Genomic DNA, 57,671 nt, shown 5'->3' with positions numbered 1-57,671 from the left:
TGTAAGTATAAACGTATAAGGACTGTGCGAAAAGAGTAGAGCTCTAGTATAAAGTAAGGACCTTATTTTATCTTATTAATAACATCTATTATAAGGCTAATAAAAATTCTCCATTTATTAATTTAGTGTGGTTTGAATTAATTAATTTAGAAAAGCCAATAATATTTGGTTTGAAGTTTTATTGAAGTTCAAGTGATTGAATTAGTTTAGTACTTAATATTTTAATGCAAAGCGGTTAAACTAGATACATCCGTAGTTATTGGAAGAATTTGGTTGAATAATAAATTACCCAAGCATGTAGCTATTGTAATGGATGGCAATGGACGTTGGGCTGAAACACGAGGTTTATTACGTTTTGAAGGCCATCGTGCAGGTGTAGAAACCGTTAAGACTATAATCCATTGTTGCCTACAGCATAATATTCCTGTACTAAGCTTATTTGCATTTAGCAGTGAAAATTGGGCCCGTCCAGAAAAGGAAATTGATTTTCTTATGGGTTTGTTTTTAAAAGCATTAGATCAGGAAGTTAAAGAGTTACATCAACATAAAGTATGCTTGCGTTTTAGTGGAATTAGGGAAACGTTATCTACATCTTTGCGAAAACAAATGCAGCGCGCTGAGGACCTTACGGCTAAAAATGAGCGCTTAACTTTAAATGTTGTCATTAATTATGGTGGCCGCTGGGATATTATAAATGCTGTAAAGTCCGTTACTAAAGAGGTACTCACTGGAAATATTGTAATTGACGCTATCGATGAAGATATGTTTGCTAATCATTTAAGTACTGGTAATTTACCTGAACCAGATTTATTTATTCGCACAAGTGGTGAGCAAAGAATTAGTAATTTTTTTCTTTGGCAATTAGCATATACAGAATTATATTTTACTCAAACATACTGGCCTGATTTTACAGCAGAAGAATTTGAAAAAGCGTTATCTAATTTTGGACAACGTGAGCGTCGTTTTGGTAAAACTTCTCAACAACTAAATGAGATAGAGCATGTTTAGACAAAGGTTGTTGACTACCTTAATATTAATCCCTTTAGTACTGATTGGAATTTATTATAGTAGTTATTGGATATTAAGTAGTGTCATACTTTTATTAGTTATAGGCTGTAGTTTAGAATGGTTGCAATTAGTTCCTGCTTCGCGCATTTTCACTAAGTTAAGTTTTATAGTGAGTGTTGTCATTCTCTTTTTTGTCATGCGTTGGTTCTATAATTATTGGCTTTACTTAGGTTTAGTAGTATGGCTTTTAATTTTTATATTCATACAACGCTATCCAAAATTACAAAAGGTGTGGGCACATTCTAGTATAGTCACTTTATTAGGTCTTCTATTATTACCGTTGTTTGGTCAAGGTTTAATGGCTATTTTTGCAATGAATAAGGGACGTTCACTTATTGTCTATCTTTTATTCCTTGTATGGGCAGCAGATATAGGTGCTTATTTAATGGGAAAATATATTGGACGACATAAGCTAATTCCTGCTGTCAGTCCTGGTAAGACAATAGAAGGTTTTATAGGTGGTTTTTTATTAACTTTATTAGTATCTATCATAGGTTATTTCATTTTCTACCCTAAGATAATTGCTAATTGGTTTATTATTGCATTAGGTATCACTTTAATTGCTTTATTTGGTGATCTTTTTATTAGCATGTTAAAGCGGCGCAGACAAATTAAAGATACAGGTCATCTGTTACCTGGCCATGGCGGTATACTTGATAGGTTAGATAGCCTAATAGCTGCTGTGCCATTCTTTTATTTTGGCATGCAAATTTTTGCACCAGGAATATAGCTATGCTTCTTACCGTATTCTATTTTATTATCGCTCTTGTCATACTCATTACCGTCCATGAGTATGGACATTTTCTGGTTGCTCGTATGTGTGGTGTAAAAGTATTACGTTTCTCATTTGGGTTTGGTAAAGTGCTTGCAAGGTGGCGAGGTAAGCATGGAACAGAGTACGTATGGTCTTTATTACCTTTAGGCGGTTACGTCAAAATGCTTGATGAAAGCGAAGAAGAAGTTCCTAAAGAGGAGCGGCATCTTGCTTTTAATAATAAATCAATTCTTGCGCGTACGGCTATTGTTGCAGCAGGTCCAATTTTTAATTTTTTATTTGCTTTTATAGCCTTATGGCTCGTTTTAATTATTGGTATCTATTCTTTAGCCCCTATAATCGATACAGTAAAACCAGGTAGTCCTGCAGCACTTGCAGGTATAACAGCTCAGGAAGAGATCGTTGCTTTCAACGATACACCTATAAAGAGTTGGCGCGATTTTCAATATGCATTAATGCCTTTAATTGCTAGCGATGAATCAGTTAAGTTATCAATAAAAGCACTCAAAACTGGTGAACAACGAACAGTCATTTTACCTCTTTCTAACTGGAAATTTGATAATAAAAACCCAGATCCATTAGCAGGTTTAGGTATTGTGCCGTTTATTCCAAAAATACCGCCAATAGTAGGAGAGGTTATGCCAGGCTCACCAGCCCAAAAGTCTGGTTTACAGAAAGGTGATTTCATTAAAGAACTTAATGGGAAACCCTTAGATGATTGGCTTATCTTAGTAGACTATGTTTTAAAGAACCCAAATAAATCTATTACTTTAAGCGTATTGCGTGGAAAGGGGATTTTACCTGTTAACCTCACTATTGGTAATTTAGAGAAAGATGGTCATTCTAGTGGCTTTATAGGTGTGCGCTCACAAAAAGTTGAATGGCCAAAGCAATTGCTTAGATATGAACATGAGTCACCTTTAAAAGCAATTGGGACATCATTTACTCAAACAGTTACTTTAATTAAAACAACCTTTTCATTGATGGCACGGTTTTTTACCGGTAAGCTTGATTTACAGAATATTAGTGGTCCAGTGGGCATCGCTCAAGGGGCTGGTGAATCAGGAAGAGGTGGTTTTACTTATTATCTATCATTTCTAGCCCTTGTCAGTATTAGTTTAGGCGTGCTTAATTTATTGCCTATTCCAATGCTTGATGGCGGACATCTGTTATATTATTTAATTGAATTTATCCGTGGTCAACCTTTATCTGAACAGGCCAAATCAGTTGGATTTAGTATAGGTTTAGTTTTATTAGTTGGTTTAATGTGTCTCGGATTAAGCAATGATATTTCAAGATTATTACATAAGTGATCTCGACTTTTCTTGACAGAGCTAATGAGTTCCTATAAAAGGAAGGCAAATCTTAAGGACTATTTTTAAAATAAATAAAGTGAAGTAAATTCGAAACCAATCATTTTAATGATGTGCTGGACGTAAAATAATAATGAAGAAAGTCAGTAAAAAAAGAGTATTAAGTGTTTTCTGTTCAACTATGTTGGCATGGTCAATACATGCTCACGCAGATGGTTTTGTAGTGCGTGACATTAAAGTCGTAGGCTTAAAACGTGTAACGGTTGGAACAGTTTTAAATTATTTACCTATACAAGTTGGTGAGGAAGTAGGGCCTGATACGACAGGCGAAATTATTAGAGCCCTATATGATACTGGTTTTTTCCAATCTGTTTCTTTAGAAAGACAGGGTAATACCTTAATTGTAAATGTTATTGAACGTGCCACGATTGGCTCAATAGAGGTGGTTGGTAATAAAGAAATCCCTTCAGATAAGATGAAGGAACTTTTAAAGCAGATGAATTTAGTAAAGGGGCGAGTGTTTCAACGTTCTGCGTTAGAAAGATTAGAGAAAGAGCTTAAACAAGCCTACAATGCTCGTGGTAAGTATAATTCCTTCATCAATACTAAAATTACATCACTAACAGAAAATCGAGTTGCCATTACAGTAACAATTTCGGAAGGACGGGTTTCCCGTATTCGGGAAATTAAATTTATAGGTAATCATGATTTCTCAAGTGGTGAATTACTCTCTCAGATGTCTTTATCAACAAGTAACGTGTTTACCTATTTTTCTAAAAAAGACCAATACGCTAAATCAGCAATGGATGCTTCTTTAGAAGCTTTACGTTCTTTTTATCTAGATCGAGGCTATTTAAAGTTTAATATTATTTCCTCGCAGGTGATGTTATCACCTGATAAAAAAGATGTTTTTATTAATATTCATATTGATGAAGGGCCTCAATATCGGTTTGCAGGTTATGAGGTTATAGGGCGAACTATTTTACCTAAAGAGAAAATAGCCTCTTTAGTGCAGATTAGAAAAGGCGACGTGTTCTCACGTAAAAAGGTTACTGAGAGTATTTCGGCAATTGGCTTGGCCCTAGGTGATCAGGGTTTTGGTTTTCCAGCTATTAATGCCGAACCTAAAATAGATGAAGAAAATAAAACTGTTTTTCTCAATTTTATTGTAGATCCAGGCCGACATGTTTATGTAAGACGTATTAATTTTCATGGTAATACAAAAACAGCGGATTATGTTTTACGTGATATTATCCGCCAAGATGAAGGTGCTTTATTATCGTTACATAATATTAAAGAATCAGAGCGAAGATTACGCCTTCTTGGTTATTTAAAGAATATTAATATTGCAACAAATCCTGTACCTGGTGCAAATAATCAGGTTGACTTAGATGTACAAGTTGAAGAAGCGCCTTCAGCTGAAGCAAGTGCATCTTTTGGTTATGGTACTAATGGGCCTCAATTTAATGCCGCTTTTAATCAGCATAACTTTATGGGCACAGGCCGAGCAGTCGGTTTAAATTTTAATGCAAGTTATTGGGGACAAGAATATTCGTTTAACTACTATAATCCGTTTTATACAAAGACTGGCATAGGTAGAGGTTTTAACTTTTATTACCAGCGAGTTGATCCTGATAAATTAGATGTAAGCTCTTATTCAGCTGATCGTATTGGTGGCGATGTGAGTTACAATGTTGCCTTAAGTGATGTAAGTAATCTGCAATTGGGTTATGGTTTTCAAAATTTAAACGTCAAATCAGTAGGTGTTGTTCCTCAGATTCGAAACTTTATTAATCTATATGGACGTAACTTTAATGAAATTCGCTTAACAGGTGGTTGGAATCGGAATACCTATGATCAATTTCCATACCCAACGCGAGGTTTAAATCAACAACTTACTGGATTAGTTGCACTTCCAGCTGATTCAGACTCTCTCTCTTATTACAAAGCAACATATTCAGCTCATCTATATCAGCCACTTTTACGTGGGTTTATCTTATCAGCATTCGGTAACATAGGTTATGGAAATGGCTTTAATAAAGATGTCTTGCCATTTTTTGAAAACTTTTATGCAGGTGGTATTTCACAACCTGGTATGGTAAGGGGCTTTCAAAGTTACACGTTAGGACCAAAAGATATTTATGGCCGAGGATTAGGTGCTAATTTCTTAGTGAATGGTAGTTTAGGATTAATTTTACCTTACCCACTTAGCAGAGAGACGATTAGAACAACTGCGTTTATAGACGCAGGTAATGTATTTGCGCGTGGAATTCCACCCTTATTGACAGGGACAGATTCCGGCCCGATACGTTACTCCGCTGGGTTATCTCTCGAGTGGCGATCGCCATTTGGGCCTTTAGCTTTCAGTGTCGCTCAGCCAATAAATAAACAGCCAGGCGATGAAACGCAAGTATTTCAATTTACTTTGTCATCAGCATTTTAAAAGACAATAGAGTTCTTGCCTAACGTGTAAATTTTATTTGAGTGCAAGGCGTAAATGTTTCGAGGAGCGGAGTTTACATAGCGTAGGAGCACCGCAGAAACGTTTACAACGCAGTAATAAAGTAAAAGACGTAGAATATGCAAGAACGCTAATAGTAAAGTAACAAATTTGTTTGGCTTCTTATTATAAAGTCTTAAAGAAACCTTATAAACTAGCTATATTTTGTAAGCTATATCTTCGCAAGATAGAGTGAATTATGTTAGCATGGTCGTCTTTCAAACTGGAGAAAAATTATGAAGCGTGTTAGTAGTTTTCTTACTGCGATCCTCATGTGTTTAGGGACTTTAACGGCATTTGCTGATGAGGCAAGAATTGCTATAGTTGATTTACAAAAGATTATGCAAACATCTAATCAAATGAAGTCAATTCAACAAAAATTAGAGAAAGAATTTAAGCCTCGTCGCGATAAATTAGTAGCGATGGAAGATGATTTAAAAAAAGACATGGAAAAATTTAAGCGTGATAGCGCTATAATGAGCCAGAATCAGAAAAAAGAATTAGAAAAGAAAATTGTAGCGACTCAGCAACGGTTTGAGCGCGAAGGACAACAATATCAGCAAGAGTTAAGCACTGCCCATAATGAGGCAATGGAAGATCTCTATGCAAAAATTAGAAAGGCCATTTCTAAAATAGCTGAAACTGCAAAATATGATCTTGTACTGCAAAAAGATGCTGCCCCTTTCAGTACTTCTAAGTTAGATATCACTGAGCAAGTGGTTAAAGAAATTAATTAAATTTATTGGTTAACAAGTGTATATGTAAATTATACGTAGCAGTTATTCGAATTAACTGCTACAACGTTTGCCTTATTTTTTATTAAAGCCCAGTTTTTAATCAGCAAAGATTCGTAAGGTTTATAATTTTTTTGTCATGAATAATTTAAATTGATTAAATCTACTTAATGATACCTGGATAGTTGTATATTATAAACGTAAGTTATTGAAATTTAATATAAATAAATTTAATAGTTATGGTTGGTTCATTATAAGTCTAATGCTATTATTGTGACTAATAATAAAAATAGACTTCTTACGAAACTGTTAGTGGTAAGGTCGAACGAAAAAGCGTTGAACAAGCACAGTGTACTTAAAGTACATGAGCATCTCCATCTACATGGAGACAGGCTTTAAAGCACTTTTTCATTTGAGATTGGCCACCAATGGTAGTTTCGTAGGAGTCTAATGCAGGATGTATACTTTAAGCCTCATGCATCAAAGGTAAACGCCCAAGTTTGTTAACAGTTCAGATAATTTGATTAAGTGAGAGATAGCATATGAATGAACCTATAGACATAATAAGAGTTCTTGAATTATTACCACATCGCTATCCCTTTATTCTGGTTGATAGAGTAATGGAATATAAAGAGTTAGATTATTTAATTGCTATTAAAAATGTAACGATTAATGAACCTTTTTTTATGGGACATTTTCCAGGAAATCCTATTATGCCTGGCGTCATGATGCTTGAGGCATTAGCTCAGGCGAGTGCTATTTTATCAAATTTATCTCGTCAGCCTAAAGAAGGACATGAATTTCTATATTTTTTTGCAGGAATTGACAATGCTAAATTTAAACAAATTGTTACGCCTGGTGATCAACTTCGGCTTGAAGTTAGATTAATTGGTCAAAAACGTGATTTTTGGCGTATGCATGGTGAGGCATTTGTGGGTGATAAGCTTGCCTGTTCCGCAGATTTAATGAGCGCAGCGAAGGAAGTGAAAAGTGATAGATGAACGTGCAATGATCCATCCATCTGCAAAATTAGCAGAAGGAGTATCAGTAGGGCCAGGTAGCTACATTGGTGCTGATGTTGAAATTGGAGAAGGCACCTGGATTGGGCCGCATGTGGTTATACAAGGCCCAACGGTAATAGGTAAAAATAATAAAATTTTCCAATTTTCTTCAATTGGTGATGAGCCTCAAGATGTAACTTATAAAGGTGAGCCAACTCGTCTAGAAATTGGCGATAATAATATCATTCGTGAATATTGCATGATAAGCCGTGGCACCGTAAAAGGTGGTGGGTTAACAAGTATAGGTAATCATAATTTTTTTATGGCTTATTCACATGTAGGTCATGATTGTGTAGTAGGAAACTATACTATTATGGTTAATTATTCTGCCTTATCAGGACATGTCATTCTTAATGACTATGCCATTATTGGCGCTTATGCAGCAATTCATCAATTTTGTCATGTTGGTGCTTATGCTTTTGTTGCCCGTGCAACGTATGTGACTAAAGACGTATTACCCTATGTTATGATTGCCGGCCATACAACGTCAGCTTGTGGTATTAACACGGTAGGACTTAGAAGAAGAGGTTTTTCATCGGCTGCAATAGACTATCTACGGCGAGCATATAAAATAATTTTTCGTAAAGGGCTAACTGTACAACAAGCTGTGGCAGAATTAGAAGTCATGCAGCAAGATTGCCCGGAAGTCATTCCTATGATTGATGCCTTAAATAACTCATCGCGTGGCATCGTTAGATAATATTATGATTAGTATTATTATAGTTGCCTTAGGAGGTGCTCTGGGTGCACTTGCACGTTTTGGAAGTGTGACCTTAGCACAAACCATACTTGGTTTGCGTTTCCCCTTTGGTACATTAATTGTTAATAGTATTGGCTCCTTCTTAGCTGGTTTTATAATGATCGTACTTTTAGAGCGCTTTGCTGTAAGTGATCTTTGGCGACTATTTTTAGTTATAGGATTTTTAGGTGCTTATACGACCTTTTCGAGTTTCTCTTGGGAAACTTGGGCTCTGTTTGAAAGTGGAAGTAGTTTGATTGCCTGGACAAATATTTTACTAAACAATATCTTTTCTTTATCATTAGCCTTTTTAGGTGTACATATTGGCCGGTGGGTTGGAGGAAGCTTATAATGCAAGTGAAAGTTGCACGTATTTATTTAAGTGAGGACTCACCTTTATTAATGTCCATTTATAATTATTTACATCAAAATAAAGTTAACGGCGCTACTATATTTCGGGGTATTAAAGGTTTTGGCCATTCAGGTAAGTTGCGTGAAGCTAAAATAATGGATATGCATTTAAGCTTACCCATGATTATTGAATTCTGTGATGAGCCTAGTATTGTAGATAACATTTTAAGTCATTTTCGTGACCAGTTAGAGCCAGGACGTGTTTTACATTGGCTTGCGGACATGTCTATTGACTAAATAAGAAGAAATTGAGGTAAAGCGATGTTAGATCCGCATTTATTACGTGAGAATCCTGAGCAAGTTGCAAGGCAATTAGGCAAACGAGGATTTATATTTGACGTAGATGCTTATATCAAACTAGAAGAACAACGTAAGTCTCTACAAGTTGCTACTCAATCATTGCAAAATGAACGTAATCAGCGATCCAAAGAAATTGGTTTTGCAAAAAGCCGCGGTGAAGATGTTTCTTCTTTATTAGACGCTGTCAGTAACTTAGGTCAAGAATTAAATCAAAAAAAAGCTGAGCTAGAACAAATACTAGATCAATTAGAAGCTTTGTTATTAACTTTGCCTAATATTCCACATGACTCAGTACCGGTTGGTGATGATGAGTCAGAAAATGTGGAAGTAAGGCGCTGGGGACAGATACCTCAATTTAATTTTCCTGTTAAATCGCATGATGAACTGGGCGAGGCTTTAGGGTTACTTGATTTTGAATTAGCTGTAAAAATAGCTGGCAGTCGCTTTGTAGTCATGAAGCAGGATTTAGCGAGACTTCATCGAGCATTAATTCAATTTATGTTAGATATTCATACCCAAGAACATGGGTATAATGAGATTTATGTACCTTATATTGTTAATGCAGACAGTTTACTCGGTACAGGACAATTGCCTAAATTCGAAAATGATTTATTTAAAATAAAGGGTGATGAGCAATTTTATTTAACTTCTACGTCTGAGATTCCGGTTACTAATACGGTTCGTAATACAATTACGCCTCTTGATAAACTCCCAATTCGCTATGTCTGCCATTCGCCCTGTTTTCGTAGTGAGGCTGGATCATATGGCCGGGATACAAAAGGCATGATTAGGCAGCACCAGTTTGAGAAAGTAGAATTAGTATGGGTAACTACCCGAGACTCTTCTTATGAGGCGCTTGAGAAATTAACACAACATGCAGAAGTTATTTTGCAACGCTTAGAGCTGCCATATCGTGTTGTCACATTATGTACAGGTGACATGAGCGCTGGTGCTGCTAAAACGTATGATTTAGAAGTATGGTTACCCAGTCAGAATACTTATAGAGAAATTTCTTCTTGTTCGAATATGGAATCTTTTCAAGCTCGCCGTATGAAAGCACGTTATCGACTGCCCGATTCTTCTATTGAATTAGTGCATACTTTAAATGGCTCGGGATTAGCTGTTGGCCGTACTTTAGTAGCAATCATGGAAAACTATCAAGATAAGGATGGCAATATTCATATTCCAAAAGCATTACAACCTTATATAGGTGGCAAGTCTGTAATTAATCCAGGTTTAACATAAAACAGGTGTTAATTCTTTTAAACACCAAACAAGCAGAGGTGATTTAAGTGATGATTATAAATTTTAAGTAGAACTAAAGTGGCTTATCTGCACTACAAATTTTATAGCTCCTAGGCAGAGGTTGAACATCATTTTTTTTGCTAGATAGAAGATTACAAATCTATTTCTGTTATTTTTAATCATATTGATTTATAATTGTCCGATTTAAAATTAGCTTGCTAATTATAATGAAGTTTATGTTTCCTGTTTCTAATCTTTCGGTGAAGAGATTAATTTTAGGTATAGTGGGTGCTACACTAATCTTTTTTTTATTTGGTCCCTTAGCGCTAACTGCAACCACTATGGCGGTCGTGTTGCGCAATGGTTTGGCAAATAGAGCCCTTGAAAATTTGATTAGTGAGGCAATTGAAGCAAAAGATAATAAAGCCTTAGTAAAACTAGAAGGCCAGCAAATCTTACTAGGCTATAATCAAAAGTTAGCTCTGCTTATCAATGCCTATAACAACCAAAATGACAGTGCCCTAAATTGGCTTTCTAGGCAGAATTTTAAAATTAATTTTGCTATTTTTGTTTATCTTTTTCAGTTTGATCAAGAAATAGCTTTTTTAAAATTACTTATTGAGCGTTTTTTAGACAGCAAAAATCCACCTGACCAACAGGCTTTAACTAATTTAGTTAATTACCTATTTAATTCTAAAGCTTATCAGCTCATTGATACCCTCTCTACTTACTATCCTAGAGAGCTATTAACTACTATTTTCACTTTTTTTAACTTTAAAAATCCAAACTATAATGACGCATATAACTTTCTTATCACAAAAAAGAACTGGTTAATCACAAATCGGCAAATTGTTAATGACGCACTTATTCATTCTATAAATGAAAAAGAAGCATTGCTTTATTTTCTGATAGATATATTTCCTAATGGCACATTAGATATAGGACATATCTTAGTTCAGGTAATCAGTAAGCCAGTATTTAATCAGCAATTAAGTAAATTTTTAATAGATTATTTTAATAAAGTAGAAAAAAATAATAGTTTCTACCAACAATTATTCCGATTTCTAGAAGTGGCGCTAACTCATAAACACACCGAGATAGCTGAGTATCTATTACAAAATAATCCAACTTTTTTAGATTTAAGAAAAGAATGGGGAACAAAGCTATTGTTTGAGTATGCCCAGAATCCTACTATTACTGAATTATTATTGCGATACGGTGCTGATGTAAACTCAACGATGGGTGATGGCTTAAGTTTATTGGAAAAAAGCATTGGCTCTATATTTACTCCTGTAAGTAAAAAGCAACAAATGCTTAATATCTATTTGCAATATGGGGTAAAATTGGACTGTCGTCTTAAAGATGCGCCACAAAATAGAACCGATATGACGCTACTTAGCTATCTTCCTTTTCTTAATTTGAAGACCACTAATCGCGCCTTTCAGTCAATAAAATTACAAAAATTTATTGCCCTTTTTTTAGAAATTCCAGGAATTAGTTTTTCTAACGGCACAGTATGCAAACACACTGACATGCAAGATCCGCAAGCTTTTTGGAACTTTCTTATCGATTTATATTTTAACTATTCAAATTTTAATAATAGGCGAAATTTGCCAATTTCAGTTGTAAGATGGTTAGATATTTCTCTTCGCAACTTATATACGGAGGAAGGAAATTATGACGCTGAGGAGCTCTATAAGGAGTACAGCCAAGGAAAACCTATCATTCTTCCGATCTATATTAAAGAAGGTTGGGGCGGTTCACATATTGCTACAGTTGGCTTTATAAAAAATGGACCTAATACCCATTTAGTTGTTGAAGCAGATCGTGGCTTAGGCCGACATGATTTTTCAGTTTTTGAAGAGAAACAATTTAATTTTTATCAATTCCGTCAATACACAGATACAAGGTTAAGTCCTATTCTAGTTGACAAATGGCAAAGACGTACAACAAGATCTTTATTATCGATAAATTATGAGGCTCAAAAAGATAATTTTTGTCCATCAATTTCGGCTAAATTTGCAATTATTATTACTGTTTTTTTATGCATTGTTTACCAAAAAATGAGTTTAAAGCCTGATTTTATAACCTCTGAAAAGTTATTGGCGACAAGTTATCAAAAGGCGATAAACTGGTCAAATGCATTTTTTAGGATTGCAATAAATGAAATGTTAAAAGATTATCAGAATTTAGAAGAAAAATTTATAGATAAACAATTTCTTTCTATAGTTAAAGATACTTTGCTGAAATCAAATTTATTTGAAGCTGTGAACGAGAAAGATCAACCGGTTTTAAGTAATGCTTTATTAGCATTATAAGGGCTATTGACTTTTATTCAATGAGTGACAGATTGTATTGACAGATGCGCCAGGAGGACCTAAATGTCATTGGATGAGCCAATAACACTTCCACTCAAATTAATCCGCTCTCAAAGATTCAACATACTCCCTGACCTTATAAGCTTGATTTGGTGTCGTAAGTTCATGCAGTTTTAGTGAAGTATTTATATATCATGCTTCACTTTAGCGACCTATATTTTTGTCTAGGACTATTAAGCAAAACTATATAATCAATGATTACGTCTAAGCGCAAATGCTGCTAAATCTTCTAGAGCCTGTTTAAAGGGTGAGTCTGGGAGCACACGTAAGGCTGTTAGAGCAGCATCAATTTCACTAGCAGCAAATTTCTTGGTAAACTCAATTGCTTTTGTTTCCTGAAGAATACTTATAATTTCCGAAAGGTTATTTGCATTACCTTCTTTTAAACTTTGTCTTATTATGGATTGTTGCTCAGGCGTTCCGTGCTTAAGAGCATGTAGAATGGGCATAGTAGATTTCCCATCGGCTAAGTCTGTGCCAAGATTTTTTCCAGTTTTTTCTGTATCAGCACAGTAATCTAGGGCGTCATCAATGAGTTGAAACGCATTTCCTAGATGTAAGCCATATTGATAAAGGCCATTTTCAATTTCTTGGCCAGCTTCGCCAAGCATAGCACCAATTGCTGCTGATGCTGCAAATAATAACGCTGTTTTAGCCCGGATTACTTCTAAATAATCATCAATAGATAATAAAGGATTATGACGATTAACTAACTGTTTTATTTCACCACAGCTAATCTCATGAGATGTATTCGCAAATAATTGTAAAATAGACCAGTTTTTTACATTGACAAGTAGCTGTACGGATTGAGTAAAGAGATAATCACCTACTAAAATACTAGCTTTACTTCCCCAAATCTCATTGGCTGTTTCTTTACCCCGTCTTAATTTAGATTCGTCAACAACATCATCGTGTAATAGTGTTGCTGTATGGAAGAACTCAACCATCGCTGCCAAGGCAATATGATCATTGCCTTTATAATCACAGGCATGGCTAGCGAGTAAAACCAGAAGTGGACGTAACCGTTTTCCTCCACTTTCTACGATATGATGTGACAAATCGTCAATGAGACCTACTTGAGATTGTATTTTATCAATGATTAGGGTATTAACGGCTTCAAAGTCGTTAGCAACTAGCGCTCGTAAACGGTCTACCGACATTTTTTATCCTCTAGCATTTAATCCAAGCATGCTAAGGTTGATACTAGTGAATGTCAAGTTAACTTATAATAAACACAAAAATTATACATTCGCGTTTCTCTAAGTTCCAAACGTTCTTTTCAATTGCAGAAAATAGCGTTTTAAACCAGGAAATTCTTGCTTTCTTTAGCTAAAATTAAAGTATAGCCTAAGTAATTTCGTTGATTGTAATCTCAAACAGGTAAAAGTTATTAAGTTTAAGGAAAATTACCCATTTTGGGGCTTAAAATCTGGAGTATGCTGATGAACCAGCAAACAGTGTGGATTATAAACAATATTGATACTGAAAAGCTACTTCCTCTAGAAGTTGGTGAAGCGAGCTCTATTGATAAACTTCCTGATGAACCTCCTTTTGCCTTAATTTTAGCAAAATCACCGCAACAAGATTGGATTGACTTAGTAAAGGAAATACGTAGCAAGCCAAAATATCGTTTTACACCTATTTTTTATCATGGCGACGTTGACTCAGAGTTAAGACATATTTTTGATGGTCCCGCTGATAGTGAGCTGCTTAATAAAACTGCGAATCAGATTAATGAGCGCCTTTTAAGTGTTTCTAAATTAACGTTAGAGTCTCTAAATAAAGAATCAATTTTGCTTATTTATTTGTATTCTCGACCAAATACCTATGTGCAAGGTTTTAAAAGTGCGAATTCACCCTATATTTATGAATATCCTTTATTAACTATTCTCTATAATGAAGACTCTGGCCTAGAACATTGGCAATTATTAGAAGATTTAGTATTAAGAGATTTATTATCTCAACAAGGTTTAGTTGACGAAATAAAAATTTGCGCTGTTTGTGGTTCAGGGCTCCTTAATTTAAAAAATAGCTGCCCTAATTGTCATTCCATAGATGTTAAACCACAACGATTTGTTCATTGTTTTGCGTGTGGAAATATTGCTTTGGTGCCGGAATTTTTACGTCAGGAGCGGTTAATATGCACCCGTTGTCATACTAAATTAGAAGAATTGGGTATTGATTATGAAATACCTTTAGAAGATAAAATATGCAATACATGCTCTCATTTTTTTGCTGAACCTGCAGTTGAGTTAGTCTGCTTACTTTGTCAACATACGGCTTCACCTTGTGAATTTATAGCACGACGACTTTACAACTATTGTATAACCCATCGTGGTGAATACCTTGCTCGAGGAATTGAGAAAAGTATTTATACAAATTTTAGTCATTATTTTAAAGTCATTGATTATCCTGTTTTCTTATCTATCCTTAGTTGGCAAGTGAAGCTGGCGGAACGTTATAGCTCAATTTTTTTCAGTATCATGGTTTTACATGTCACGAATGAAGATGAGTTTATTGAGTTACATGGTGAAAAGAATTCGGAACGATTAATGGGTCAATTATTCACAACGCTAAAGCAAGTCTTTCGTGAAAGTGATTTAGCTGCACGCACCAATGGCACAATGTACTTCTTTCTACCTTTAGCTAATCAAGAAAGTTGCCTTGTTATTTTTGAGCGTATTAAACAGGCTATTCAACAGTTGGTTAATACGGAAATAGGTAAAGGCTTATCGATGGGGATTAGTTATATGACTTCAGCTGAAGTTATTAATAACTCGCTACAGGGTGATTTAATCATGGCAGAATTGCAAACCCGAATGCTTGAAAATAATCTTTGTTTGATTGGAGATAAAGCATAATTACCGTGAATTCAACATAAAAGAGACCATAGGTCTTTTATGTTGAATTGATTAGCCTCTTTAAGCAAATAGCTGTATTTGGCGCAGCTTGTACTAAAATCCAACTTGGGACTAATCTATTTTATACATTGAAGCGAAAATGCATTACGTCTCCATCACAGACTATATAGTCTTTACCTTCTAAACGCAGTTTTCCAGCTTCTTTTGCACCTTGCTCCCCGCCGAAGGTGATAAAAGCATCATAAGAAATAACTTCCGCACGAATAAAACCTTTTTCAAAGTCTGTATGAATGACGCCCGCGGCTTGGGGAGCGGTTGCTCCTTTAAGAATAGTCCAAGCCCTTACTTCTTTTACACCTGCTGTAAAATAGGTTTGTAAACCTAGTAATTCATAACCGGCTCGAATAACGCGGTTTAATCCAGGCTCATTTAAGCCTAAATCTTGCATTAATTCTAAACGATCAGTGTCTTCTAGCTCTACTAATTCTGCTTCGGTTGCTGCACAAAGTGAAACAACTTTAGCCTCTTCATTTTTTGCAAATTCAATCACTTTATCAAGTAAAGGATTATTATGATGGCCATCGTCATCAACATTAGCTATATAAAGTACAGGTTTTGCTGTTAAAAGAAAAAAACGTCGAATGATAGTCTCTTCTTCAGAAGTAAGTGCCAATGTTCGAACAGGAAATCCTGCATCTAAATGCTTTTTTACTTTTTCAAGAACTTGTTTTTCAGCTAATGCGTCTTTATTGCCACTCTTACTAAGTTTATTGACTTTCATTAAGGCTTTTTCAATGGTTTCCATATCCGCTAAAGCTAATTCAGTATTGATAACGTCAATGTCACTTAAGGGGTCAACACGTCCTTCAACATGTATAACATCTGATTTAGTAGCACCAAAGCAACGTACCACGTGAGCAATAGCATCTGCTTCCCTGATATTAGCTAAAAATTGATTACCTAGACCTTCACCTTTGGAGGCACCTTTAACAATACCAGCAATATCAACAAATTGCATGGTAGTAGGCACTGTTTGTTGTGGCTTAACAATTTTGCTTAATTCATCTAAGCGTGGATCAGGTACGGTGACAATACCTATATTAGGTTCGATTGTACAGAAAGGGTAATTTTGCGCTTCAATACCAGCTTTAGTTAATGCATTAAATAAGGTTGATTTACCAACATTAGGTAAGCCTACAATACCACATTTAAATCCCATGATTGGCCTCTTTATAAATAATTTAACAACGTGATAACTGATTATTTCAGTAGTTAATGAGTGATTTTTTAACTATTAATCTTATTCATAGCCAAGGCTATTTCACCATGGATGAGTAAAGGTAATGCTGTTATTGTGCGCTCAAGAGCTGCTAGAATTAGCTGTTTATCCGTTGAGTTAGGTTTACCTAGTACATAATTTAATACTAAGTCCTTATGCCCAGGATGGCCTATGCCAATTCGTAAGCGATGGAAATCTGAACTACCAAGCTGATTTGTTATATCTCTAAGACCATTATGACCGCCATGTCCTCCACCTTTTTTTAACTTAATACGTCCGGCAGGAAGATCAAGTTCATCATGCACAACCAGTATTTCATTTGCATCAATACGATAAAACTGGCTAACTGCTCTAGTTGCTAAACCGCTCTGGTTCATAAATGTAGTAGGCATAAGAAGTTTGCAAGTATACCCCGCCTGCTCAATAGTAGCTAACTCAGCATGTAATTTTTTGTCAACTTTAAAAGAAACACTATAATGTCTAGCCAACATTTCAACGAACCAGCCTCCAGCATTATGTCGAGTAGCAGCATAAGCAGGGCCTGGGTTTCTAAGACCAATGATTAATTTTATTGTCATAATATATAAAAAAAGAGGCGAATTAATTACTGTTCGCCTCAACAAAGATTAAATAATAATAAATTATGTTTGCTACTAACCTTGAATTAAGCCTCAGCTTCTGGTGCTTCCGGAGTAGCAGCGGCTGCTGGTGCTTCTTCCTCTTCTGTACCACCTTTTGGAGGATGAATAGCCACAACAGGTAAGTTATGGTCAGCATCACTGGCATTCACAGTGAGTTCAACACCTTTAGGTAGTTTCAAATCAGCAAGATGAACAATGTCATTCAGGCCAACGTTAGTCATATCTACTTCAATAAATTCTGGTAGATTTTTAACTTGGCAGCGAACTTCAACCTGAGTCATATTATGGCTAATACGTCCGCCTGCCTTCGCGCCTTTTGCAATTTCTTCATTAATAAAATGGATAGGAATATTTTTTACAAGAACATCTTTTGCTGATACACGTTGTAAATCCATATGTAAGATAACGGGCTTATAAGGATGGCGTTGTAATGCTTTAAGAATGACGTGCTCAACTTTACCAGCGATCTTTAAATCGAAAACTGACGAATAAATGCTCTCACTCTCAAGTGCTTTGATAACTTTATTATGAGTAAGATTTAAAGCTTGAGGCTCTTTATCACCACCATATAAAATTGCAGGTACTTTATTTTCAAGGCGACGTAGGCGGCGGCTCGCACCTTTCCCTATATCAGCTCTTGCTTCGGCTTCTAAAACGATTGATGACATAACTATCTCCATAGAAAAAACATGTGTACTTAACGCGCGACCAAGTTAAGTACTAAGAATCTATCTTCAAAGTTTATTATGGCGGCCGAAAGAGGTCGATTTTTTGTAGCCATTGCTCACATACTTCTATTGTATGCTCCGCTACGGTCATCGAAAATCAACCTCTTTTGCCTCACCCTAGCAACTCTAAAGAGAGGTTCTAAAATAAATTTGGAGCCAGAGTATACAATAATTTAAAATCAACTTGAAGTCATAGCAGTAATTTCATAAAATATGCAACTTTGTTGAACTTATAAAGCCATTTCGGCGAGTTGGAGATAAGCTATGTATGCGGTAATTAAGACGGGCGGTAAACAATATCGCGTAAAAGAGGGCGATATTATCAAAGTAGAGTCGCTGTCTGGCGATGTTGGGAGTGAAGTCGATTTTGCTGACGTACTCATGCTTGCTGATGGTGATAAAGTGACTGTTGGTAGTCCCCTAATTAAAAAAGCGGCTGTAAAAGGTGAAATATTAGGACATGATAGACACAAAAAAATTAAGATAATTAAATTTCGTCGTCGTAAACACCATATGAAACAGATGGGTCATCGACAAAATTTTACGCAGATTAAAATTACTGCGATTAATAGTTAAGAGGGGAAAATAATGGCTCATAAGAAAGCAGGCGGTAGTACGCGTAATGGGCGCGATTCGAATCCTAAGTATCTTGGTGTTAAGCGCTTTGGTGGCCAATATGTGAATGCGGGCGAAATTTTAGTCCGTCAACGTGGAACACGTTTTCATGCTGGTGAAGGCGTTGGTTGTGGTCGTGATCATACTTTGTTTGCTCTTGTTGCTGGCACAGTTACTTTTCGTGTTAAAGGTGCTAAAAACCGCAAATATGTCATGATTGAAGCAGCTGAAGGTGCCGCTAATTAAATCTAGTTAATTTCTTTGTAGTTATCATGCCGCAGTTTTTGCTTTGCGGCATTCATAATACTTTTAATTCTTCTTTTAATGATTGCTGCTAATTATAAATTTAATAGGTATAGCTAACTAAAATCATTAGAGCTCTTGTATAATCTGCAGGCAAGTTATGCAAAAGTTTTATTATTAAAGGGAGCTAGACTTTACCATTGAGCCTAGAACTATCATAAGTAATATAAAACGCCCTCATATCAGGTTAAATTTAAATAGAGAAAGTAAATGAAATTCGTCGACGAAGCGATCATTAATGTAGAAGCAGGCAATGGTGGACATGGTTGCTTAAGTTTTAGACGTGAAAAATTTGTGCCCTTTGGAGGGCCGGATGGAGGCGATGGGGGTGATGGTGGCAGTATTTATCTAGAAGCAAATTCTGATTTAAATACTCTAATCGATTTTCGCTATCAAAAGCATTATAAGGCTAAAAATGGTCAACCAGGTATGGGTGGCAATTGTACGGGTAAGAAGGGCGACGATTTAGTTATACAAGTACCTGTTGGCACACTCGTTTTTGATTACGATACTGATGAGTTATTAGGGGATATTAAGCAAATAGGAGACCGCTTATTAGTCGCCCAAGGTGGGTTTCATGGGCTTGGTAATACACGCTATAAAAGCAGTGTTAATCGAGCACCACGTCAAACTACACCAGGAACGCCTGGTGAGGTACGCCGCTTACGATTAGAATTGCGGGTATTAGCAGATGTGGGATTACTAGGTTTACCAAATGCAGGTAAATCCACTTTGATTCGAGCAGTTTCAAGTGCCAAACCTAAAGTTGCTGATTATCCTTTTACCACCTTACATCCTGAACTAGGCGTAGTTCGGGTATCTTCTTTTAAAAGTTTTGTAATGGCCGATATTCCTGGTCTTATTGAGGGTGCTTCAGAAGGCGCAGGACTTGGCCATCGTTTCTTAAAGCATTTAACACGTACTTGTATTTTATTACATGTTCTTGATATTTTACCTATAGACGGTAGTGATCCCGTGCTCAATGCCAAAGTTATCTTACAAGAGTTAGCTCAATATGATTCTGAATTACTTAATAAACCTCGATGGCTTGTATTAAATAAAATAGATCTTTTACCTAATGATGAAGAACGAGAGCAAATTAAGCGAACTATTGTTCAGGGATTAAATTGGCAAGATCGCGTATTTATGGTTTCTGCTTCAACGGGTGAAGGTACTAAAGAGCTTAGTTATGCGTTAATGGAGTTGATTGATCAAATGAAGAAGCCGGAAGCTTATTAGTTCGGCTGCATAATGAATTACAAGTGGGCTGCGATGCGGGATTATGTGAGTTTCTTTGCCTTCAAAACGGTTATGCCTATAGAAAATAGCCAGTGAGGTTTCACCATTTTTAGGCCGATTGGACCAATATTCATAGAGCCCACAAATGTGGAAATGTACTACAGCATGACAAGGTTCATGAAATTTAATCAATGGATAAGTTTGCGGTAGTTGAAGTAACGATTGTAAAATACCGCCTGTTGCTTCATCTAAAATGACTAAAGGTTTTTGCCATTTTTGAATAAGCTCAATTAACTCTTCCGATGCTTTCTTATGTGTTTTAGTAATTAGATGGGGGCTGATGATAGGCCATAAAATTTTATTAATTATTTCAACTAATTCTGGTTCTGCCCATACCTTACATTCTACATAAGGTGTGTCTAATCGATAACCTGTTCTACAGTTAATACCTTGTAAAGCATTATCAATCGCTTCTGCAATTTGACTCTCCGCCACCCCAAATAAGCGCCATTTAAGTAATTGTTTATTATTATGTTGCTCCTGTTGTAAAAGCGGTAAAACATCATGATTAAACATAGGTAAACATTCACGTGGTGGGCCGGGTAGCATAATAAAAAGTTTGTTATGATTTCTAATATAGCAGCCTAAAGCAGTACCATTGGGGTTTGGTAGGAGAGTAGCTTGGGCAGGAAATTTAGCTTGCTGCCTATTACCTTCACTTAGAGCAAGGTTGATTTGGTGTATTCTGGTTTGAATATGATTTAATGCATCAGGAAATTCAATAAGTGGGCTTTCTAAGTAACGACTTAATGCATAACGAGTTCTATCATCTGATGTAGGGCCTAAGCCACCTATCATAATGATAACATCGTATTTATTTGCTAAGAAGCTAAGACATTGATAGATATCGTCCTCATCATCACTGCACGATAAATGCATGCCGACTGCTAATCCTTCGGAATTGAGCGTATGCGCTAACTGATGAGAGTTAGTATTTAACGTATCACCTTGAATAATTTCATCGCCTGTTGCTAAGAATGCAATCGTCATGATTATGTTATGAAGTAACTAAGTTTCTTTATCATAGAGGTTTCAGTAATAAAATTGAATAGACCTCTATCCAAACTGACATTAATGGCCAATCTCAGCCGAAAAAGATCTTCAAGGCCTGTCCCCATGTAGATGGGGATGCTCATGTATTTCATGTGCACTGCACTTTTCAGAGCCTTTTCGACTGACCTTATCTTATTACTGCCAGTTTGGAAAGAGGTCTAATGATTAAATTCAATTAGATATTAGAGAAGTAAATATAATTTTTTAAGTCATTGGGCATTAATTTTAACATTAAAAGTAAGAGACGTAGTTCCACAGGGATTTGTTGCATTTACAGTTACAGGAAATTCATCGGCAAAGTTTGCCTTAATAACGACTATACCAGTACGGCGGTTAATAATGACTTGATTTTCAGGGTTGGTAACCAGTGCAGAAATGGTATAGTACATTTTTGTACCCAAAATGGTTTCAGCAGCTGAAATAACTTTCGTTTGACCAACTTGAAGATCAATATCTGAAAGTTCTTGATTTACTTTAGGTTTATCTTCTTCTGTACAATCAGCTGCTAACACTTCAGTTGGTTTTATTAGGTTGTCCGGATGGCCTGCTGAAACGGCTGTTGGAAGGTAGAAAAGATTTTGCATTAAAATAAAAGCTAAAATCCATTTTATATATGTATTCATGCCTATCCCTCTATTTATAAAAATATCAATTAAATAATAGCATCCTCTTTTTATAAATTTTGAATCAAGATTTGAAGTATTTACTTAAGAAATCACCTGAGTAAAGCAAATGATACAAGTATTATATTACTAATTAGTTTTAAATTGTTACAAAATAGAAAATAATTTACAAATCAAGCATTTTTAGAGGCTCTCATTTCAAATAAAAAGCTAATTGATTGAAACTCCTTGCGGTACTAAGCAATAGGTGTTAATCTTCCGCTTGCTTAAACTAGGTTGTAAAATAAAGGATCAAAAAAGAATATTATATTACATATTGTATAGATGAAAAACATATTTATTAAACGATTATTAAAATAATCAGGTTAAGGTAAGACGGTATTTTGCGAAGGAAAATTACTAACTAGATAGGTTAGTGATTTAAGATTATTGTTACTAGCAAATGGATTAATTTTTATTATGAATCAAAAAGTTAAATTTTAAGTTCCTTTATTAAAGCTAGTTTTTTCTGAAATTGTTTATCTGTGTTGTACATCATAATTGGCTATTTAATTACCATGGCCACATATATTTTTTAAATTTCTTTGCTCAATTGAGCGTATAAAATTGGAAAGTTAATAAATTGTAAAGATTTATAAGAATTGTATTAAATCACATTAATACTGACTTAATTTTTTTTTTATATACTGGACCCGCTTTAAAACTAAGGCTCTATACCTAGTCAAAATTATAATAAGAGGTAGACTTTTATGACTAAGAATAAGACAGAAAGGACAATAGAGCAGGATGCTAATAAATCAATAATAAACGCGCAACAGGTGTTGCCTACTAAAAACCAGGATTTAAGCCTAATAGGAAGAGCTAAATCTTTCTTAACACAAGATCCATATGGAAAGGCTCTTACTACGGCTGGTTTTACCAGTTGGGGTATGGCAACATTAATGTATTTCCCCGAGCTCTTTCAGGCACAAAAGCAGATAGGCATTAAATCTAGTCCATTTACCCTGAATTACAAAGCTTTACAATGGGTTTTGCTAGGGTATGGAGCAGCTCTTAAAGGTAGTTCATTGAAGAATGCTGCTATAACCCAGAGAGATCCTATTAAAAGACAAGTAGATTCTTTCTTTGATGAAACGAGCAAAGAGAAGAATGGAAACGCAAATAAGGTTAATCAATATTTATCAACTGGTGTCTCTGCTCTAGGAGTAACAGGGATTGATATGGTCTTTACCCACTATATGGCTAATGTACGTATTTTCTATTCAGCAAATCAAGAAATAAGTCAGAGGTTACCAGCAGCAATGTCATGGAGGGAAAAATTTAGATTTGCGCAAAGTGGTGTAGCACTTCGTGGTTCTAGGAATTATTTCGGAGCCCTTGGTTGTATAGGAACTAGCGAGATAGTAGGTCCTATTATAAATCCCTACATTTCAAGTAAAGAGCATCCTTTTGTGCATCATGCAACAACATCCGTTATATCAGGTATAGCAATTTCGCCTTTTTCTAATATGGCAGATGCATTATGGCGCCGACAGATGCTTGACTATAATTTCAGTACATTTACGGCACCTAGAGTGAGGGATGTTGTAAAAAACACGTTGCAAAAAGAAGGATTAGCAGCACTTTTACGTGGCACTGGCTGGGGCGCTTTTAATTATATGATTGCTTTTGCTGGCGTAAATATGTTTGCAGAAATATTAAATAGGTATGTTTTTGAACCAGAACAACCTAAGCAGCCACAAGTAAGTCAATCACGGAATCGAAATGCCTTCTTCCCTGCTAGTAATGCTTCTAGTAGCTCTGCGACTCCTAAGATTGAAGAAGTGAAGGAAGTAGAACAACCTCAAGCTACTGGGCCAAGATGATGTTTGAATTATAAACTTAGAAGGTATACTAATTTAAGTATCTTTCTAAGTTTATAAATTTAAGTAAGTGGTTAAAACAACTACCTATGAAATTACATTTTTAGTTTTGAGTATATTGACTGATCCTGATTATGTTTTTCTTCAGCTGCAATCTTATCTTTATTAGATAAAGAAATTGTTAATTTGGTAAGTAAAAAGGCTTGCGTAGTTAAATTGGCTGTTTCGAGAAGAAAGGGTATTGATTTTTTTGCTAGAGGCGCTGTTTTTGAAAAAAAACCTTGCGCAAATTTTCCTGTAAAGAACGCTGCATTAACCATACATCACCTTTTGTATGTAAATTGAAGAAATTACAGTCTACTCCATTAATTAATGAATTAGTAGAAGTTAGTGTGATATAAAATATTTCACATTTATTAATATTTATCTAAAAAGGATTTTTTTTAAATGTTCTTTTAAAAAATTTTTATTACTCTTTCATAAGTAGTAATGATATCTTCATTTTTTTCTTATAATGTTAGCTAAAGAACCTCAAATTTAAAAAATTTTCTCATGCAAATTACAGAGCCAATTGATGCAGTAATTACCTGGGTTGATGGAAATGATGAGAATCATCGAAAAAAATTAGCTGAAGCGTTAGTAACGCTAGGTATGCATCCACCGGAAGGCGCTGCCCCTACACGCTTTAATGAGTGCGGTGAACTTAATTATTGCTTACAGTCAATATTTCGTTTTGCGCCTTGGATAAGAAACATTTTTATTGTTACTGATGCACAGACTCCACCAATTATTAAGACATTAGAAAAAGATTGGCTAGCTAAAATTAAACTAATTGATCATCTGGAAATTTTTGCTGGCTTTGAAAAATATTTACCTACTTTTAATAGTGTAGCGATTGAAACGGTTTTATGGCGTATTAAAGGGCTGGCTAATCATTTTATCTATTTAAATGATGACTGTTCAATTATCCGGCCTGTTAAACCAGAAGATTTTTTTAAAGGCAATAATATTGTATTACGCGGTGAATGGAAAACCCAAACTAGTAAAAAATGGCGGAATTACTTTTATAAACTTCAAACTAGACTATTAGGTAAACCACCTAAATTACTTACTTGCAGTGAACATCGAACATTACAGGAGAACAGCGCCAAATTAGCTGGATTTAATAAACATTTTTTGCATCTACCTCACACTCCTTTTCCTTTAAAGCGCGAGACTTTTGCAACACTCTTTGAGAACAATCCAAAATTATTAATAGACAATATTAGCTATCCTTTTCGAAATCCTAAGCAATATTGGCCTATCTCCTTAGCTCATCATTTAGAGCTCCAAGATAATTTCGCTATTTTAGATAACTCTCTAAAAGTAATTGCTGTCAATGGCGCTTGTTATTCCTTGCAAAAAATTCAAGCAAAACTTAGACGAGCTGAGTTAAAAAGAAACATTGTCTTTATCTGTATGCAAAGTCTAGATTTAGCACCTACAAATACCCAACAGTGGATGCTTGATTGGCTACGTCGGAAAATAATAAAAAGCACTTAGGTGTTTTTAATAAAGGTAAAATAATGAACCCTACTCACATTCAAACTCAACCTTTTATCAAGATAGTGCTATACCATTAATCTACTACTTATAAAGTATAATTAACAAAGAATAAATTAATTTAATTCACATCTTATTTGTAGAAAATCTGTTAATTCAAGGAGAGTTTTCGTTTTATCATAAAAGGGTATCAATTCATCTTTTGCCTTTTGAAAGTAGGTGCTAATTAGATCAAATAACTCATGCTGATTATAAAGTTGTGCAAAAGTAATTTTTTGATTAGCTAAATCTGAAGCCCGATTTTTTCCTAATTTATCAATTGGTGCATAATGATCTAAATAATCATCTTGCATTTGAAAAGCTAATCCTATATAGGCTGCATATTGAACTAATGTTACTTTTAACTTCTGATTTGGATTTCCAGCAGCTATAGCCATCTTAACACAAGCGGAAATGAGTTTTTCGGTTTTTAATTCATGAATAGTATAAAGCTGTGCTTCATCAATATCAGTGTTGCTTAACTCTGATAAATCAAGGCTTTGCCCGCTAACCATCCCGGTAGGCCCACTGGCATGCACTAACTCATGAGCAATAGCAATCACTTGAGAAGGCGGTAAGAATTGAGGTAATTCAGTTAGTAAAATATCGATTGCTAAAGCTTGCATACCATCACCCACTAAAATAGCGGTTGCCTCATCAAATGCCCGATGGCAGCTTGGTTTGCCACGGCGAAAATCATCGTTATCCATTGCAGGCAAATCATCATGTATTAATGAATAGGCATGTGTTAACTCTACTGCCACAGCAATCCTATCTAGACAAGGCAAGGCTACATCCAATGCTGCACCCGATAAATAAACTAATAGTGGCCTAATACGCTTTCCACCAGGAAATAAAGTGTAATAGATAGCTTCCTTTATACGTGTAGCAGGTATTTCAATTCGATCAATAGACTCTTTAAGAAAAGTTTCATGACGGTTAAGATAATAATTTAATTGTTCATTAATCATTACAGAGTCCAGTAGGATCTATAGAATTTAAACGTAATATTTCGATCTTTTGTTCAGCTTGAGTTAAATCAGTCTGGCATTTACGGGCAAGGCTAATCCCTTTTTCATAAAATTTTAGTGATTCTTCTAATGTTAAATCGCCTTGCTCAAGCTTCTTCACTATTTCATCAAGCTCTAAGAGCGATTTTTCAAACTGGATAGCTTTGGCCATAACCGTCCTGTCTTAATTTAAGAAAGAGATAAGTATACCTAAGAAACGTAGAAATGCTATGGTTTGGGAGGAACGGTTTAAGCACCAGAGGCCACTCAGAGTACGTTAATTTTGGAATAGAAGAATAACTTATTAATTTTAAAGGCTAACTTATTGATAGGGTTAAAATCCTAGTTTAAACATAATATTCAAGCCACACAGGCATTACTTTATTCAGATAAGTCATAAATTTCCATAATCCGACTTGGGATTCTATTATCCCAAAAGGATCTGCTTTTAGTTCAGGGTAGGCGATACCTAAACCAAAAATACCAGGGGCTATGATACCAACATGGGGATCATAAGAAAAATAGTTAAGTCCATTAAGTGTTAGCGAATTGCGACGCTCAAAGCCTATTGCATAAACAACTTGATCACATGTAGCCAGATAGGGATGTATATCCTGCGCAAGTATATTATAGCGAACTAAATTAGATGGTAGAGCACCATCAATATAGTCCCGTGCCCAAGTCGCTGTTTCCCCTTTAAGCCCAGTATTATCAAATAAGGTCCATTCATCCATATTAATTGCATAACGACAAGGGGAACGATAAAAGTTAATCACCTGTTTGGCGCCCAATTCTACTAGATTACGTATTATCATAATGGCTGAATGTGATGAACCAAAAACGCCATAGGTAAAGTTTAAGTCAATGATTTTTTTTAATTTTTGCTTATCAACAGCAATTTCTAGAGGAAGATTCGTTACATTGGGATATTCAAGTGTTGCAGGAACTGAACCTGTTGCTAAAATAACTTGGCTTGCTATAAATTTATTAGACTCTGTTGATAGTATCCACTTTTTATTATCCATTATCATGCATTTAATAGCGCCCACTTTGCATACAACTTTATTGCAAAGTTGTTTAGTAATCCATTGTAGTGGTTCAACAACTTCTTTTAATAAACAGGTTTTATCTTTCTGAAGATTAGCCAAATTAAATTGCTCAGCAATGATATGATAATTGAAAGCCGTGGAATCATAGAGAAAGTGATTGAATTTATCGACGATAGTATTGCTAGATACATTAGACCAAAGCCTACCTAAATCGCCTACTTTAAAATAAGGATCAACCCATAAAATATCTTCAGGTTCAATACCTGCATCAATTAATTTACCTACTGCTGCAATTCCAGCCGGGCCTGCTCCAACTACCGCCCATTTAAAATATTGAATAGTCATTTGCTACTTTAATTAGGGTAAGTGTAGTATGATCAAAATTGTAGAAGTTAGCTGCTAATTTAACAAGCAATGTTTTAATTTATGAAGAATAAAATCCGATTTATTTGTAGCCAATGTGCTTGTACTTTTGCACAGTGGGCTGGCCATTGTACTCAGTGCGGTGCCTGGAATTCTATTGTTGAAGAAAATGTCATTAAAGTTGAAAAAAGCCCTCGATTTAGCAATTATGCTAATCAACGCTCAACAATTACCTCTTTAGAAGATGTAACTATTGATCATGAAACACGCATGGACTGTGGATTATCTGAACTAAATCGTGTTTTAGGTGGTGGCCTGGTGGAAGGATCGGTAGTCTTGATTGGTGGTGATCCGGGCATAGGAAAATCAACCTTGTTGCTACAAACATTGGCTAACCTTTCCGAGCAGCACAAGATACTTTATGTGACGGGTGAGGAATCGTTACAACAAGTCGCCATGCGTGCTAAGCGACTACAATTACCTACCGCCAAATTACGATTATTGGCTGAGACTCAAGTTGAAACCATTATTAATCATGCACAAAAAGAATTACCTAAGGTCATGGTTATTGATTCAATTCAAACTATTTTCACAGAAGCAATTAGTTCCGCACCAGGGGGAGTGGGGCAGGTACGGGAATCAGCAGCGCAATTAGTAAGATTCGCGAAAATGACACAAACAGCTGTTTTTTTAGTGGGGCATGTAACTAAGGAAGGAGCTATTGCCGGTCCTCGTGTCCTAGAGCATATGGTTGATAGTGTTTTATATTTTGAAGGTCAAAGTGATAATCGTTTTAGAGTGATTAGGGCAATAAAAAATCGCTTTGGTGCCGTTAATGAATTAGGCATTTTCGCTATGACGGATCGGGGATTAAAAGAAGTTGCTAATCCTTCAGCTATTTTTCTATCTAAACAACCTGATCCTACCCCCGGAAGTGCCGTTATGGTTACGTGGGAAGGTTCAAGGCCTATGTTAGTTGAAGTGCAAGCCTTAGTAGACGAAGCCCATGGGCAACAACCAAAACGAGTAACTGCAGGTCTTGAGCACAATCGCTTAGCAATTTTGTTGGCTGTACTACATAGGCATGGTGGTATCGCTACCTTTGATCAGGATGTGTTTATTAATGTTGTAGGTGGCGTAAAGGTTACTGAAACGGGTAGTGATCTAGCGCTATTAGCAGCTGTGGTTTCAAGTTTACGTAATCGAGTTTTTGATCCCGAAACAATTATTTTTGGCGAAATAGGTTTAGCAGGCGAGATTCGACCGGTACAGAGTGGACAAGAACGATTGCGCGAAGCTGCAAAACATGGCTTTAAAAGAGCTATTATTCCTTTTGCAAATGCACCTAAAGCAAAGCATGGTCTTCCCCTTGAAATTGAAGCTGTGAAGCATTTGCAGGAGGTGCTTGTTAAATTATAAGCAAATAGACTTCTTCGGACACTGCCATTGAGGGCCAACCTCATCCGAAAAAAGGTTTTCAAAGCCTGTCCCCATGTAGATGCGGATGCTCATGTACTTCTTGACAGGGTACTTTTTCAACCCTTTTTTCGGCTGACCTTGTCTCACTAACAGTTTCCGAAGAAGTCTAAGTTAAAATCCATTAATGCTGGTCGAAATAATCAGAGCGAACCCCGTAAATAGAGCAATTAAGTGTTTTATCTGATTGCTGCTCCCACGTAGGTTTATCTAAAACAGCCCTGGCATCTTGATAGCCCATATCCATCCTCAATTTAATCACTGCTTCAATAAAATTATAATCTTTGAAAGAATGGGAATAAGGCGTCGCATGATGAATAATATGTACAATACTAAGACGTTTACGATGGCCTAATTTAAGTATTTTTTGGACTTCAGGATCTTCTTTTGCTTCTGGCGTTAGTTTTTCACCTAAAAATTGAATGGCTGCTTGTAGATTCTGCTTAACGGTATAAACGTTGGTTAACCTGCGCGAATGACTAGCGTAGCGAATATCTTTTTGTCTTTCTTCAATTTGATCCATCGTTTGCGGCAGGCGGCCTTGTAAACTGAAGCAATCGACAACAAAGCATAGTGTATCGAGCTGTGGTAGCGCATCTAATACCGTAACGAGTGGTGTGTTAGCGTAGATTCCACCATCCCAATAATAATCTTCACCAATTTTTATTGCTGGGAATCCGGGCGGTAACGCCCCACTAGCCATCACATGATCTACTGTAATTGGGCATTTTTGGCTATTAAAAAAAACCATTTGCCCTGAAGTAATATTCACTGCGCCCAGACATAAAGTAATTTTTTTATTTTGGTTAATCCGATCGAAGTCTATATGTCGTTCTAAAGTGTGGCGTAACTCTGAGGTATCATAGTAACTTAAGTGATCAGGTGAATCTTGAGTTAACGCATGGGGTGGAATAAGACGCGGCTTAAAAAAGCCTTCCAAACCAAATAAAAGAGAATACATGGCGCCAACATGATTATGCATGTGATGAGCGAAATCAGACATATTAAAATCAAAGAAGGCATCTATTAATAACTTAGGCGTTATAGTTTCCCAGAAACTAATTAATTTATCTAACTGTGTTTCAGGAGGGTTACCGGCAATAATGGCTGAATTAATGGCGCCAATAGATACACCGGTTAAATAATTAGGTAGGTAGCCCCGCTCACGAATAGCTCGATAAGCGCCTACCTGATAAGCGCCTAAAGCGCCTCCACCTTGAAAAACACAAGCAATACGTTCGTAATGCTGTTTCTCATGCAACGGTTTTTCTGGCTGATTAATATAACTAATTGCTTCTTTATGATGCTTACTTTTATCTTTTTTTGCCCGAGTCATATTAACATCCCTGCAGCGTCACTTTTTATTAGTATATACTGAGAATTAGCATAAGGTAGCAATTTTTAATGTTTGTAGAGCTTGAACAACAGGCAAGAGAGGTAGTCCTTGAATTGTGCTATCTTGACCTTCTACCTTAGTAAATAGCCATTTAGCCCTACCTTCATAATTATAAGCACCGCAGCTTTGATAGGGTTTATCTGCTTGTAAATAGGTTTCTATAGTCTGGTCACTTATTAGTTTCATGCTTAGTAAAGCGACGTCTTGTCCTTCAAAAAGAAGTTTACCGGCTTTTGCAATGCAAAACGCTGCAATTTGTTGATGCTTTTTGCCACGAAGTTGACGCAGATGTGCAGTAGCTACTTCATGATTTCCTGGCTTATCAAAATAACGATTCGCCATAACACAGATCTGATCAGCTGCGAGTATATAAGAATCTGGATACTTTCTACTGACTATTAATGCTTTATCAGCAGCTAATGCGCGGGCTAATTCTAAAGGTTCGCTGTGTGCTAACTGGTTTTTCAGGGCTGTTTCATCACTGTCAGAGGGAATAACTTTAAATTCTAAACTAAGCGATTCAAGTAACTGTTTTCTAATTTTTGAGCCTGAGGCTAGAATTAGAGGTTTTTGAATTAAAAAATTAGACATAAATAGCAACCGAAGCCATCAATAAAAAGCCAATAATGACGAAACTAAAATCTCGAAGATTACAACAACGTTCAACCATGACACATTTTTCCAACCCATGTAACGTTCCTAAATAAAGAAATGTACCAGCAGAGGCAGCCATTAAGATTGGATCAAATAAGGAATGGGTTTCAACGCCACGGCCAAAATACCAACCTATAAAAATGCCGATAGGGGTCATTAAACAAAAACTCAAAAAGAAAAATAAACGCTTAGATATACTAAGCGAACTTTTATTTAATTGAATCGAGATAGCAAAGCTCTCAGCCCATTTATGCGTAATGATGGCTAAAAAAAGCATAATAATTAAGGAATTACTTGAATTTAAGCCCAGCGCTGCCCCTAGCATTAAAGAGTGAATTGATAACATAGCCCAAGCAAGAATAGCGAAAGCGGGATGATTTGCTGAATGATGGTGATAAAGCTCTTTTCCTAAATGCTCAAACCATAAAAAGAATAAAAAAACAATGCCTGTGATAATATAAGCAAAGGGATAATGATAGCCAAATTCATTAAATAAATGATTGGCATCAGGAAGCATATGTAATAAGCCTGCGCCTAAAAAAATACCCGTAGCTAATGTTTCTCCAATAGGGAAATCAATATGCTCTTCCGCATAACGGGCTCTCTTCCTAAAGGGGTACCACCCGGCTAGAAGAATAACAGCGACTATTGCTAAACCGAAAATTATTTTTAAACTAGTCGCAATTGTCATTTTTATCTCTCATAAAAGCTTAAATTTAAACAGTCTGCATAATAGAAGCAAGGTTAGGGATTAGCAATAAATTTATCTTCATAAAGTAAACAAATCTTTTTTATAAAAGGTTGTTGTTTTATATTTTTCTCAAGAAACACTGATAGTTCAGACAATTTATTATCTGAATCTAAATAGTTGTGTACTAAATCAATACGCATTTTGCCGTCCAGATAATGTAGAGTCCAATATTGAATACCTGGAAATTGCTCTTTCCATGAATTTAATAACGTTTTTTCTAATAAAGTACGGTTAGGAAGGTGAAGTGATGGGCAATTAATTTCATCATCTTCTGGATCCACATGAACAATAACGTCATTAATACGTTTAAATTGGTTCATCAATAAATGATGAACGTGTTGAGCAATATAGTGGCCCTCAGAGACGGAAATAAATGGAGAAACTAAAATATGGACATCAATTAAAATATCGCCACCCATAAGCCGACTGCGCAATTGATGAATACGCTGGACGCCATCAATTTGTTCAATGACCGCGCTAATTTCATTTAAGATTTCAGGTTCTACAGCGGTATCTACTAATTCTTTAACACTATTCCACCCATAAGATAGCCCCATTTTAATAATCATTAAACCAACAATAATAGCAGCTACGGCATCTAAATAAGGAAAACCCATAAAACTGCCCATAATACCAAGTGTAACCACAAGCGAAGCAGCAGCATCTGAACGATGGTGCCAAGCATTAGCTGTAATAAGTGGCGATTGAATTTTTCTGCCAATATGACGGGTATAATGAAACAAAATTTCATTAAAAAGGACAGAAAATAAAGCGATAAGTAAGGTTATTTTGGCAGGTATATTATGAAAGCCTTCCATAAGTTCATCGACAGCGTCCCAGGCGATGCCAAATCCGGTAAGAATCAATAATAAAGCAAGTAAAAGAGTCGCTGCTGTTTCAATACGTTGATGGCCATAAGGGTGAGAACTATCAGCGTCTTGACTGCCAAATTTAGAAGCAAAAATAACCATAATATCTGTAACTAAATCTGCAAAAGAATGCATTCCGTCAGCAGCTAACGCATGCGAATGATAAAGTAATCCGCCTATTAATTTAATGACTCCAAGTAATGCATTAATAATTGCACCAATTAGAGTTACTCTTTTCGCTTTTTGATAACGCTCAGACATTGGCCACCTTTTTAACGAGTTTAAATTATTAATCGATATTTTAGGTTTTTTGCGCACATTTATTGTAATGCAAATGAGGGTAAGGACTAAGATTTATTTTTAACATAGAGAAATAAACATCGATAATATAAATTTAGAAACTAAGCCTAATCAAAAAAGACATTATGTTAATCGAATTAAATTTAGTTTTATAAGTTAACACTGTTTATCTAATCATTATTTAGATTGGTAAGAACTAAACCATCTCTCTAAGCTACGTATTTATAAGGATTTTAAGAGTCTATGCACAAGCTTATCCACAGAATTTGTGGATAACGAAGAAAAGTTAAATCTTCAGAATGAAGCTGTTAAGCTATATCCAGTAAGGATTTTGCTTAAAAAGTATGTTAATAAAAAGAGCGTTTAGGAGAAAAAGAGAATTAGTTATCCACAGGATATTAAAAAGGCAGGCAAAACAAAGCTGGCTATAGTAACAGAGAAAAAAATAATGTCTAGATTTAACTGAAAATTTAATGACGATAAAAAGTAAGAAGCTTAAATTGAGCCAATAATTCCAAGGCAAATGAGACGTTAAATTAACTTTGTAGGAACTGTTCAAATTGGCCTAACCAGCGCTTAGCAATTAACTGAGCTGTTTCAGGTGCTGTATTTATTAATTCATTACCCCAATGTGTCACATAGGGTAATAAGGCATTATCTCGGGGAAGATTGGCAATTTTAAATTGACGATAGCCTGTCTGTTTAGTGCCAAGAAATTCACCGGCTCCTCGTAATTGTAAATCTCTTTCAGCAATTACAAACCCGTCTGTGGTTGCGCGCATGATTTGCAGGCGTTCTGCACCAAACTCTGAAAGAGGTGATTGATATAATAACAGACAATAAGATTGGTTATTTCCTCTGCCAACTCGGCCACGTAATTGGTGAAGTTGAGAGAGCCCTAAACGCTCTGCATTCTCAATAATCATAAGACTTGCGTTAGGTACGTCAACACCGACTTCAATCACTGTGGTGGCTACCAATAAATCTAATTCACCCCCTTTAAATGCTGCCATAATGGCTTCTTTCTCGATGGGTTTCATCTTGCCATGTACTAAACCAACTTTTACTCCTGGTAAATGTTCTTGTAAAGTTTTAGCTGTTAAGCTGGCCGCAGTACATTGTAATTTTTCTGATTCTTCAATAAGTGTACAGACCCAGTATGCCTGCATGCCGCTTGCAATAGCAGCTTTTAAGCGCTCTATAATTTGTTCACGTTTGTCTTGATTAACAACTGCTGTGTGAACAGGAACGCGGCCTGGAGGTAAGGCGTCAATAATAGAAATATCTAAGTGGGCAAACTGGGTCATTGCTAAAGTTCGTGGTATAGGCGTTGCTGTCATTAATAATTGGTGGGGCATAAATTTTTCTTGCTGTCCCTTTTGCTGCAATAATAAACGTTGTTCTACCCCAAACCGATGTTGTTCATCGATAATGATTAAGCCTAGCCGATGAAATTCAACACCTTCTTGAAATAAAGCATGCGTACCTATAGCAATATGGCATTTGTCTGTTGTTAACTGTGCTAAGATTTCTCGTTTTTGTTTTGCTTTCATTTTCCCACTTAAACGTACACAATGAATACCCAAGGGAGAAAACCATTTCTGAAAATTAATTGCATGTTGTTCACTTAATAAGTCAGTTGGCGCCATTAAAGCGACTTGATATCCTTGTGCTATTGCTTGCAGTGCCGCGATAGCTGCGACCGTTGTTTTACCACATCCAACATCACCTTGAATTAGCCTAAGCATGGGCTTATTTTTACTTAAATCCTCTTTAATCTCGATACTAACTCGCAATTGCGCTTCTGTTAGGGCAAAGGGTAATTGATCAAGAAATCGTTTGTATAGTAATTCGTTAAATAATAAAGGAGGCGCATAGAACTGATTACGATAGTGTCTTGCAAATTGCATACTTAAACGTTGAGCTAATAATTCATCGAAACTCATTCTTTGCAGAGCTGGATGTGTTCCTGACTCTAATGTGTTCATCGTTGTATCAGGGGATGGGCTATGAAGAAAAGTAATTGCTTGCCCTAAAGGAGGAAAATTATAACTTTTCAACTGCTCATGAGTCATCCATTCTAATTGCTCTAACTCAGGTTGATAGTTAGATAAAGTCATTTTAATAATTTGGCGCAGTCTACTTTGTGTAAGGCCCTCTGTCGTTGAGTAAATAGGCGTTAGTGTTTCATCGACTTTGACATCATGTTCATTATCTAAAATTCGATATTCAGGATGAATCATTTCAAATTGATTAGCAAAATCACGGACTTCGCCAAAGACTCGCAACCAAGTATTTGTTTTAAGGGTATTTAATTGTTGTTTATTAAAATGGAAAAAACGAAGTCTTAAAATGCCATTTGTTCTATCTTGCACGTAACAATAAAGCATCATTCGCTTACCATATTTAATTTCAATTTTACAAATTTGCCCTACGATAACGCAGTACTCATTTGGGCGAAGATCTTGGATAGGTGTAATTCGCGTCCTATCTTGATAACGATAAGGGAGATGAAATAGGAGATCACCGATAGTTTTAATACCACATCGGTTTAATTTGTTCACTAGGGCAGGTCCTACACCTGGTAATATTTCGCAAGTTTGTGACAGCACGATATAATAACTAAGTTAAAAGAAAGAATAATACCAGGAAATTAAGTAAGTGTTGAATTAGACGCTTAAATAAGCTATTACATCACAAAAGAGGCAAATTCGTATCTTAATGTATTCCACAGTTGCATGGTTGCTTCTAACACCGTTATAGTAACTTTTTCAAAAGAAATCTTTTGAAAAGCTAAACAACAGGAGAAGGAATGAACCGGACTGTTACCTTTACTGCAAACATGATCTTAGTTTGTATCATTGGCTTTTTGTTAGTTGTCGGTCGGGGCTTACTTATTCCATTTGTTATTGCCATTTTTATTTGGCATCTGCTCAATACCATCATTGTATCAATACAGCATATCCCTGTTTATGGTACTCATATGCCACTTTGGCTTAGGACACTAATTGCTCTTCTAATTGTAATAGCTCTATTTACAATGTTGGTAAATATTATCTCTGGTAATGTTATAGAGGTCATTGAGGTTTCGCCACGTTATCAAGAAAACCTTATGGATATTCTTAAAAATATTGATAATTTTTTCCATATTAAGATGCTTGCTCGCTTTGATAGTTTTTTAAAAGATGTAAGCGTACAAAATTTAATTGTTAATGTTTATTCTGTTTTTAGTACAATTGCAGGCTCTGCTGTGCTTATAACCTTATATGTTGTGTTTTTATTTGTTGAGCAACATTATTTAAGACAAAAAATAGATGCTCTATTTCCTCAAACGGAGCATCGAGAATTAGTAGACAATATTATCAATCATATTGTTAATGACACGCAAACCTACTTAGGTATTAAAACATTTCTAAGTGTGATAACTGCAATTACCAGCTGGCTACTAATGAAGCTTGTAGGACTCGATTTTGCGGAGTTCTGGGCTCTTTTAATTTTCTTTCTGAATTATATTCCAAATATAGGCGCTATTATTGCAACAGTTTTTCCAGCTTTATTGGCGATGATTCAATTTGATGATTGGTTACCGTTTCTTATTATCTCCCTTGGTTTTATCTTTATCCATTTCATCATCGGTAATATTATTGAACCTAGATACTTAGGCAAGTCATTACACTTAAGTCCATTAGTTATTTTATTTTCCCTTGCTCTTTGGGGGGCAATATGGGGTATATTGGGGATGTTTCTTGCGGTACCCATAACAGTGATGATGATGATTGTTTTTGCTCATTTTGATAAAACAAGGCCTCTTGCGATTATATTATCGCAAGATGGTTATATTAGAAAAGCTTATGAGAAATTACCTGTAGAAGAGTAAAAGAAATTTGAAGATATTACGACTAAAATATGTTTCTAAATAATTCTATGTGAGTATTTTAAATCTTGCTAGTTATTTTTTATTCAATTAATCTAAGTATAATACTTTGCTGAATTAACTCTAAGTAACGTAAGACACAAGGTATGCAAGGTCAATTTAAGTTTTTTAAAAAATTACCAGATAATCTCAAAATTGAAATAACTCAAAGTTTATCCCTATCTACTTTAGTAAAGTTTGCTCTAACTGCAAAGAATCATTTAGTTTTATTTAAGCCTATAATTGATGCTTCTAGACTATTACAATCTCTTGTGCGTGGTGAGCATGATGAAGTTCACCTTATGCTATATGATAATATAAATTTAATTTTTCAAAAGGGCAAAGTAACGGATTGCTCTGGACGAACTTTTGATAACATTAGTGCATTTGAATACACACTTTGGGCACTAGATAAGCACATGTGGGCTATGATGCTTAATTGCATACCTAAATATGAGGTAGGTAAAAATATATGCGCAATATTATTAACTCAATATGACCAAGTTAATACTGTAGGAATCACTTATAGACTTAATGGTAAAATAATCACCGAAAAGCATTTCGATTACGAGAATACCATTATTAAAGAATTGCAAACTCAATTGGATTTGCTGGATATACCAGGGAAGAAAAATTGGGACATTATTAATAAGCAATGGGTAGAAGGTGTTGGCGGTGCGCAAAAATTATTGCCTATGCACGTTGTTAATGAGTATGGTTCTAGGTACCCTTTTTATCCTCTACCAGATTTTATTAGACACCCTGCATCAATACATTTTGGTAATAGTAAAACTAGAGAAGAAAATTGGTTTGGTCCTGATTCCAAAATAGGCTTGGAACTCGCAGTGTATAAAGGGCGGTGGGATAAGGCTTCTTGGTCAAAAAGTACATGTAATTCGATAGTTAAACATGACTTAGCTGCTTTAAGAGCATTATTTAAATTGAGAATCCAAGACCTTATTAATCTTAAATCAAAACTTAAGAAACAGATGGATATATGCCATGATTCCCAATTTCCTAGTTTTCTATATCCAGATTATATTAAAATTTCTAAGCCTTGAGAGTTCTATTTCGACCAAAATAGATGATATTTATTTAACTTAAATGACTTGTATCCTAGGAAGCGCTTAAGTAGAAGCAAAAGCTTTGCTTCTGGCAGGAAAAAGCGCATAATAGTTGCCTTTTGATAAACGAAAAATCTGATGAAACACATTGTTGAACAGCTACTTTTAGATGCATTAGCTAAACTTAAAACACAAGGTATCATTTCGACTGAGCAGGATGTTGAAGTTAAGATTGAGCGAACAAAAGATGCTAATCACGGTGATTTTGCCACAAATTTAGCACTTATGTTAGCAAAGCCTTGTCAAAAACCACCCAGGCAAATGGCTGATCTCATTATAAATGCATTAAATCCGCATCCCTCGGTTGTACGTATCGAAATAGCGGGGCCAGGATTTATCAATTTCTTTCTAGGTAATGACGTTTTATTAGAAGTAATCGCAAAAATTTTAACAGAAAAAGAACAATTTGGTCATTCTAATCTTGGCCACAATAAAAAAGTTATTCTCGAATTTGTTTCAGCTAATCCAACAGGCCCGCTTCATGTTGGCCATGGCCGAGGTGCTGCTTTCGGCGCTACTTTATCAAATATTTTAAAAGCAGCAGGATTTAATGTAAGTAATGAGTATTATGTTAATGATGCTGGTCGGCAAATGGATATTTTAACGGCTAGTGTATGGCTTCGTTATCTTGAATTAGCAGGTGAACCAATTATATTTCCAGCAAATGCTTATCGTGGTGATTATGTTCAAGCAATTGCAGACGATTTTTTAAGTAAACATAGCCATCAATATGTTTATCCATGGTCAATTATTACAGAAGGTTTACCACCTGATGAGCCTCAGGGTGGTGATAAAGAAGCGTATATTGATGCTGTTATTTTAAGAATGAAGGCCCTGCTAGGTACAGCAAGTTTCAATTTATTTCATAAGCAAGCACTTGATTCTGTCCTTAATGATATAAAAGATGATTTAAATGAATTTGGTGTTCATTTTGATTGTTGGTTTTCAGAGCGTTCATTATTAGAAGGGAAGGCAATTGAGAAAGGTATCGATGCCTTAAAACAGGCTGGGTACACTTATGAAAAAGAGGGTGCCTTATGGTTTAAAGCGACTGCTTTTGGTGATGAAAAAGATAGAGTATTAATTCGAGCAAATGGGCAAACAACTTATTTTGCTTCAGACGTGGCTTATCATTGGGATAAATATAACCGTGGTTTTGCTAGAGTTATCGATATTTTTGGTGCTGATCATCATGGCTATGTTTCCCGGGTTCGCGCTGCTGTTACAGCATTAGGGCATGATGAACGAGCACTCGATGTTATGTTAGTTCAATTCGCAATTTTATACCGAGGTGGCGAACGCATGCAAATGTCGACTCGCAGTGGGTCCTTTGTTACCCTAAGAGAATTGCGTGAAGAAGTTGGTAATGATGCAGCTCGCTTTTTTTATGTCATGCGTAAGCCTGAACAACATATGGATTTTGATCTCGATCTAGCTAAGTCAAAATCAAATGAAAATCCAGTCTATTATATTCAGTATGCTCATGCGCGGATATGTAGCGTTTTAAGGCAATTGCAAGAGCGACAATATACGTTAAATATAGAGCAAGGCTTACAATCAATCAAGCAGTTATCCGAACCAAATGAAATAACATTATTAACCTTGTTAAGTCGTTATCCAGAAGTGATTACATTAGCGGCATCTAATTGTGAGCCTCATCAACTTGCTTATTATTTACGAGAACTAGCTAATGGCTTACATAGCTATTACAATGCAATAATTTTATTATGTGAAGATGAGTCATTACGTAACGCCCGAATGTGCCTACTTACTGCAGTACGTCAGGTGTTAGGAAATGGATTGCAATTATTAGGTGTTTCAGCCCCTGAGAGTATGTGATGGCAAAGGATTATGTTAAGCGGCCCGTAAGACAACGTCGGAATGTTCCAAAACAATTGGTTACCTTGTTAGCCTCTTTTTTGTGTGGTTATTTGACTGCTACAGTTTTTGATTTTACTAGTTTATCAGCTTGGGTTAATCAGCATGTTTTAAAACATAAAGAGTTACCTGCTGAAAAAATAAAAGTAGCTAAACAGCAAATTGTTAAACCAAAGTTCGAATTTTATACTTTACTAGCTAAAGATAATACGCCACCTGCTCCAACAGTTAATCGAATGGCTGTAGCAAGTGCTAGAAACCAACCTATACCACAACTGGTACCTAATTCAGCTATGCAAGGTGCAGCTTTACAGGGCGCAGGGAATACACAGCAAGCGCAACCCCAGGAGATAATTGGACAGCGCTCACCCATTAATTCAACGACCCAACTTCCTAATCAACACGTTCGCCAAGCGGTAGTATCAGTTGATAATAAAGGAAGTCTATTAGCTGCTCGTCATTCTAGAGAAGCATTTTTAATACAAATTGCAGCCTTTAATCGACGTCAAGATGCTGAACATTTGAAAGCAGCCTTAGTATTACGAGGTTTTGATGTAGCAATCTCACCTATTTTAAAAAATAATGTAAATTGGTATCGGGTAGTAGTTGGCCCTTTTCCTTCACGTGCTGAAGCTGAAAAGGCTCAGATTGCAGTAGCAAGGAGTGAACGTATGAAAGGGATGATCCGTAAAATTGATGTTTGAGTTTACAGCGGCAAAAATTTATGAACCTTTTTTCTTCTAAAATATGTTTGCGTTTGCTTATTTGCTTTATTTAAACCATAAATAAACCTAAAAAAAATGTATTCGCTTTGCAATAATATGTTGCAAAACCTATAACATAAGACCTTATTTCCACGACTTGCATAGCATCCGCAACAACCCCGTTTTTGTGTAGTAATTATCTACAAATTATTTTAGAATAGGGCACTTTCTTTTGGTTACCCTCCCTTAGATGAAAAAAATAACTCTCTTTCAGGAGTCTTTTCTAGTTGCTGGTATCATGTGTTTTGATAGTTGTGGCAATACAATTCAAAGTCTTCTTAAAGCTTGTATTGGTGATTGTATTAAAGAAAAACTTCTACCTCCAGATGCTCGTATTATAATAGATTCTGAACCCAGTGGTTTAGGACTTCATCGATTAACAATTACTATAGAAAGCAGCGAGGTTGATTTTTCTCCAGCAAAAAATTTTCATGCAAAACTTGTAGCTAAAATTAAAGAAGATATCATTTTTGAAGTAATTGATGACACATCAAAAGAGCAAGCAGATAATAAATACAGCAAAACCAATTGGATAAATATATTAATAAATTTGATTGCTATGGGTATTATTATTACCTTAGCGCTTGTCTTTCCACCTTCAATTTTACTGACTGCTAGTTTAACAGCAATCTCTTTTCTAGCTACAGCGTTTACCTCAAGAGAATATTTGCTTAATTTTTTTCGTAATCTACGTACTAAAAAATTAGCTAATATGTCTACTACTATTAGCCTTGGCTGGTTTTTATCTTTGGCACATACAATTTTTCATACTATAGCAATGCCTTTGGCTATTGGTTTTTCGATGGTTTTTATGAACTTTCTTATGCCAATTATGTTGATAATATGTATCAATGCCATGAATGAAATTAAACGTCTAATTTTAGAGAAATCTAAAAAGATACAACTTAAAGGAATCAACTCGTTATTTCCACAAATGTCTGAAAGATATCGTTGCTATCAATTATCCCAAAATCAATTAGAAATTTTATCTCATAAAATAGATTTAGTAATTAATAATAAAAATCAACGCTCTTCTGAAGATGTTTCCTTCGTATATGAAGAAGATAGCAATGAGTTTTTGCAACAGTTATTAAGTGCTGCAGAAGTACAAGAAGAGCACAGAAATTTATTAACAGAAGGTATGATTATTGAAGTTAAACAGGGTGAATGCTTTCCTGTAGACTGTATTTTAATTGAGGGCAATACGGTGATTGATGCGTCACTTCTAACTGGAGAGCCACAACAGAGCAAACAACTTTGGCAAAGTATTCCTGCAGGTGCAATTAACCTTGGCCAGAAAGTAACAGTATATGCTACTAAAAATACTTATAATAGTACGGTGAACAGTTTATTATTTCGTTCAAATCGTGCTAGAAATACACCTACGTTTGAAGCAATACCTCAGTTTGCATATGTCTATACCGCTTTGCTTGCAGTCGGTATTGTTGCTGCTGTTTTTGCACCGGTAGCTTTTGGCGTGATGGCGACCTCTTTAATTATGCAAAATGTGATTGGTATTTTATTTTCCGTATGCCCTTGTACCATTGCTATTGCTCATCAATTGCCAAAATTAATCAGCATCCACCATCGTAGTAGCAAAGGTATTCATCTGCGAGATGAAAGCTTAATAAGTGGGCAGGTAGATGTAATACATACTATTGTATTTGATAAAACAGGAACGTTAACTACAGGTAATTCTGTTGTTGAATCATCTGATATCCCTATAAATTCACCACTATGGCAGAGAATTTATTTGCTAGAAAAAGGATATGGTAGAGAACATCCATTAGCTAAAGCAATTCAGAAACATTATGAAACTAATACTAATAGTCAACTTCTTTTTGATGATATCAAAGAGCATAAGATAGATGAGAAAAATCGCGGGTTAAGTGCGCGTGTGCAAGAGAAATTAATTCATATAGGAAGTATCGATTATCTAAAAGATAATCATATTATTATTCCTGACCTTGATAAAACTAAAATTGAACAAGGTTTTTCAGCCGTTTATGTTGCCGAAGATGGCATTTATAAAGGTGTCATTTATGTTAAGCACGAAGTAAGAGAAGGTATTATAGAAGCGCTCTCTTATTTAAAGAGTCAAGGCAAAAAAATTATAATGCTAACAGGTGATAATTTTTTATCGGCTAAAGGGTTTAATAAGCAAATCAAGTCAATTTTTGATGAACAAGATATTTACGTGGGGCAAACCCCCCAAGATAAAGAGCAGTTTTTAAAAAAACTTATGGACGCTCCCGGCACTGATCCTAAAGGTGTATGGTTTGTAGGGGATGGCTTAAATGATGCGCCTTGCTGTCGAGTTGTTTCGGAGGAAGGTGGCGTTAGTTGTGCGATGGAATCTAGCAATAAGACCGTCTTTTTTACAGATGTTTGTTTAAACGGTTCTTTAAATTATCTATTTAAACATAATAAATTAAATCATTCTCTATACCAAAATATTATACAAAACCAAGGGATTTTAATTTATAGTACGGTGGTTTTCTTAGCTTTTATTATTAGTTTTTCTATAGCTGGCATTGCCGTACCGCCACTCATTCCTATGGCAATTATGTTGTCAACAACGCTTTTTGTTTTATTTAATGCTTATAGAAATCAACTTATTATTGATAATTCACTTGATAAGAGAGTTTCATGGCCTAAAAAGCTATTAGGTTCAAATTTATCAATTGGTTTACTACTAGGTGCAAGTACTTTACTCATTAGTAGCGTTTTAGTAGCAACTATAGTAACAGGTGGCCTTGCATTACCCGTTATCGCATTTACAGCTGGGATCGCTGCGGCCTTTAGCAGTATTTGTACTTTATCTGCGATTGGTTTGTTTTGCACATTTATTCTGTTATGTATGAGCTCTTCTCTGTCAGAAAAAAGTAATTCATTCCCAACTAAGTTAGATTTGACTAGTAAACATCAATCTAATACAAATGTAACTGTAGCTGATAGACCAATAGTTAGAGAGTTAAGCTATAAAGAATCTTTATTTAATAGAGCAGGAAATCGTAAGAATAATATTAGCCTACAGCAAGATATTAATGAAAATCTAATGTCAACTCAAAACAGTGTTATTTTTTAAATATGTACATATGTATGTTTTGCATGGGTTAAATGCAATTATAACTGTAAAAAAATTAAAAAACAGCGAATGTTTATATAAGTCTAGAAAGCTTAATCACATGCAAGTTAAATAGATACTTAACGGTTTACACAGACACGTACATCAGTCGCATTTTTAATAGCATGAGGTTTGCTAACGCTTACTGTAACCTCGTTGAGGCTAAACTCTTTCTTAATTAATTGTGCAACGTTGTCTGCTACAGTCTCAATTAAATTAAAAGAATTTGATTCAACAAACGTAGTTACTAATTCTGTTAATTTCGCATAATCAATTGTTTTATTAATATCATCATTACAATCGTTAAAATTAGTAGGGATAGAAATATTTAATACTAGACGCTGTACGATACGTTTTTCCCAGGTATGTACGCCAATTTTAGTAGCAATAGTGAGACCTGTGATTTCAAGTCTATCCATCTTAAATATCCTTTTAAAGAAAACTAGAATAACAATTCATACTCTTAAGAGCAATCATAAATGAACTTTCATAAAAATTAAAATAATCTCATTATAAAACTAAGATCTTTCAAATTTACAGTCAATTGATAATTGTGTTAATTCTAACTTACAACAATAATCAAAATTAATTTGCCATCTTAATTAAATTATCATATGTATATTATTAATATTAAATGACTTAATTTTTAATAAAGCTATAAATTAGTCGGTAATATAATTAGTAAAGTGTTTCCCACTATGTTTCAGACAAGGTACGAGCAAGCTTGTAATGCAGTATGAAGCTTAGGAGGAGAGGCTATAAAGCAACAATAAGAGAATATTAGGCTATGTTTAATTATAAAAATTTGATAGGGACGCAACAAAAACTAGCCTTAGCTAGTATAATTTCTCATCTTTATGATCCAATTGAAGCTGAAATTCCTAGTGATCCAGTATTTGTTCACTATGAAAATAATTCTTTTGTTAGATTATTTTCTAAACAGACAATTTTAGGATTACAGAATAACTTAAGAGAATGTCCTAAAATTATTGAAGAAGGCTTACAAGATAAATCATTTATAAAATTAGCGCTAAAAGAATACATACCACGTAATGAAGAAGAAATTATTTATAAAAGAATATTAACAAAAATGGTAGATGCAGGTCTTAATTTTGGGCAGATAGAAGAGGAGTGTCTAGGAATTGATGCGGCAATTTATCTGTTAACAGCTATGCCTGAAAATTCAAATATTACTTTTGAACTTAGTGATTTACCTAGAGAAATGATTTTTTTTATTGATTACATTATCGAACTTCATCAGTTAAGAGTGAATCAACAAGCAGGAGAATCTAATAATAGTATTGATGTTGAGCACAAGCCCATTAGCATTTTTGCAGAGAAAATATTAGTTTGTCTGCAAACAGCAATAATAGAAGAAAACAGGAGAAAATTACTTTCAAATGCGGGAGAAGTACTAACTAATAATCAAGTTCTTTGTCCTTATAGCCGTGATGTAATTAATGTAAAACAATCTCTAGCTAGCGCAAGCAAAGCAAAACTTTTCTTACAATTAATTGTTGCAATGGCAAAAATGAATGCATTGCAAGAACCTGAAATCGATAGTTTTTTAAAAAGGCAAAGCCCCAACTATTTGCGGGAAGCTTATCAAGCACTTAACCATTATGTTAGTAGTTATACAAGTCGTTTTACTGTAGAACAGCAAAGACTTCTCAATGATATAGGGATTAAGAAAATAATAAGTACAGATAAATATTTTAAATTAACTAAACGATATCAACATCTATGGGATGAAAATAAAAGCTTAAAAGAAAATGCGTTAGCTATACTTAGCGATTATTCTAAATTAAATACTAGTTCACCTAATTTTAGTTTATTTATGACTTGTCACTGGGATAGACATCATCATCATATAGTTAAAAAAGCAATTGTGCGCATTAAAGAAAATGATTCAATTAAACAAGTGATTTCTGATTTAGAAGACCAAGCTCAAGTGAATCCAAAATTTAACTCAGCTGGATCGTTAGTAAGGCGGTTAGAATTTATTAAATTACATTTGAAGGAATTAAACGACTTAACAAATAAAGTATTTTATATTAACAAATTAAGTTAATCTAAGTGATTTTTATTCTTATATTAAACCCTATTAACTAAATTAAGCATTTTTCTCTGAGCTAAAAATGGTAGAATGCCCTTTTTATTCTGGATTTCTATGAGTGACATCACTAACTCTCTATTAATACGGGCCCTACAACACAAGCCCATTCCTCGTACCCCAGTTTGGTTGATGCGACAAGCAGGGCGCTATTTACCAGAATATCGTCAAGTTCGTGCGCAAGCAGGGGATTTTCTAAATTTATGTAAGACCCCCGAATTAGCTTGTGAAGTTACATTGCAGCCTCTACGTCGTTATTCGCTAGATGCTGCTATAGTTTTTTCTGATATTTTAACTATTCCGGATGCTATGGGGCTTGGCTTATATTTTGCAGAAGGGGAAGGGCCTTGTTTTCAGACGCCACTTAGATCAGCAAAAGCTATTGAAGCAATTGCATTACCTAATATAGAAAAAGATTTAGCTTATGTATTCGAGGCTATTAAATTAATTCGGCGCGAGATGCCTAAAGATTTACCTTTAATAGGATTTTCTGGAAGCCCATGGACGCTTGCTTGTTACATGGTTGAAGGAAAAAGTAGCCGTCATTTTAACCAGATGATTACTTTGCTAGATAGGCATCCAGAAGTAGCTCATATTTTATTAACCAAGCTAGCGCAAACGGTAAAAGATTATTTATTTGCGCAAGTTTTAGCAGGTGTAAATGCTATTATGATTTTTGATACTTGGGGAGGCTTATTAACAACAAACTTGTATCAGCAATTTTCTTTGCAATATATGCAGCAAATTGTACATGCTTTTAAAGCGATGCATCCTAATATTCCAATCATCTTATTTACAAAAGGTGGCGGAAAATGGCTAAAAGAAATGGCAGCAACAGGCTGTGATGCCTTAAGTCTGGATTGGACTTGTGAGCTAAGCTATGCAAGAGCGCAAGTTGGTAGGGAAGTTGCTTTGCAAGGTAACTTAGAACCTGCACTCTTACTTAAAAGTGATGAAGTTATCCGTGAGAATGTAAAAAGGGTGTTAGATTCATATGGGTATGGAAGTGGGCATGTATTTAATTTAGGGCATGGTATTACACCGGATATTATGCCAGAAAAAGTAGCTGTCATGATTGAAGCAGTAGCTGAATTTAGTCCAGAATACCATAGAGATTTATGATAATTGAAAGTACTTTTAAGCCCGCATGGTGGTTGCCATCTCCCCATGCTCAAACAGTATATCCCACTTTAATGCGTAAAATTAAAGCCCCCATTGATAAAATAGAACGGGTAGAATTAATGGATGGCGATTTTGTTGATTTAGCTTGGGCCGTTAATGGGTTATCAGCTAATTCACCTTTAGTAATTTTATTACATGGTTTAGGTGGTAGTGTTAAATCACCTTATGCAGGTGGCTTAATGCATGCTATCAATAGGCAGGGCTGGCGTGTTGTCTTAATGCACTTTCGTGGTGCCAGCGGACAGCCTAATCGTCTACCTCGAGCTTATCATTCTGGTGATACAGCTGATTTTAATTTTATTGTTAATTATCTTGCCCAATTAGAACCGCATACTCTTAAAGCAGCAATAGGTATTTCTTTAGGTGGTAATGTATTACTTAAATGGCTAGGAGAAGTTGGCAACCAACAATTATTAAGCACAGCAGTTGCAGTTTCTGTTCCTTTTCAACTGCGAATTGTTGCGAATCGAATTAATCAAGGTTTCTCTCGGATTTACCAAAATCGAATTTTAGGTCGGTTGCATCAAATTTTTATTAATAAACGCGCTGGTATGACTTCTAATTTATCACCAGCTTTCAAAGATATCGAAAAATGGAAGTGTTTCTGGACATTTGACGCAAATATAACGGCACCCCTACATGGCTTTACAAGTGTGCATACTTACTACCGACAGGCAAGTTCACTTTATTATCTTCCACAAATAGCGACGCCAACTTTAATTATTCATGCTAAAGATGATCCTTTTATGACGCCTGAGGTAATTCCCCTTCCTGAGCAACTACCTGATTGTGTGACGTTAGAGCTAAGTAGAAAAGGTGGGCATGTTGGGTTTGTTAGTGGTAACATTCCAGGACGGCCTATCTACTGGTTAGATAAAAGAATTCCTAATTATCTAAAAGCTTTTCTTACTCCCTCTATTTAAGCAAAAATAAGAATGGATAAATTGCTGCACCCTAGCAAAATTTTGGTTATTATCTTGTAAATTCTGATAAGTAAATAACAAGTTTTTTTAATATAAATTCAATTTGATTATTTCATTACAGTTTTATTCTAAATTTAATTTAATTTTAAAGGAAACAGCTCAATTTAATTAATTTAAAGTAAATCTTTTAATAGAAAAGATAAGTCTACTTAATTAAAAATAAAAAAAATAAGTCATATTTTTTATCACCAGGGAGTATTCGATGTTAAGGTATAAAGATAAAGAGTTAATTAAAATTGCAGCTACTCTGGGTGGTAAAAATCAACTTAAAGGTTTTTATAAAGATCAAGAAGGGAAAGTTTATTTTGTAAAAAAGCCAACTGATCTGAAAGAATTATTTACAGAATTATTAGCAGGGTTGTTATTAAAAGAATTTAAGCAAGAAAAATTAATTGAGCCACGATATTTTGATTCTTTAATTAATGCAGATTGGATTAAATTTGAGGATGGATCTTATGGCTTAATTCAACCTAAGGTCGAGTTTACTGAACTCTATAAAATAATTGGCACAGGATATAAGGATAATTCTGATCGAAATCCACTTATAGAGATGCTAAATGGACCTAATCATTATGCACTATTAACATCACAATTTAAATCCTACTATGGTTTATCTATTGCACTTATGTTTTCTTTGCTTTTTGGTGATTACAGCGTACACAGTGGAAATATCGTTTGTTTAAATCGTTTGTCAACAGCCAATGAAAAAAAGGAAACTCAATTTGCCCGCATTGATTGGGGAGCAGCATTTCGCTATTTTAATTATTATGAAGATATTCTTAATCCTTTTGAGTATCAAGGATGGTCTAAATATAAATTAATTACAAAAGGTTATATTTTTAATTATAAAAAAATCAACGGGTTATTTACTGCAATAGCTCAAAGAGCTTTCACTTTGAGATTTAAAATTAATATTAATTGGTTGTATGATATAGTTTTAAAAGCCTTAAAAGAAATACCGCCTGATTTATTAACTTTCCTCCTACAAAAAGCATTGGCTGATTATTTAGGTTTCTCTTCATTTTCCACCATTATTTTTAGTGAAAGTAAAAATTATCACCCTTTTGCAAAAGAATTTTCAGATGTTCTGTTTAAGCGTTTAAATATGATATGCAAATTGAAAAATTTAACCGAGGAACGCTCTTTCTTATATCGAAGCGTTAGCTTTGATAATTTGATTAATATTGAAGATAATTTAACCTTTGAAAGCCAAGATAAAAGAGACCTTTTTCCTGAAAATAAAGATTCAAATAATCAAAAGATGGTAAATGAAAAATATATGGAAAAATTAATTAAAAAATTTTCTGATGAATTTCTGACTGATCCTATTTTTATGGATATTATATCTAATGGTAAAATTATAAATTTTGTGCCAGAAATTATAAAAGACTTATTAATTTTAAAAAAATTTTATACTGAAAATTTAGCATTAAATAAAAATAGAAATAATAGTCAAATTTATTCTAATTTTTTAACTATCTTTTATAGAGAGTCATTGCTTATTCGTTTGTCAGAGCAAGATCATTTAAATCAAGCCAAGAATTTATTAGGCTTGGCTTATAAATGTTTATATTTGAAAGATGTTAATTTATTTTTTTTGAGTGAAGTTTTGCAAATGCTAGACAGTTTATTTAATAGGGAAATATTAGTATCAAAAATGAATGATATATTCAGAGATGAAAACCGCTTTTTCAATTGTAAAACTTTAAGTGTTAATTTAGAAACATCAGAATTTAAGAGCCTTGTAGTATCCAATGAATTAAGGTAAATAATAATGTTTTTGATTATTTAAATTCTGGATTCAGTGCCTCATAAACTTTGCATAAAGTAACTTCATACAGCTGCTTACCGAAGCTTAAAAATTCGTAAAGGTAATTAAATTTATAATAACCTAATTGATTATTTTTTTTTACAGTGGCACAGTAATAATTGCAAGGATGTTAACTTTAAAATAAACAGGAGTTTATTATGCGAGTCAACAAATATATTGCGCCATTTATTTTAAGTCCAATCGTCGCTTTTTCAAACAGTAAAGGTAACTTTGAAAATGTTACATTTTCAATGCCTCTTGTACCAAAAAATACTATTGTTAATCATTATTCAAGTGAGTCAAATACAGGGCTACCAAATTTACTTTTAGCTAGAAAAGATTATCCCACTCAGATTGTACGGGTTAGAGGTAACGTAGAAGAATTGAAACTAACTTGTGAGGAAGTAAATAAAGAGATTGATAAGATTTTTATTAACAAAATTAATCCTGATAAATTTTATTACAATACTTATATTTTTTGCGGTTTCAATCCTGAAAATCATTATGCAATAAATTTTTCAATTCACAGTTACTTTGATCCATTAAGTAATGAAGCAATTGATTATTTACAACAATATTTAAGTCAATTTAACGGCCATGATTTACTAGGTACAAAGTTCTACGTGGAAAATGCCAGAGGGTTGGTTGCTGCCTTAACAGTTAATGTTGGAACGAAAAAATATTTAAATGGCCCATTAATTTTGTCTAGGCAGGATCATAGTAGCTTTTACTTTAATAGTAATTATGAAATGCGTCGTGAGCTTATAAGTGATATTCAGGCACGATTCTATTCTAATGATCCAGAACAATTACTGCCTTTCTTTGACAATTGGTTATTTCCACATGCCGGTAAATTTTATCACCGTATTTTACGGGATGCTAATTATATGGATGTTCAACCAGAAACAATTTTTTTAATGGATGATGAGCCTACTTTATTCGTATCAAATTTAAAGTATTATTATTCTAATGACTGTTCAACAAATCCGAACCAGCATTGCTTATAACGGTTAAAGTGACCCAAAGAGTTTCTACTGTGGGTCACTTCTTTATAATTAAAGCCAATAAATGTAACTTTAAATAATAGTGCAATTAGATTCAGCTACAGGTTGCTCTACATGCCGTGCTGCAGGCGCTCTATTAAAAAAGTTAGAAGAAATATTAGACCTATTCTGACTCTCTGAAGAAATTTGCTTAAGTTTATTAGCTATTAAATTGTTAAAGTAGTGATTTGAGAGTAATGTTTTATCGAAACTAATATGTTGGTATAAATTTGGCAACTCACTATCTAAACTTTTATCATGAACGGTAGCATAAGCTTTTGGAAAACTAGCATTCATTCGTTTTACTAGCTCATTTGCAACAGCTAAAGACATATCCCCAAAATAAATGTCAACATCTAATAGCGCATCAGTACGGTTTTCATTGCGAAACATTTCAATGTAAGAAGGATTTGCATCAATGTTAAAAGCTTTAAGTAAGGTGGCTGCAAATAATGAATAACTAAAAGGTCTTCTTAAAGCGGTGCATTGTTTTTGAAACGGTAAGAGTAAATCTTCAATAGATGTACGGTAAAAGGCGATTTGTGGATAAATTTCTTTAATTCTATCATTTTTTAACAGCATTAATACTAAATGCTGATAGCAGTCAGGTAAAATTTTCTCTATTAATGTTACCAAATTAATCTTAATGTGTGTGTCAGGGTTTACTGGTGGGGTGGCTGTATTAATACCATAATTTATATTTAAAAAATCGATCAAAGCTTGGGTATTTTTGGCTGATAAGTCCAGTTTCATTATTATGTTTTGGGCAGGAAATATTAAACTATCAGGACGTGTTGAATTCTCTCCTTCAATTGTACAGAAAGTAGGGAATTGGGATATATGTGCCATTTTTGCTAGCAAAAAACCAAAAATATTAACTTGATTTTGAGTAATACCAAATAAACTACTTAAATGATTAAGGAGAAAATTAACATACTCATAATTATAAGATGGTTTAAACTTATGGATTGCACTAGGTTCAATTGTAATGTGGCTGTTTAATGCTGCTTTTGTTAGAGCATAATGGGTTGCTTCTTGTAGCCTATCTAACCCAATCTTTTCCGCAGTTAACCCATCTCGTTTTAAGAGGCTATCTATAAAAGTCTTTTTTAATTGCATAGCTTGTCTTGTTGCTTCTAATTGTTCCTCTACCGCTGAATTATTGCTTGATAGGCTAAATTCATCTTTTAATAGGTTAATAATCGCATTAGATAAGTCAGAAGAATAATTTAACACATTATCTATAGACTCCTTATCAGTTATGCTGTCATCCCATTCTGGAGGCCTGTTATCAGATAATTCAATATATAAATATTCAATTAATGAATGAAGCCAGTCGCCGTAATGTGCAATCATTTCTCTTTGTAGTAATTCTTGTAAGGGGGTAAAGTAATTTTTTAATTCATTATTTGTATTATGACATACGAAGGCGTCGACTTGCTTTGCAAGTTTAAACAATAAGCTTTCTATATCTAACTTAAGACAGAATGTTGCGCCTACCATATTGCGCGTTATACATTCTAAAGTTAGGCTTAATTGACTTAAGTCTTTTAAAATTTTGGATTGTTTAGCTTTATTTTCTAATTTTTTATTAGCTGCTTCTTCTTTCTTAAGTTGATTAATTTGATTAGTAAGTAGGGTATAGATAACGCGATTTATTTTTTCTGGGAAGTCTTCAATGGTTGGTAATAGACTTTTATTAGAACTAAATTTATTGTTATCCTGTGTAAATTGAGCAAATTTATGCCAGCTTGAAATAATTTCTAAGGCTACTTCCTTTCTGTTTGTTATAGCAATATTCATCTTTGCTATTAAAACATTTTGTACTATATCTATGTTACAAAAATTTGCACTACCTACTACTTCTCTGCTACTGCAGGCTACGGCATAGAGTATACTAGCATTTGTAATATCGCTAAGTGCGATAGTTTTACTTTTATTATGAGCGATTGGATAGTTAACAGTGGGTAACAAATTTAATGAATAAAAACTAATTTTACCTAAATAATCAAAAATGAGCGTTAAAGAGTTATCTTTAGGTTGGTTAGGAACTAAATTTGGAAAATAATGAGCATTAGTAGGCATTGCATTTCTCCATGAAGTTTATAGTAGACTTCAGAACAAGTTCTCAATTGTCTTCTACATAACAAGGTAATTGTAAATTTTATATATAACGGGATTAACTCTTTTAATACTCTTAAGGAAACTGCTGTTTATTTTATGAAGCTAAGTTTGGCACTTTAGATTATAAATATTAAATTTAAGACTTAGTTTCTCCTTAATAGCATTGCTCATTAAGAGTTAAAGAAAGCTATAAATACTAATAAATACCTAGGCTATCCGTTATGGGCGCATAATCTATCTTAAAATAAATTTTTTCTCAATGTGTTTATTTTTTTGTAAGTGAAATTTTAAATTTAGAAAAATTAAGAGTAATAAATTTATTGATAGGAAGAAGCCAACTTAGGAAAGCTGGCTGTATTATACACAAGGTCTATTGTTTAAATTCACGGCTAAGTTTAATGGCCATTTCTAAAGATTGCTCATAATTAAGTCGGGGGTCAACTAAACTGTGATAGGCCTGTTTAAGATCAGCTTCATTTAGACCGCGCGCACCACCAATACATTCTGTCACGTTTTCACCTGTAAGTTCAAAATGTACACCACCTAGATAGCTAGACATGGAATGGTGGATAGTTAGGGCTTGCTGTAATTCCGATAAAATATTATCAAAATGACGTGTTTTAATTCCTTCTGGCGTTGTTTCTGTATTTCCATGCATAGGATCACAAGACCAGGTTACAGGAATTTTAATTCGTTTAACTTCTTCAATCAGAGGAGGTAATAAGTTACCAATATCTTTAGCGCCTAAACGAGTAATAAGCACAACTCGCCCTTCTTCGCCTTTTGGATTGATAATATTTAAAACTTCTTTAAGCCATTCGGGATTAGCAGAAGGGCCTACTTTAATTCCTATAGGGTTTTCTACGCCTCGTAAGAACTCAAGATGAGCACTATTTAATTGAGCTGTACGCATACCTATCCAGGGAAAATGAGTAGATAAATTATACCAGCCGCCATCAAGATAACGAGTTAACGCTTGTTCATAATGCAAGTGTAACGCCTCATGAGAAGTATAGAAATCAACTTTATTAATACTGCTACTGCGAATACCATCAATGGCTTCTAAAAACTCTAAAGAATCAGCAATCGATTTTACAATCTCATGGTATTCATTGGCTTGAGGTGAATGCTCTACAAAACTCAAGTCCCATTGTTGGGGGTGATTTAAATCAGCAAATCCACCACTTACTAGAGCACGAATGAAATTAAGTGTCATTGCAGCGCAACTATAGCCTTGTAACATAAGCTTAGGGTTAGGGATACGAGATTGTGCATCAAATTGCTGAGAATTGACTAAATCCCCTCGGTAGCTTGGTAATGTAATACCATTAATTGTTTCAAAATCAGAAGAGCGAGGCTTGGCATATTGGCCTGCAATACGGCCAACGCGGATAATAGGTTTACGCATACCGTAGAGCAAGATTAAGCTCATCTGAAGCATGATTTTTAATTTATTGCTAATAATTTCAGCGCGACAATCATTAAATGACTCAGCGCAGTCGCCGCCCTGTAAAATAAAGGCTTCACCACGGCCTGCCAAAGCAAGTGCTTTTTTTAAATTTTTAATCTCACCACCTGTTACAAGGGGAGGTAAAACAGATAACTGCTCAACAACACGTGCAACTTGCGCTGGATCAGGATAAGTCGCCGCCTGATGATATGAAAATTTCTGCCAAGAAATTGGCGACCATGCACTCATACAAAAACCTTTTTGCCTAGTCTGATGGCTAAGTATGCGATAAATGATTATATGCTGCAAGTAAAGGCAGAAAAAGTAGCCCTATAAGCTGCTTAAAGCATTATAGCGCTTTATAAAAAAGTTAAAATTTAATAATTTCATACAAAATAGCCGAAGTAACGTAAAAAACTTTTATTAAAGACTTGAATTTTTTACATTTACCCCCAATTTAGCTTGTCAAGTAATTGGGGAGGTTTTTAATGAGTGACAATACTACGAAAGATTGGAAAAAGTTTAAAAAAAATAATGAACATTTAGATGATGAGCTGGAGAATGAGGAATCAGTTGAAAATATTGATCTTGAAGAAGAAAAAGAAGATGCTCAAGCAGATAGTGTACTAGGCCATCCGAGTTATACTGCTTTAGAGGAACAGTTAACGTTAGCTGAACAAAAAGCACATGAAAACTGGGAAAAGGCAGTTCGAGCTGTAGCAGAGCTTGAAAATTACAGACGGCGAGCTGAGCGAGATGTTGCTAATGCGCATCGTTATGGGTTAGAAAAATTTATTACGTCACTACTTCCTGTATTAGATAGCCTTGAACAAGCATTACAAATAGCTGAAAAAGAAAAGCAAAAAGCGATGCTTGAAGGTCTAGAGCTAACTTTAAAACTATTCTTAGATGTATTAAATAAATACGAAGTGACAGCCATTGATCCCCAGGGGGAAATATTTAATCCACAAGAACATGAAGCGATGTCTATTCAAGAAGCACCTGATGCAGAGCCAAATAGTGTATTAATTGTATTTCAAAAAGGCTATAAATTAAGCGATCGAGTGATTCGACCGGCGCGCGTTATTGTGGCAAAAAAATAAATCCTAACGAAAAGATCAGTGATGACTTGAAATTGTTAAATTTTACCCCATATGTGGATCATTGCGGTTAAAACTTCTTACTTGGAGCAAAATAAATATGGCAAAAATTATTGGAATTGACCTAGGTACAACAAACTCTTGCGTAGCGATAATGGAGGGTGATAAGCCACGCGTAATAGAAAATGCAGAAGGTTTACGCACAACTCCTTCTATTGTCGCCTTTACTGATAATGATGAGATTTTAGTAGGACAATCAGCGAAGCGCCAAGCTGTAACTAATCCTGAAAATACTATTTTTGCAGCTAAGCGTCTAATTGGCCGTCGATTTGACGATTCTATCGTACAAAAAGATATTAAGATGGTCCCTTACAAGATTATTAAGGCAGATAATGGTGACGCTTGGATTAGGGTAAAAGGCCAAGATAAAGCGCCCCCGCAAATTTCTGCTGAAGTATTGCGTAAGATGAAAAAAACGGCAGAAGATTACCTTGGCGAAGAGGTTAAAGAAGCGGTCATTACCGTACCTGCTTACTTTAATGATTCACAAAGACAAGCTACAAAAGATGCTGGACGTATTGCAGGCCTTGAAGTTAAACGTATTATTAATGAGCCTACTGCTGCAGCATTAGCTTATGGAATGGATAAAAAACGTGGCGATGCAACGATTGCTGTCTATGACTTAGGTGGTGGAACATTCGATATTTCAATTATTGAAATTGCTGAAGTTGACGGTGAGCATCAATTTGAAGTATTAGCTACAAACGGGGATACTTTCTTAGGCGGAGAGGATTTTGACTTAGCGCTAATTGAATATCTAGCAGCTGAATTTAAGAAAGATACTGGCATTGACTTGCATAGTGATCCCCTTGCTTTACAACGTCTTAAAGAAGCAGCTGAAAAAGCTAAAATTGAATTATCATCATCGCAACAAACTGATGTCAATTTACCTTATATTACAGCAGACGCTTCAGGTCCTAAGCACATGAATATCAAGCTAACTCGAGCTAAGCTTGAATCACTAGTAGAAAAATTAGTAGAGCGTACTATCGAGCCTTGTAAAATTGCATTAAAAGATGCAGGACTTAATGTTTCTCAAATTAATGAAGTTATTTTAGTAGGCGGTCAAACAAGAATGCCTTTAGTACAAAAAACGGTACAAGAGCTTTTTGGTAAAGAACCCCGTAAAGATGTCAATCCAGATGAAGCAGTAGCGGTGGGCGCAGCTATCCAAGCAGCAGTATTATCTGGTGATGTAAAAGATATTCTTTTATTAGATGTAACTCCGCTATCCTTAGGTATAGAAACCCTTGGTGGAGTGATGACTAAACTTATTGAGAAAAATACCACAATTCCTACTAAAGCAACCCAAGTATTCTCTACAGCGGAAGATCGTCAAACAGCCGTGACTGTCCACGTTTTACAAGGTGAACGTGATCAAGCATCAGCGAATAAATCCTTAGGTCGTTTTGATTTATCTGATATTCCTCCAGCACCACGTGGTGTTCCACAAATTGAGGTGACGTTTGATATTGATGCTAACGGTATCCTTAATGTATCAGCTAAAGATAAAGCGACAGGTAAAGCACAATCCATTGTTATTAAAGCATCAAGTGGTTTAAGTGATGAAGAAATTAATGACATGGTTAAAGATGCGCAAGCTCATGCTGAAGAAGATAAGAAATTTAAAGAAATGGCTGCTTTGCGTAACCAAGCTGACAGCTTAATTCATAGCAGTGAAAAATCATTAGGTGATTTAGCAAATGAGCTATCGGAAGATGAAAAGCGAGGTATTGAAACGGCCATTGCGGATCTGAAAGAAG

48 protein-coding genes (1 of these 48 cut by a window edge) are annotated in these 57,671 nt (G+C 34.9%); 30 read left to right on the top strand and 18 right to left on the bottom strand.

Annotated elements, in window-relative coordinates; translation table 11 throughout:
- Positions 1–273: 273 nt before the first annotated feature.
- The 11 genes from uppS to E1P04_RS01190 all read left to right on the top strand — a co-directional run bounded on the left by uppS (position 274) and on the right by E1P04_RS01190 (position 12,464).
- Positions 274–1,008 carry an undecaprenyl pyrophosphate synthase gene (gene uppS / locus E1P04_RS01240; RefSeq protein ID WP_131781112.1) on the top strand — a complete coding sequence of 245 codons (735 nt, stop codon included), beginning with the start codon at positions 274–276 and terminating at the stop codon, positions 1,006–1,008.
- On the top strand, positions 1,001–1,798 hold the full coding sequence (locus E1P04_RS01235) for a phosphatidate cytidylyltransferase (RefSeq protein ID WP_131781111.1): 798 nt from the start codon (positions 1,001–1,003) through the stop codon (positions 1,796–1,798). Before uppS ends, E1P04_RS01235 begins: the two co-directional genes overlap by 8 nt.
- 2 nt (positions 1,799–1,800) lie before the next feature.
- A complete protein-coding gene (gene rseP, locus E1P04_RS01230) occupies positions 1,801–3,156 on the top strand; it encodes an RIP metalloprotease RseP (RefSeq protein WP_131781110.1) in 1,356 nt (451 codons plus the stop codon).
- A 133-nt stretch (positions 3,157–3,289) separates the two neighbouring features.
- Positions 3,290–5,599, top strand: coding sequence for an outer membrane protein assembly factor BamA (gene bamA / locus E1P04_RS01225; protein ID WP_131781109.1), 2,310 nt, complete (start codon positions 3,290–3,292; stop codon positions 5,597–5,599).
- 293 nt (positions 5,600–5,892) lie between these two features.
- Positions 5,893–6,393, top strand: coding sequence for an OmpH/Skp family outer membrane protein (locus E1P04_RS01220; protein WP_131781108.1), 501 nt, complete (start codon positions 5,893–5,895; stop codon positions 6,391–6,393).
- Positions 6,394–6,932: 539 nt separating this feature from the next.
- Complete coding sequence (fabZ, locus tag E1P04_RS01215; protein WP_115330256.1) at positions 6,933–7,391, top strand: 3-hydroxyacyl-ACP dehydratase FabZ; 459 nt, start codon at positions 6,933–6,935, stop codon at positions 7,389–7,391.
- Positions 7,381–8,151, top strand: coding sequence for an acyl-ACP--UDP-N-acetylglucosamine O-acyltransferase (gene lpxA, locus E1P04_RS01210; RefSeq protein ID WP_131781107.1), 771 nt, complete (start codon positions 7,381–7,383; stop codon positions 8,149–8,151). Before fabZ ends, lpxA begins: the two co-directional genes overlap by 11 nt.
- A 4-nt stretch (positions 8,152–8,155) precedes the next feature.
- Complete coding sequence (gene crcB, locus E1P04_RS01205) at positions 8,156–8,542, top strand: fluoride efflux transporter CrcB (protein WP_131781106.1); 387 nt, start codon at positions 8,156–8,158, stop codon at positions 8,540–8,542.
- Positions 8,542–8,838, top strand: a complete 297-nt coding sequence (locus E1P04_RS01200) for a DUF190 domain-containing protein (RefSeq protein ID WP_131781105.1) — start codon at positions 8,542–8,544, stop codon at positions 8,836–8,838. Before crcB ends, E1P04_RS01200 begins: the two co-directional genes overlap by 1 nt.
- Positions 8,839–8,862: 24 nt before the next feature.
- Positions 8,863–10,146, top strand: coding sequence for a serine--tRNA ligase (gene serS, locus E1P04_RS01195; protein ID WP_131781104.1), 1,284 nt, complete (start codon positions 8,863–8,865; stop codon positions 10,144–10,146).
- A gap of 236 nt (positions 10,147–10,382) precedes the next feature.
- Complete coding sequence (locus E1P04_RS01190) at positions 10,383–12,464, top strand: ankyrin repeat domain-containing protein (protein WP_165482644.1); 2,082 nt, start codon at positions 10,383–10,385, stop codon at positions 12,462–12,464.
- 251 nt (positions 12,465–12,715) lie between these two features.
- On the opposite strand, the gene E1P04_RS01185 is transcribed toward E1P04_RS01190, so the two are convergent.
- Complete coding sequence (locus E1P04_RS01185) at positions 12,716–13,684, bottom strand: polyprenyl synthetase family protein (protein WP_131781102.1); 969 nt, start codon at positions 13,682–13,684, stop codon at positions 12,716–12,718.
- Positions 13,685–13,966: 282 nt separating this feature from the next.
- On the opposite strand from E1P04_RS01185, the gene E1P04_RS01180 reads away from it, so the two are divergent.
- Entirely contained in the window at positions 13,967–15,385 is a 1,419-nt protein-coding gene (locus tag E1P04_RS01180) for a TackOD1 domain-containing metal-binding protein (protein WP_165482643.1), read from the top strand.
- Positions 15,386–15,506: 121 nt separating this feature from the next.
- On the opposite strand, the gene ychF is transcribed toward E1P04_RS01180, so the two are convergent.
- The 3 genes from ychF to E1P04_RS01165 all read right to left on the bottom strand — a co-directional run bounded on the left by ychF (position 15,507) and on the right by E1P04_RS01165 (position 17,973).
- On the bottom strand, positions 15,507–16,604 hold the full coding sequence (gene ychF / locus E1P04_RS01175) for a redox-regulated ATPase YchF (protein WP_131781100.1): 1,098 nt from the start codon (positions 16,602–16,604) through the stop codon (positions 15,507–15,509).
- Positions 16,605–16,672: 68 nt separating this feature from the next.
- Positions 16,673–17,242, bottom strand: a complete 570-nt coding sequence (gene pth, locus E1P04_RS01170; RefSeq protein ID WP_131781099.1) for an aminoacyl-tRNA hydrolase — start codon at positions 17,240–17,242, stop codon at positions 16,673–16,675.
- 86 nt (positions 17,243–17,328) lie between these two features.
- Positions 17,329–17,973, bottom strand: coding sequence for a 50S ribosomal protein L25/general stress protein Ctc (locus tag E1P04_RS01165; protein ID WP_131781098.1), 645 nt, complete (start codon positions 17,971–17,973; stop codon positions 17,329–17,331).
- A 324-nt stretch (positions 17,974–18,297) separates the two neighbouring features.
- Here E1P04_RS01165 and rplU point away from each other — a divergent pair, with 324 nt between their 5' ends.
- The 3 genes from rplU to cgtA all read left to right on the top strand — a co-directional run bounded on the left by rplU (position 18,298) and on the right by cgtA (position 20,190).
- The gene (gene rplU / locus E1P04_RS01160; protein WP_131781097.1) at positions 18,298–18,609 is read left to right on the top strand and encodes a 50S ribosomal protein L21; all 312 of its coding nucleotides are present in this window, start codon (positions 18,298–18,300) and stop codon (positions 18,607–18,609) included.
- 12 nt (positions 18,610–18,621) lie between these two features.
- The gene (gene rpmA / locus E1P04_RS01155; protein WP_131781096.1) at positions 18,622–18,894 is read left to right on the top strand and encodes a 50S ribosomal protein L27; all 273 of its coding nucleotides are present in this window, start codon (positions 18,622–18,624) and stop codon (positions 18,892–18,894) included.
- Between the two features lie 267 nt (positions 18,895–19,161).
- Positions 19,162–20,190, top strand: a complete 1,029-nt coding sequence (cgtA, locus tag E1P04_RS01150; RefSeq protein WP_131781095.1) for an Obg family GTPase CgtA — start codon at positions 19,162–19,164, stop codon at positions 20,188–20,190.
- Here the strand turns inward: cgtA and E1P04_RS01145 are convergent.
- Both E1P04_RS01145 and E1P04_RS01140 read right to left on the bottom strand, forming a co-directional pair.
- On the bottom strand, positions 20,146–21,240 hold the full coding sequence (locus tag E1P04_RS01145; protein WP_131781094.1) for a competence/damage-inducible protein A: 1,095 nt from the start codon (positions 21,238–21,240) through the stop codon (positions 20,146–20,148). The genes cgtA and E1P04_RS01145 overlap by 45 nt on opposite strands.
- Before the next feature lie 272 nt (positions 21,241–21,512).
- Positions 21,513–21,926 (bottom strand): hypothetical protein, encoded by a 414-nt coding sequence (locus E1P04_RS01140; RefSeq protein WP_131781093.1) that lies wholly within the window; start codon positions 21,924–21,926, stop codon positions 21,513–21,515.
- 749 nt (positions 21,927–22,675) lie between these two features.
- On the opposite strand from E1P04_RS01140, the gene E1P04_RS01135 reads away from it, so the two are divergent.
- A complete protein-coding gene (locus E1P04_RS01135; protein ID WP_131781092.1) occupies positions 22,676–23,791 on the top strand; it encodes a hypothetical protein in 1,116 nt (371 codons plus the stop codon).
- Positions 23,792–23,883: 92 nt separating this feature from the next.
- Here E1P04_RS01135 and E1P04_RS01130 read toward each other — a convergent pair whose 3' ends face one another.
- Positions 23,884–24,108, bottom strand: coding sequence for a hypothetical protein (locus E1P04_RS01130; RefSeq protein WP_131781091.1), 225 nt, complete (start codon positions 24,106–24,108; stop codon positions 23,884–23,886).
- Positions 24,109–24,340: 232 nt separating this feature from the next.
- Between E1P04_RS01130 and E1P04_RS01125 the strand changes: the two genes are divergently transcribed.
- Positions 24,341–25,330, top strand: coding sequence for a stealth family protein (locus E1P04_RS01125; RefSeq protein ID WP_131781090.1), 990 nt, complete (start codon positions 24,341–24,343; stop codon positions 25,328–25,330).
- Positions 25,331–25,446: 116 nt separating this feature from the next.
- Here the strand turns inward: E1P04_RS01125 and E1P04_RS01120 are convergent, their stop codons facing one another.
- From E1P04_RS01120 to E1P04_RS01110, 3 genes are all read right to left on the bottom strand, one after another.
- Positions 25,447–26,340, bottom strand: a complete 894-nt coding sequence (locus E1P04_RS01120) for a polyprenyl synthetase family protein (protein WP_131781089.1) — start codon at positions 26,338–26,340, stop codon at positions 25,447–25,449.
- On the bottom strand, positions 26,333–26,551 hold the full coding sequence (locus E1P04_RS01115) for an exodeoxyribonuclease VII small subunit (RefSeq protein WP_131781088.1): 219 nt from the start codon (positions 26,549–26,551) through the stop codon (positions 26,333–26,335). The genes E1P04_RS01120 and E1P04_RS01115 overlap by 8 nt, the downstream gene beginning before the upstream one ends.
- Positions 26,552–26,726: 175 nt before the next feature.
- On the bottom strand, positions 26,727–27,773 hold the full coding sequence (locus E1P04_RS01110; protein WP_131781087.1) for an FAD/NAD(P)-binding protein: 1,047 nt from the start codon (positions 27,771–27,773) through the stop codon (positions 26,727–26,729).
- 81 nt (positions 27,774–27,854) lie between these two features.
- Here E1P04_RS01110 and radA point away from each other — a divergent pair, with 81 nt between their 5' ends.
- Positions 27,855–29,210 carry a DNA repair protein RadA gene (gene radA, locus E1P04_RS01105; protein WP_131781086.1) on the top strand — a complete coding sequence of 452 codons (1,356 nt, stop codon included), beginning with the start codon at positions 27,855–27,857 and terminating at the stop codon, positions 29,208–29,210.
- 181 nt (positions 29,211–29,391) lie between these two features.
- On the opposite strand, the gene E1P04_RS01100 is transcribed toward radA, so the two are convergent.
- The 5 genes from E1P04_RS01100 to recG all read right to left on the bottom strand — a co-directional run bounded on the left by E1P04_RS01100 (position 29,392) and on the right by recG (position 35,849).
- Entirely contained in the window at positions 29,392–30,603 is a 1,212-nt protein-coding gene (locus tag E1P04_RS01100; RefSeq protein ID WP_131781085.1) for a patatin-like phospholipase family protein, read from the bottom strand.
- A 45-nt stretch (positions 30,604–30,648) separates the two neighbouring features.
- Positions 30,649–31,254, bottom strand: coding sequence for a Maf family protein (locus E1P04_RS01095; protein ID WP_131781084.1), 606 nt, complete (start codon positions 31,252–31,254; stop codon positions 30,649–30,651).
- Entirely contained in the window at positions 31,247–32,008 is a 762-nt protein-coding gene (locus E1P04_RS01090; RefSeq protein ID WP_131781083.1) for a ZIP family metal transporter, read from the bottom strand. The genes E1P04_RS01095 and E1P04_RS01090 overlap by 8 nt, the downstream gene beginning before the upstream one ends.
- A gap of 53 nt (positions 32,009–32,061) precedes the next feature.
- The gene (locus E1P04_RS01085) at positions 32,062–33,198 is read right to left on the bottom strand and encodes a cation diffusion facilitator family transporter (RefSeq protein WP_131781082.1); all 1,137 of its coding nucleotides are present in this window, start codon (positions 33,196–33,198) and stop codon (positions 32,062–32,064) included.
- 575 nt (positions 33,199–33,773) lie between these two features.
- Positions 33,774–35,849, bottom strand: a complete 2,076-nt coding sequence (gene recG, locus E1P04_RS01080; RefSeq protein ID WP_131781081.1) for an ATP-dependent DNA helicase RecG — start codon at positions 35,847–35,849, stop codon at positions 33,774–33,776.
- Between the two features lie 200 nt (positions 35,850–36,049).
- Between recG and E1P04_RS01075 the strand changes: the two genes are divergently transcribed.
- The 5 genes from E1P04_RS01075 to E1P04_RS01055 all read left to right on the top strand — a co-directional run bounded on the left by E1P04_RS01075 (position 36,050) and on the right by E1P04_RS01055 (position 44,004).
- Positions 36,050–37,114 carry an AI-2E family transporter gene (locus E1P04_RS01075; RefSeq protein WP_131781080.1) on the top strand — a complete coding sequence of 355 codons (1,065 nt, stop codon included), beginning with the start codon at positions 36,050–36,052 and terminating at the stop codon, positions 37,112–37,114.
- 143 nt (positions 37,115–37,257) lie between these two features.
- Positions 37,258–38,211 (top strand): F-box protein, encoded by a 954-nt coding sequence (locus E1P04_RS01070; protein ID WP_242604362.1) that lies wholly within the window; start codon positions 37,258–37,260, stop codon positions 38,209–38,211.
- A gap of 141 nt (positions 38,212–38,352) precedes the next feature.
- Positions 38,353–40,113 carry an arginine--tRNA ligase gene (argS, locus tag E1P04_RS01065; protein ID WP_131781079.1) on the top strand — a complete coding sequence of 587 codons (1,761 nt, stop codon included), beginning with the start codon at positions 38,353–38,355 and terminating at the stop codon, positions 40,111–40,113.
- Positions 40,113–40,856 carry an SPOR domain-containing protein gene (locus E1P04_RS01060; protein WP_131781078.1) on the top strand — a complete coding sequence of 248 codons (744 nt, stop codon included), beginning with the start codon at positions 40,113–40,115 and terminating at the stop codon, positions 40,854–40,856. Before argS ends, E1P04_RS01060 begins: the two co-directional genes overlap by 1 nt.
- A gap of 250 nt (positions 40,857–41,106) precedes the next feature.
- Complete coding sequence (locus tag E1P04_RS01055) at positions 41,107–44,004, top strand: HAD-IC family P-type ATPase (protein ID WP_131781077.1); 2,898 nt, start codon at positions 41,107–41,109, stop codon at positions 44,002–44,004.
- A 119-nt stretch (positions 44,005–44,123) separates the two neighbouring features.
- Here E1P04_RS01055 and folB read toward each other — a convergent pair whose 3' ends face one another.
- Positions 44,124–44,462, bottom strand: coding sequence for a dihydroneopterin aldolase (folB, locus tag E1P04_RS01050; protein WP_131781076.1), 339 nt, complete (start codon positions 44,460–44,462; stop codon positions 44,124–44,126).
- A 368-nt stretch (positions 44,463–44,830) separates the two neighbouring features.
- Between folB and E1P04_RS01045 the strand changes: the two genes are divergently transcribed.
- The 5 genes from E1P04_RS01045 (at position 44,831) to E1P04_RS01025 (ending at position 51,138) form a co-directional block, all read left to right on the top strand.
- Positions 44,831–46,114 carry a DUF5617 domain-containing protein gene (locus E1P04_RS01045; protein ID WP_131781075.1) on the top strand — a complete coding sequence of 428 codons (1,284 nt, stop codon included), beginning with the start codon at positions 44,831–44,833 and terminating at the stop codon, positions 46,112–46,114.
- 99 nt (positions 46,115–46,213) lie between these two features.
- On the top strand, positions 46,214–47,278 hold the full coding sequence (hemE, locus tag E1P04_RS01040) for a uroporphyrinogen decarboxylase (protein ID WP_131781074.1): 1,065 nt from the start codon (positions 46,214–46,216) through the stop codon (positions 47,276–47,278).
- Positions 47,275–48,261, top strand: coding sequence for a hydrolase (locus E1P04_RS01035; RefSeq protein ID WP_131781073.1), 987 nt, complete (start codon positions 47,275–47,277; stop codon positions 48,259–48,261). Before hemE ends, E1P04_RS01035 begins: the two co-directional genes overlap by 4 nt.
- 418 nt (positions 48,262–48,679) lie before the next feature.
- Complete coding sequence (locus tag E1P04_RS01030) at positions 48,680–50,089, top strand: hypothetical protein (protein WP_131781072.1); 1,410 nt, start codon at positions 48,680–48,682, stop codon at positions 50,087–50,089.
- Between the two features lie 200 nt (positions 50,090–50,289).
- On the top strand, positions 50,290–51,138 hold the full coding sequence (locus E1P04_RS01025) for an Lpg0189 family type II secretion system effector (protein WP_131781071.1): 849 nt from the start codon (positions 50,290–50,292) through the stop codon (positions 51,136–51,138).
- Positions 51,139–51,207: 69 nt separating this feature from the next.
- Here the strand turns inward: E1P04_RS01025 and E1P04_RS01020 are convergent, their stop codons facing one another.
- Both E1P04_RS01020 and E1P04_RS01015 read right to left on the bottom strand, forming a co-directional pair.
- Positions 51,208–53,259 (bottom strand): hypothetical protein, encoded by a 2,052-nt coding sequence (locus tag E1P04_RS01020; RefSeq protein ID WP_131781070.1) that lies wholly within the window; start codon positions 53,257–53,259, stop codon positions 51,208–51,210.
- Between the two features lie 409 nt (positions 53,260–53,668).
- Entirely contained in the window at positions 53,669–54,997 is a 1,329-nt protein-coding gene (locus E1P04_RS01015) for a 3-deoxy-7-phosphoheptulonate synthase class II (protein WP_131781069.1), read from the bottom strand.
- A 239-nt stretch (positions 54,998–55,236) separates the two neighbouring features.
- On the opposite strand from E1P04_RS01015, the gene grpE reads away from it, so the two are divergent.
- Positions 55,237–55,851, top strand: a complete 615-nt coding sequence (gene grpE / locus E1P04_RS01010; protein ID WP_131781068.1) for a nucleotide exchange factor GrpE — start codon at positions 55,237–55,239, stop codon at positions 55,849–55,851.
- Between the two features lie 97 nt (positions 55,852–55,948).
- Positions 55,949–57,671, top strand: the 5' portion of a protein-coding gene (gene dnaK / locus E1P04_RS01005; protein ID WP_131781067.1) for a molecular chaperone DnaK. It continues 227 nt past the right edge of the window; 1,723 of the gene's 1,950 nt are visible here — the first part of the coding sequence; it begins with the start codon at positions 55,949–55,951; its stop codon lies beyond the right edge, outside the window.

Origin of the sequence: Legionella gresilensis, assembly GCF_900639865.1 — a bacterium.
Taxonomy (GTDB): Bacteria; Pseudomonadota; Gammaproteobacteria; order Legionellales; family Legionellaceae; genus Legionella_C; species Legionella_C gresilensis.
The sequence above is the reverse complement of the archived record's forward strand: the minus strand, read 5'-3'. Positions and strand labels throughout refer to the sequence as shown.

Excerpts from the sequence above, each read along its gene's own strand:
- serS (WP_131781104.1), top strand. The coding sequence starts at position 8,863 with ATGTTAGATCCGCATTTATTACGTGAGAATCCTGAGCAAGTTGCAAGG.
- argS (WP_131781079.1), top strand. The coding sequence starts at position 38,353 with ATGAAACACATTGTTGAACAGCTACTTTTAGATGCATTAGCTAAACTT.
- E1P04_RS01035 (WP_131781073.1), top strand. The coding sequence starts at position 47,275 with ATGATAATTGAAAGTACTTTTAAGCCCGCATGGTGGTTGCCATCTCCC.
- E1P04_RS01140 (WP_131781093.1), bottom strand. The coding sequence starts at position 21,926 with ATGAATACATATATAAAATGGATTTTAGCTTTTATTTTAATGCAAAAT.
- E1P04_RS01060 (WP_131781078.1), top strand. The coding sequence starts at position 40,113 with ATGGCAAAGGATTATGTTAAGCGGCCCGTAAGACAACGTCGGAATGTT.
- E1P04_RS01070 (WP_242604362.1), top strand. The coding sequence starts at position 37,258 with ATGCAAGGTCAATTTAAGTTTTTTAAAAAATTACCAGATAATCTCAAA.
- E1P04_RS01165 (WP_131781098.1), bottom strand. The coding sequence starts at position 17,973 with ATGTCATCAATCGTTTTAGAAGCCGAAGCAAGAGCTGATATAGGGAAA.
- rpmA (WP_131781096.1), top strand. The coding sequence starts at position 18,622 with ATGGCTCATAAGAAAGCAGGCGGTAGTACGCGTAATGGGCGCGATTCG.
- E1P04_RS01090 (WP_131781083.1), bottom strand. The coding sequence starts at position 32,008 with ATGACAATTGCGACTAGTTTAAAAATAATTTTCGGTTTAGCAATAGTC.
- folB (WP_131781076.1), bottom strand. The coding sequence starts at position 44,462 with ATGGATAGACTTGAAATCACAGGTCTCACTATTGCTACTAAAATTGGC.
- rseP (WP_131781110.1), top strand. The coding sequence starts at position 1,801 with ATGCTTCTTACCGTATTCTATTTTATTATCGCTCTTGTCATACTCATT.
- E1P04_RS01110 (WP_131781087.1), bottom strand. The coding sequence starts at position 27,773 with ATGACTATTCAATATTTTAAATGGGCGGTAGTTGGAGCAGGCCCGGCT.
- cgtA (WP_131781095.1), top strand. The coding sequence starts at position 19,162 with ATGAAATTCGTCGACGAAGCGATCATTAATGTAGAAGCAGGCAATGGT.
- pth (WP_131781099.1), bottom strand. The coding sequence starts at position 17,242 with ATGACAATAAAATTAATCATTGGTCTTAGAAACCCAGGCCCTGCTTAT.
- E1P04_RS01055 (WP_131781077.1), top strand. The coding sequence starts at position 41,107 with ATGAAAAAAATAACTCTCTTTCAGGAGTCTTTTCTAGTTGCTGGTATC.
- E1P04_RS01045 (WP_131781075.1), top strand. The coding sequence starts at position 44,831 with ATGTTTAATTATAAAAATTTGATAGGGACGCAACAAAAACTAGCCTTA.
- E1P04_RS01120 (WP_131781089.1), bottom strand. The coding sequence starts at position 26,340 with ATGATTAATGAACAATTAAATTATTATCTTAACCGTCATGAAACTTTT.
- E1P04_RS01020 (WP_131781070.1), bottom strand. The coding sequence starts at position 53,259 with ATGCCTACTAATGCTCATTATTTTCCAAATTTAGTTCCTAACCAACCT.
- E1P04_RS01025 (WP_131781071.1), top strand. The coding sequence starts at position 50,290 with ATGCGAGTCAACAAATATATTGCGCCATTTATTTTAAGTCCAATCGTC.
- rplU (WP_131781097.1), top strand. The coding sequence starts at position 18,298 with ATGTATGCGGTAATTAAGACGGGCGGTAAACAATATCGCGTAAAAGAG.
- E1P04_RS01015 (WP_131781069.1), bottom strand. The coding sequence starts at position 54,997 with ATGAGTGCATGGTCGCCAATTTCTTGGCAGAAATTTTCATATCATCAG.
- E1P04_RS01185 (WP_131781102.1), bottom strand. The coding sequence starts at position 13,684 with ATGTCGGTAGACCGTTTACGAGCGCTAGTTGCTAACGACTTTGAAGCC.
- E1P04_RS01115 (WP_131781088.1), bottom strand. The coding sequence starts at position 26,551 with ATGGCCAAAGCTATCCAGTTTGAAAAATCGCTCTTAGAGCTTGATGAA.
- hemE (WP_131781074.1), top strand. The coding sequence starts at position 46,214 with ATGAGTGACATCACTAACTCTCTATTAATACGGGCCCTACAACACAAG.
- radA (WP_131781086.1), top strand. The coding sequence starts at position 27,855 with ATGAAGAATAAAATCCGATTTATTTGTAGCCAATGTGCTTGTACTTTT.
- E1P04_RS01235 (WP_131781111.1), top strand. The coding sequence starts at position 1,001 with ATGTTTAGACAAAGGTTGTTGACTACCTTAATATTAATCCCTTTAGTA.
- E1P04_RS01125 (WP_131781090.1), top strand. The coding sequence starts at position 24,341 with ATGCAAATTACAGAGCCAATTGATGCAGTAATTACCTGGGTTGATGGA.
- fabZ (WP_115330256.1), top strand. The coding sequence starts at position 6,933 with ATGAATGAACCTATAGACATAATAAGAGTTCTTGAATTATTACCACAT.
- E1P04_RS01100 (WP_131781085.1), bottom strand. The coding sequence starts at position 30,603 with ATGACTCGGGCAAAAAAAGATAAAAGTAAGCATCATAAAGAAGCAATT.
- E1P04_RS01085 (WP_131781082.1), bottom strand. The coding sequence starts at position 33,198 with ATGTCTGAGCGTTATCAAAAAGCGAAAAGAGTAACTCTAATTGGTGCA.
- grpE (WP_131781068.1), top strand. The coding sequence starts at position 55,237 with ATGAGTGACAATACTACGAAAGATTGGAAAAAGTTTAAAAAAAATAAT.
- E1P04_RS01200 (WP_131781105.1), top strand. The coding sequence starts at position 8,542 with ATGCAAGTGAAAGTTGCACGTATTTATTTAAGTGAGGACTCACCTTTA.
- E1P04_RS01145 (WP_131781094.1), bottom strand. The coding sequence starts at position 21,240 with ATGACGATTGCATTCTTAGCAACAGGCGATGAAATTATTCAAGGTGAT.
- bamA (WP_131781109.1), top strand. The coding sequence starts at position 3,290 with ATGAAGAAAGTCAGTAAAAAAAGAGTATTAAGTGTTTTCTGTTCAACT.
- E1P04_RS01135 (WP_131781092.1), top strand. The coding sequence starts at position 22,676 with ATGACTAAGAATAAGACAGAAAGGACAATAGAGCAGGATGCTAATAAA.
- E1P04_RS01190 (WP_165482644.1), top strand. The coding sequence starts at position 10,383 with ATGTTTCCTGTTTCTAATCTTTCGGTGAAGAGATTAATTTTAGGTATA.
- E1P04_RS01095 (WP_131781084.1), bottom strand. The coding sequence starts at position 31,254 with ATGTCTAATTTTTTAATTCAAAAACCTCTAATTCTAGCCTCAGGCTCA.
- E1P04_RS01220 (WP_131781108.1), top strand. The coding sequence starts at position 5,893 with ATGAAGCGTGTTAGTAGTTTTCTTACTGCGATCCTCATGTGTTTAGGG.
- ychF (WP_131781100.1), bottom strand. The coding sequence starts at position 16,604 with ATGGGATTTAAATGTGGTATTGTAGGCTTACCTAATGTTGGTAAATCA.
- E1P04_RS01130 (WP_131781091.1), bottom strand. The coding sequence starts at position 24,108 with ATGGTTAATGCAGCGTTCTTTACAGGAAAATTTGCGCAAGGTTTTTTT.
- crcB (WP_131781106.1), top strand. The coding sequence starts at position 8,156 with ATGATTAGTATTATTATAGTTGCCTTAGGAGGTGCTCTGGGTGCACTT.
- E1P04_RS01180 (WP_165482643.1), top strand. The coding sequence starts at position 13,967 with ATGAACCAGCAAACAGTGTGGATTATAAACAATATTGATACTGAAAAG.
- E1P04_RS01075 (WP_131781080.1), top strand. The coding sequence starts at position 36,050 with ATGAACCGGACTGTTACCTTTACTGCAAACATGATCTTAGTTTGTATC.